Origin of the sequence: Salinicola salarius (genome assembly GCF_002179555.1) — a bacterium.
Taxonomy (GTDB): Bacteria; Pseudomonadota; Gammaproteobacteria; order Pseudomonadales; family Halomonadaceae; genus Salinicola; species Salinicola salarius_A.
In genome coordinates, this window is record NZ_NHOU01000015.1 from 1 (window position 1) to 55,557 (window position 55,557).

60 protein-coding genes, 4 tRNA genes and 1 other annotated feature (1 of these 65 only partly in view) are annotated in these 55,557 nt (G+C 61.1%); of the genes, 53 read left to right on the top strand and 11 right to left on the bottom strand.

Annotation, left to right across the window (positions count from 1 at the left end):
• The first annotated feature begins 134 nt into the window (after positions 1-134).
• Positions 135-218, top strand: a sequence feature (5S ribosomal RNA rRNA prediction is too short).
• A gap of 172 nt (positions 219-390) precedes the next feature.
• The 45 genes from CCD76_RS12055 (at position 391) to rplQ (ending at position 32,650) form a co-directional block, all read left to right on the top strand.
• Positions 391-1,371: a biotin--[acetyl-CoA-carboxylase] ligase gene (locus CCD76_RS12055; protein WP_087719755.1), complete on the top strand. Its 981-nt coding sequence runs from the start codon at positions 391-393 to the stop codon at positions 1,369-1,371.
• A 173-nt stretch (positions 1,372-1,544) separates the two neighbouring features.
• Positions 1,545-1,628: transfer RNA gene (locus CCD76_RS12060), tRNA-Tyr, on the top strand.
• Between the two features lie 57 nt (positions 1,629-1,685).
• Positions 1,686-1,759, top strand: a tRNA-Gly gene (locus tag CCD76_RS12065).
• 20 nt (positions 1,760-1,779) lie between these two features.
• Positions 1,780-1,854, top strand: a tRNA-Thr gene (locus CCD76_RS12070).
• Positions 1,855-2,004: 150 nt separating this feature from the next.
• Positions 2,005-2,080: transfer RNA gene (locus CCD76_RS12075), tRNA-Trp, on the top strand.
• 71 nt (positions 2,081-2,151) lie between these two features.
• On the top strand, positions 2,152-2,520 hold the full coding sequence (gene secE, locus CCD76_RS12080) for a preprotein translocase subunit SecE (protein ID WP_071230694.1): 369 nt from the start codon (positions 2,152-2,154) through the stop codon (positions 2,518-2,520).
• Between the two features lie 8 nt (positions 2,521-2,528).
• The gene (gene nusG, locus CCD76_RS12085) at positions 2,529-3,062 is read left to right on the top strand and encodes a transcription termination/antitermination protein NusG (RefSeq protein ID WP_071230695.1); all 534 of its coding nucleotides are present in this window, start codon (positions 2,529-2,531) and stop codon (positions 3,060-3,062) included.
• 115 nt (positions 3,063-3,177) lie between these two features.
• The gene (rplK, locus tag CCD76_RS12090; protein WP_071230696.1) at positions 3,178-3,609 is read left to right on the top strand and encodes a 50S ribosomal protein L11; all 432 of its coding nucleotides are present in this window, start codon (positions 3,178-3,180) and stop codon (positions 3,607-3,609) included.
• Positions 3,610-3,611: 2 nt separating this feature from the next.
• Complete coding sequence (gene rplA, locus CCD76_RS12095) at positions 3,612-4,304, top strand: 50S ribosomal protein L1 (protein ID WP_087719756.1); 693 nt, start codon at positions 3,612-3,614, stop codon at positions 4,302-4,304.
• A 271-nt stretch (positions 4,305-4,575) separates the two neighbouring features.
• A complete protein-coding gene (gene rplJ / locus CCD76_RS12100; protein WP_087719757.1) occupies positions 4,576-5,079 on the top strand; it encodes a 50S ribosomal protein L10 in 504 nt (167 codons plus the stop codon).
• A gap of 93 nt (positions 5,080-5,172) precedes the next feature.
• A complete protein-coding gene (rplL, locus tag CCD76_RS12105; protein WP_087719758.1) occupies positions 5,173-5,544 on the top strand; it encodes a 50S ribosomal protein L7/L12 in 372 nt (123 codons plus the stop codon).
• A gap of 275 nt (positions 5,545-5,819) precedes the next feature.
• Complete coding sequence (gene rpoB / locus CCD76_RS12110; RefSeq protein ID WP_087719759.1) at positions 5,820-9,896, top strand: DNA-directed RNA polymerase subunit beta; 4,077 nt, start codon at positions 5,820-5,822, stop codon at positions 9,894-9,896.
• Between the two features lie 90 nt (positions 9,897-9,986).
• Entirely contained in the window at positions 9,987-14,213 is a 4,227-nt protein-coding gene (gene rpoC, locus CCD76_RS12115) for a DNA-directed RNA polymerase subunit beta' (RefSeq protein WP_071230701.1), read from the top strand.
• 173 nt (positions 14,214-14,386) lie between these two features.
• Complete coding sequence (rpsL, locus tag CCD76_RS12120; protein WP_071230702.1) at positions 14,387-14,761, top strand: 30S ribosomal protein S12; 375 nt, start codon at positions 14,387-14,389, stop codon at positions 14,759-14,761.
• A gap of 116 nt (positions 14,762-14,877) precedes the next feature.
• Positions 14,878-15,348 carry a 30S ribosomal protein S7 gene (gene rpsG / locus CCD76_RS12125; RefSeq protein ID WP_071230703.1) on the top strand — a complete coding sequence of 157 codons (471 nt, stop codon included), beginning with the start codon at positions 14,878-14,880 and terminating at the stop codon, positions 15,346-15,348.
• A gap of 18 nt (positions 15,349-15,366) precedes the next feature.
• Positions 15,367-17,487 (top strand): elongation factor G, encoded by a 2,121-nt coding sequence (gene fusA, locus CCD76_RS12130; protein WP_087719760.1) that lies wholly within the window; start codon positions 15,367-15,369, stop codon positions 17,485-17,487.
• Positions 17,488-17,516: 29 nt separating this feature from the next.
• Positions 17,517-18,710: an elongation factor Tu gene (tuf, locus tag CCD76_RS12135; protein WP_087719761.1), complete on the top strand. Its 1,194-nt coding sequence runs from the start codon at positions 17,517-17,519 to the stop codon at positions 18,708-18,710.
• Positions 18,711-18,884: 174 nt separating this feature from the next.
• On the top strand, positions 18,885-19,196 hold the full coding sequence (rpsJ, locus tag CCD76_RS12140; RefSeq protein ID WP_035470365.1) for a 30S ribosomal protein S10: 312 nt from the start codon (positions 18,885-18,887) through the stop codon (positions 19,194-19,196).
• 138 nt (positions 19,197-19,334) lie between these two features.
• A complete protein-coding gene (rplC, locus tag CCD76_RS12145; RefSeq protein WP_087719762.1) occupies positions 19,335-19,973 on the top strand; it encodes a 50S ribosomal protein L3 in 639 nt (212 codons plus the stop codon).
• A 14-nt stretch (positions 19,974-19,987) separates the two neighbouring features.
• Positions 19,988-20,593: a 50S ribosomal protein L4 gene (rplD, locus tag CCD76_RS12150; RefSeq protein ID WP_087719763.1), complete on the top strand. Its 606-nt coding sequence runs from the start codon at positions 19,988-19,990 to the stop codon at positions 20,591-20,593.
• Positions 20,590-20,886 carry a 50S ribosomal protein L23 gene (gene rplW, locus CCD76_RS12155; RefSeq protein WP_087719764.1) on the top strand — a complete coding sequence of 99 codons (297 nt, stop codon included), beginning with the start codon at positions 20,590-20,592 and terminating at the stop codon, positions 20,884-20,886. Before rplD ends, rplW begins: the two co-directional genes overlap by 4 nt.
• A gap of 16 nt (positions 20,887-20,902) precedes the next feature.
• Positions 20,903-21,730: a 50S ribosomal protein L2 gene (rplB, locus tag CCD76_RS12160; RefSeq protein ID WP_087719765.1), complete on the top strand. Its 828-nt coding sequence runs from the start codon at positions 20,903-20,905 to the stop codon at positions 21,728-21,730.
• Positions 21,731-21,752: 22 nt separating this feature from the next.
• Positions 21,753-22,028: a 30S ribosomal protein S19 gene (gene rpsS, locus CCD76_RS12165; protein ID WP_071230710.1), complete on the top strand. Its 276-nt coding sequence runs from the start codon at positions 21,753-21,755 to the stop codon at positions 22,026-22,028.
• Positions 22,029-22,045: 17 nt separating this feature from the next.
• Positions 22,046-22,378, top strand: coding sequence for a 50S ribosomal protein L22 (rplV, locus tag CCD76_RS12170; RefSeq protein ID WP_035470378.1), 333 nt, complete (start codon positions 22,046-22,048; stop codon positions 22,376-22,378).
• Positions 22,379-22,389: 11 nt separating this feature from the next.
• A complete protein-coding gene (gene rpsC, locus CCD76_RS12175) occupies positions 22,390-23,091 on the top strand; it encodes a 30S ribosomal protein S3 (RefSeq protein ID WP_087719766.1) in 702 nt (233 codons plus the stop codon).
• A gap of 14 nt (positions 23,092-23,105) precedes the next feature.
• A complete protein-coding gene (gene rplP / locus CCD76_RS12180; RefSeq protein ID WP_071230712.1) occupies positions 23,106-23,519 on the top strand; it encodes a 50S ribosomal protein L16 in 414 nt (137 codons plus the stop codon).
• Positions 23,519-23,713 carry a 50S ribosomal protein L29 gene (gene rpmC / locus CCD76_RS12185; RefSeq protein ID WP_075563678.1) on the top strand — a complete coding sequence of 65 codons (195 nt, stop codon included), beginning with the start codon at positions 23,519-23,521 and terminating at the stop codon, positions 23,711-23,713. The genes rplP and rpmC overlap by 1 nt, the downstream gene beginning before the upstream one ends.
• Positions 23,713-23,973, top strand: a complete 261-nt coding sequence (gene rpsQ / locus CCD76_RS12190; RefSeq protein WP_071230714.1) for a 30S ribosomal protein S17 — start codon at positions 23,713-23,715, stop codon at positions 23,971-23,973. The genes rpmC and rpsQ overlap by 1 nt, the downstream gene beginning before the upstream one ends.
• Before the next feature lie 54 nt (positions 23,974-24,027).
• On the top strand, positions 24,028-24,399 hold the full coding sequence (rplN, locus tag CCD76_RS12195; RefSeq protein ID WP_071230715.1) for a 50S ribosomal protein L14: 372 nt from the start codon (positions 24,028-24,030) through the stop codon (positions 24,397-24,399).
• Between the two features lie 14 nt (positions 24,400-24,413).
• Positions 24,414-24,731, top strand: a complete 318-nt coding sequence (gene rplX, locus CCD76_RS12200) for a 50S ribosomal protein L24 (RefSeq protein WP_071230716.1) — start codon at positions 24,414-24,416, stop codon at positions 24,729-24,731.
• A gap of 18 nt (positions 24,732-24,749) precedes the next feature.
• Positions 24,750-25,289: a 50S ribosomal protein L5 gene (gene rplE, locus CCD76_RS12205; protein ID WP_071230717.1), complete on the top strand. Its 540-nt coding sequence runs from the start codon at positions 24,750-24,752 to the stop codon at positions 25,287-25,289.
• A gap of 10 nt (positions 25,290-25,299) precedes the next feature.
• On the top strand, positions 25,300-25,605 hold the full coding sequence (gene rpsN, locus CCD76_RS12210; RefSeq protein WP_071230718.1) for a 30S ribosomal protein S14: 306 nt from the start codon (positions 25,300-25,302) through the stop codon (positions 25,603-25,605).
• 31 nt (positions 25,606-25,636) lie between these two features.
• Positions 25,637-26,029 (top strand): 30S ribosomal protein S8, encoded by a 393-nt coding sequence (gene rpsH / locus CCD76_RS12215; protein ID WP_071230719.1) that lies wholly within the window; start codon positions 25,637-25,639, stop codon positions 26,027-26,029.
• A 9-nt stretch (positions 26,030-26,038) separates the two neighbouring features.
• A complete protein-coding gene (rplF, locus tag CCD76_RS12220; protein ID WP_071230720.1) occupies positions 26,039-26,569 on the top strand; it encodes a 50S ribosomal protein L6 in 531 nt (176 codons plus the stop codon).
• 9 nt (positions 26,570-26,578) lie between these two features.
• A complete protein-coding gene (rplR, locus tag CCD76_RS12225; RefSeq protein ID WP_071230721.1) occupies positions 26,579-26,929 on the top strand; it encodes a 50S ribosomal protein L18 in 351 nt (116 codons plus the stop codon).
• A gap of 11 nt (positions 26,930-26,940) precedes the next feature.
• Complete coding sequence (rpsE, locus tag CCD76_RS12230; protein ID WP_071230722.1) at positions 26,941-27,441, top strand: 30S ribosomal protein S5; 501 nt, start codon at positions 26,941-26,943, stop codon at positions 27,439-27,441.
• A gap of 6 nt (positions 27,442-27,447) precedes the next feature.
• Positions 27,448-27,630, top strand: a complete 183-nt coding sequence (gene rpmD / locus CCD76_RS12235; RefSeq protein ID WP_071230723.1) for a 50S ribosomal protein L30 — start codon at positions 27,448-27,450, stop codon at positions 27,628-27,630.
• 3 nt (positions 27,631-27,633) lie between these two features.
• The gene (gene rplO / locus CCD76_RS12240) at positions 27,634-28,068 is read left to right on the top strand and encodes a 50S ribosomal protein L15 (protein WP_071230724.1); all 435 of its coding nucleotides are present in this window, start codon (positions 27,634-27,636) and stop codon (positions 28,066-28,068) included.
• A complete protein-coding gene (gene secY / locus CCD76_RS12245) occupies positions 28,069-29,403 on the top strand; it encodes a preprotein translocase subunit SecY (RefSeq protein ID WP_087719767.1) in 1,335 nt (444 codons plus the stop codon).
• 30 nt (positions 29,404-29,433) lie between these two features.
• Positions 29,434-29,547, top strand: coding sequence for a 50S ribosomal protein L36 (gene rpmJ, locus CCD76_RS12250; RefSeq protein ID WP_031384759.1), 114 nt, complete (start codon positions 29,434-29,436; stop codon positions 29,545-29,547).
• A 129-nt stretch (positions 29,548-29,676) separates the two neighbouring features.
• Complete coding sequence (gene rpsM / locus CCD76_RS12255; RefSeq protein ID WP_071230726.1) at positions 29,677-30,033, top strand: 30S ribosomal protein S13; 357 nt, start codon at positions 29,677-29,679, stop codon at positions 30,031-30,033.
• A 36-nt stretch (positions 30,034-30,069) separates the two neighbouring features.
• Positions 30,070-30,456, top strand: coding sequence for a 30S ribosomal protein S11 (rpsK, locus tag CCD76_RS12260; protein WP_009723883.1), 387 nt, complete (start codon positions 30,070-30,072; stop codon positions 30,454-30,456).
• 12 nt (positions 30,457-30,468) lie between these two features.
• Positions 30,469-31,089, top strand: a complete 621-nt coding sequence (gene rpsD / locus CCD76_RS12265) for a 30S ribosomal protein S4 (RefSeq protein WP_071230727.1) — start codon at positions 30,469-30,471, stop codon at positions 31,087-31,089.
• Between the two features lie 80 nt (positions 31,090-31,169).
• A complete protein-coding gene (locus tag CCD76_RS12270; protein ID WP_071230728.1) occupies positions 31,170-32,168 on the top strand; it encodes a DNA-directed RNA polymerase subunit alpha in 999 nt (332 codons plus the stop codon).
• A 95-nt stretch (positions 32,169-32,263) separates the two neighbouring features.
• Positions 32,264-32,650 (top strand): 50S ribosomal protein L17, encoded by a 387-nt coding sequence (rplQ, locus tag CCD76_RS12275; RefSeq protein ID WP_071230729.1) that lies wholly within the window; start codon positions 32,264-32,266, stop codon positions 32,648-32,650.
• Between the two features lie 162 nt (positions 32,651-32,812).
• Here rplQ and uvrA read toward each other — a convergent pair whose 3' ends face one another.
• The gene (uvrA, locus tag CCD76_RS12280) at positions 32,813-35,665 is read right to left on the bottom strand and encodes an excinuclease ABC subunit UvrA (protein ID WP_071230730.1); all 2,853 of its coding nucleotides are present in this window, start codon (positions 35,663-35,665) and stop codon (positions 32,813-32,815) included.
• A gap of 161 nt (positions 35,666-35,826) precedes the next feature.
• Here uvrA and CCD76_RS12285 point away from each other — a divergent pair, with 161 nt between their 5' ends.
• Complete coding sequence (locus CCD76_RS12285) at positions 35,827-37,209, top strand: MFS transporter (RefSeq protein ID WP_179208913.1); 1,383 nt, start codon at positions 35,827-35,829, stop codon at positions 37,207-37,209.
• Positions 37,210-37,243: 34 nt separating this feature from the next.
• Complete coding sequence (locus CCD76_RS12290) at positions 37,244-37,837, top strand: single-stranded DNA-binding protein (RefSeq protein WP_087719769.1); 594 nt, start codon at positions 37,244-37,246, stop codon at positions 37,835-37,837.
• 115 nt (positions 37,838-37,952) lie between these two features.
• Here CCD76_RS12290 and CCD76_RS12295 read toward each other — a convergent pair whose 3' ends face one another.
• Positions 37,953-38,834, bottom strand: coding sequence for an SMP-30/gluconolactonase/LRE family protein (locus CCD76_RS12295; RefSeq protein ID WP_087719770.1), 882 nt, complete (start codon positions 38,832-38,834; stop codon positions 37,953-37,955).
• 196 nt (positions 38,835-39,030) lie between these two features.
• Between CCD76_RS12295 and CCD76_RS12300 the strand changes: the two genes are divergently transcribed.
• Together CCD76_RS12300 and CCD76_RS12305 are read left to right on the top strand one after the other, a co-directional pair.
• Entirely contained in the window at positions 39,031-39,945 is a 915-nt protein-coding gene (locus CCD76_RS12300; RefSeq protein WP_087719771.1) for a sugar nucleotide-binding protein, read from the top strand.
• On the top strand, positions 39,942-40,700 hold the full coding sequence (locus CCD76_RS12305) for a lysophospholipid acyltransferase family protein (protein ID WP_087719772.1): 759 nt from the start codon (positions 39,942-39,944) through the stop codon (positions 40,698-40,700). Before CCD76_RS12300 ends, CCD76_RS12305 begins: the two co-directional genes overlap by 4 nt.
• Positions 40,701-40,790: 90 nt before the next feature.
• Here the strand turns inward: CCD76_RS12305 and fabB are convergent, their stop codons facing one another.
• Together fabB and fabA are read right to left on the bottom strand one after the other, a co-directional pair.
• The gene (gene fabB / locus CCD76_RS12310; protein WP_087719773.1) at positions 40,791-42,008 is read right to left on the bottom strand and encodes a beta-ketoacyl-ACP synthase I; all 1,218 of its coding nucleotides are present in this window, start codon (positions 42,006-42,008) and stop codon (positions 40,791-40,793) included.
• A 13-nt stretch (positions 42,009-42,021) separates the two neighbouring features.
• Complete coding sequence (gene fabA, locus CCD76_RS12315; RefSeq protein WP_071230738.1) at positions 42,022-42,537, bottom strand: 3-hydroxyacyl-[acyl-carrier-protein] dehydratase FabA; 516 nt, start codon at positions 42,535-42,537, stop codon at positions 42,022-42,024.
• Positions 42,538-42,771: 234 nt separating this feature from the next.
• On the opposite strand from fabA, the gene CCD76_RS12320 reads away from it, so the two are divergent.
• The gene (locus CCD76_RS12320; RefSeq protein WP_087719774.1) at positions 42,772-44,607 is read left to right on the top strand and encodes a putative bifunctional diguanylate cyclase/phosphodiesterase; all 1,836 of its coding nucleotides are present in this window, start codon (positions 42,772-42,774) and stop codon (positions 44,605-44,607) included.
• A gap of 101 nt (positions 44,608-44,708) precedes the next feature.
• On the opposite strand, the gene phrB is transcribed toward CCD76_RS12320, so the two are convergent.
• From phrB to CCD76_RS12335, 3 genes are all read right to left on the bottom strand, one after another.
• Entirely contained in the window at positions 44,709-46,145 is a 1,437-nt protein-coding gene (gene phrB, locus CCD76_RS12325) for a deoxyribodipyrimidine photo-lyase (RefSeq protein WP_087719775.1), read from the bottom strand.
• 117 nt (positions 46,146-46,262) lie between these two features.
• A complete protein-coding gene (locus CCD76_RS12330; protein WP_087719776.1) occupies positions 46,263-47,180 on the bottom strand; it encodes a MerR family transcriptional regulator in 918 nt (305 codons plus the stop codon).
• Positions 47,181-47,500: 320 nt separating this feature from the next.
• The gene (locus CCD76_RS12335; RefSeq protein ID WP_306298804.1) at positions 47,501-47,896 is read right to left on the bottom strand and encodes a sirohydrochlorin chelatase; all 396 of its coding nucleotides are present in this window, start codon (positions 47,894-47,896) and stop codon (positions 47,501-47,503) included.
• Positions 47,897-48,013: 117 nt separating this feature from the next.
• On the opposite strand from CCD76_RS12335, the gene CCD76_RS12340 reads away from it, so the two are divergent.
• Complete coding sequence (locus CCD76_RS12340) at positions 48,014-48,919, top strand: TIGR01777 family oxidoreductase (RefSeq protein WP_087719777.1); 906 nt, start codon at positions 48,014-48,016, stop codon at positions 48,917-48,919.
• Between the two features lie 48 nt (positions 48,920-48,967).
• Here CCD76_RS12340 and rapA read toward each other — a convergent pair whose 3' ends face one another.
• Complete coding sequence (gene rapA, locus CCD76_RS12345) at positions 48,968-51,922, bottom strand: RNA polymerase-associated protein RapA (protein ID WP_087719778.1); 2,955 nt, start codon at positions 51,920-51,922, stop codon at positions 48,968-48,970.
• Positions 51,923-52,108: 186 nt separating this feature from the next.
• Between rapA and CCD76_RS12350 the strand changes: the two genes are divergently transcribed.
• Complete coding sequence (locus CCD76_RS12350; RefSeq protein WP_087719779.1) at positions 52,109-52,333, top strand: hypothetical protein; 225 nt, start codon at positions 52,109-52,111, stop codon at positions 52,331-52,333.
• Positions 52,334-52,445: 112 nt separating this feature from the next.
• Positions 52,446-52,973: a sterol desaturase family protein gene (locus CCD76_RS12355; protein ID WP_256961293.1), complete on the top strand. Its 528-nt coding sequence runs from the start codon at positions 52,446-52,448 to the stop codon at positions 52,971-52,973.
• Here CCD76_RS12355 and crtB read toward each other — a convergent pair.
• The 3 genes in view from crtB to crtY are tightly spaced (at most 19 nt apart) and all read right to left on the bottom strand, a layout consistent with a single transcriptional unit that may run on beyond the window.
• A complete protein-coding gene (gene crtB, locus CCD76_RS12360; RefSeq protein ID WP_087719781.1) occupies positions 52,912-53,838 on the bottom strand; it encodes a 15-cis-phytoene synthase CrtB in 927 nt (308 codons plus the stop codon). The genes CCD76_RS12355 and crtB overlap by 62 nt on opposite strands.
• Positions 53,835-55,319, bottom strand: coding sequence for a phytoene desaturase (locus CCD76_RS12365; protein ID WP_087719804.1), 1,485 nt, complete (start codon positions 55,317-55,319; stop codon positions 53,835-53,837). Before CCD76_RS12365 ends, crtB begins: the two co-directional genes overlap by 4 nt.
• 19 nt (positions 55,320-55,338) lie before the next feature.
• Positions 55,339-55,557, bottom strand: partial view of a lycopene beta-cyclase CrtY gene (gene crtY / locus CCD76_RS12370; RefSeq protein WP_087719782.1) — the 3' end only. Its footprint extends 951 nt past the window's final position; 219 of the gene's 1,170 nt are visible here — the last part of the coding sequence; the start codon falls outside the window, past its right edge; the stop codon is at positions 55,339-55,341.

A 55,557-nucleotide genomic window follows, 5' to 3' on the forward strand; every position in this document is an offset into this window, starting at 1 on the left:
TGATGATCACCGACAGACTGGATACGCCCTGTCTTCAAGAGCAGGCAGGTGAGACGTGTCTTGGTCAGCATGATCCGAATCGGTTGGGATGAGGGCGAACTGCAGTCACGCCACGCATCCCGACGTCAGTTTTGCCTGACGACCATAGCGAGTGGGAACCACCTGATCCATGCCGAACTCAGTAGTGAAACCGCTCAGCGCCGATGGTAGTGTGGGGTCTCCCNCCGAAACCCCAGCCCAAAAGGCTGGGGTTTTTTCTTTATTGGTCAATGCAAAATCGGCCTAGGGGTGGTCTGTCGCTACCCAGTCGAGGGGAGCGGCTCCGCCTCGTTATCGGTGGCGCTGGAATTTCGCTAGAATGGCGCTTTTCTCGCTGGGCAATAATCCTTCATGAGCATCGGTGATCTGATACGCCTGCTGGGCGATGGCAATTATCACTCTGGTCAGCAGCTAGGCGAACATCTAGGTGTCTCGCGCACGGCTGTCTGGAAGCAGCTCAAGAAGCTGGAAGCAATGGATCTGCCACTGGAGGCAGTCAAGGGGCGCGGATACCGCCTGGTCAACTCGCTGGAGTCTCTTGATGGGGCCAGTATCGTTGCGCAGCTTCCTGCCGGGCCTCGGCGCCACCTCAAGCGGCTGTTCGTCGAGGATGTGCTCGATTCCACCAATACCTTCCTGCGAGATCGCTTCCGGCATGGCGCGGGCCATGGGGAAGTCTGCCTGGCCGAAAGTCAGACAGCGGGTCGAGGTCGTCGAGGCAAGGCCTGGAGTACCAGTTGGGGCGGTAGCCTCATTCTCTCCCTGGGTTGGCGATTCGAGTCTGGCGTGGCAGCGCTCGAGGGGCTGAGTCTAGCCGTTGGCGTGGTGCTGGCTGAGGTTATCGAGACACTTGGTGTCAATGTCGCATTGAAGTGGCCCAACGATGTTCTAATCGCCATCGGCGACGAGTGGCGTAAGCTCGCAGGCATCCTGCTCGAGGTGACCGGCGACGTCGAAGGGCCTTGTGAGGTAGTCATCGGTATCGGAGTAAACGTCTCGCTGAATGATGCCGTTCGGAAAGCCGCTGGACAACCTATAGGTGCGCTTGCAGACGTGATCGATTTTCCCTCTCGCAATCATGTCGCTGCGGCTCTAATCGAATCCTTGTTGACGATGCTGCCCGAGTTCGAACGGCAAGGCTTCAGCGCCTGGCGAGCGGAGTGGAACCGTAGGCATGCTTATGCTGGTCATGCCATTCGTATTCACCAGGGGAGTACGTCCTATACCGCCACGGCGATCGAAGTCGACCGGCAGGGCAACCTGATGGTGATGACGGACACCGGTGAACGGGCGCTGACTGGAGGCGAGATCAGCATTCGTCTGGAGGAGTAGTCCGCGACGGAAAGCCATTGTCGAAAAAGCATATTCACCCTTGCATTCGATGCCTTCCTTTGACACAATGCGCCCCGCTTTGAACGCAAGGCCATCGGTGTGTGGCTCTGTTATTGTAATAAAAACAGATGCTTGACATTGATGAGTGGTGGGGTAAAATCTGCCGCCGGTATGGAGAGGTTCCCGAGTGGCCAAAGGGAGCAGACTGTAAATCTGCCGCGAAAGCTTCGAAGGTTCGAATCCTTCCCTCTCCACCAGATTTTATGACGGAGTTTTACCGGTCTGTCTCGCTAAACCAGAGTCAGAGCGGATAGGCGGGTATAGTTCAATGGTAGAACCTCAGCCTTCCAAGCTGATGGTGTGGGTTCGATTCCCACTACCCGCTCCATACTGTTGATGGTGATTTAAGCTCATGTAGCTCAGGGGTAGAGCACACCCTTGGTAAGGGTGAGGTCGACGGTTCAATTCCGTCCATGAGCTCCATTTTTTGTTGTCGAAAGATGCGTGAAGGCAAGCATTGGCTCGCTTTTTTGATGGCGAAAGAAAATGTGGTAATGGGATTGCTTTCCCAGGCGTTTCTCCGCTATCATAGCGCCCTCCTAATTTCCGGGTGATTCTCGGATGTGTAGTTGCAGGCCAGTAGCTCAATTGGCAGAGCAGCGGTCTCCAAAACCGCAGGTTGGGGGTTCGATTCCCTCCTGGCCTGCCAGTCTTCCCCAGGCTGGCTCATATTGATACCTTGTCTTGTTCGGTTATCGCGCCTTGAGTTGAGGAGTTTTCATGAAGCACAACGCCGAGGTGCAGGAGTCACGCTACGACACTCCAAAATGGATCGTCGTGGTGTTGCTGCTCGCGGTCGCGGTTGGCGGTAATGCCTGGTTCGCGGAGCAGGCCCTGCTATATCGTGTGCTGGGTGTCGTCGTCGTTTGTGGCATTGCCGCAGCGATTGCATTGACCACGACCAAGGGGCGGGCGCTGATGGAGCTGGCGCGTGGCTCCAAGCGCGAGATCCAGCGCGTTGTCTGGCCGACTCGACAAGAGACTATCCAAACGACATTGATCGTATTGGCGGCCGTCCTGGTCGTGGGTCTGTTGCTGTGGCTTATCGATACCGTCCTCGGTTGGGCGATGTCCGGAATCATTGGCTAGGAGTCTTCATGTCCAAGCGTTGGTACGTCGTTCACGCTTATTCCGGTTTTGAAAAGCAGGTCATGCGTTCGCTGATCGAGCGCGTCAAGCTTTACGGTGTCGAGGACCAGTTCGGTGACATCCTGGTGCCCACCGAGGAAGTCGTCGAAATGCGTGACGGCAAGCGCCGCAAGAGCGAGCGCAAGTTCTATCCCGGCTACGTGCTGGTCGAGATGGAGATGAACGAACAGACTTGGCATCTGGTCAACGAAACACCGCGTGTCATGGGATTCATCGGAGGTACGCCGGAAAAGCCCGCTGCGATCACTCAGAAAGAAGCGGACGCGATCTTGCGTCGGGTTCAGGATGGCACCGACAAGCCACGTCCCAAGACACTCTTCGAGCCAGGCGAGACCGTGCGTGTCGTCGATGGCCCCTTCGCCGACTTCAACGGCGTCGTGGAAGAGGTCAACTATGAAAAGAGCCGCTTGCAGGTCAGCGTGCTGATCTTCGGGCGCTCGACGCCGGTCGAACTGGAGTTCGTCCAGGTAGTCAAGGACTGACCGGCGCCGAAGCAGCATTCACCGCAGCGCCTTCTGGTGCTGCGTTATCGTTGCCGGTCAATGTGCCGGCTGAGCAGGGGAGCCGCAAGGCGTCCGTACCCGACTGGAGTTAAAAATGGCTAAGAAAGTTCAGGCCTATATCAAGCTGCAAGTCGCAGCCGGCAAGGCCAATCCGAGTCCGCCCGTAGGCCCCGCGCTGGGTCAGCACGGCGTCAATATCATGGAATTTTGTAAGGCGTTCAACGCCGCGACTCAAGAAATTGAGCCGGGCTTGCCGACGCCGGTCGTGATCACGGTTTACAGCGATCGCAGCTTCACTTTCGTCACCAAGACGCCCCCGGCAGCTGTGCTGCTGAAGAAGGCCGCCGGTATCAAATCCGGTTCTGGTGTGCCGAACAAGACCAAGGTCGGCACCGTGACGCGTGAGCAGCTCGAAGAGATCGCCAAGACGAAGGAGCCGGATCTGACGGCTGCCAATCTTGAAGCCGCTGTTCGTACCATTGCTGGTAGTGCCCGCAGCATGGGCCTCAATGTGGAGGGCCTCTGATCATGGCAAAGCTTTCAAAACGTGCTCAGATGATTCGCGAGAAGGTCGAGCCGGGCAAGGTCTACACCCTCGAAGAAGCCGTCGCTCTGCTTTCCGAGGTGTCCACGGTCAAGTTCAAGGAGGCTGTCGAGGTCTCCATCAACCTGGGTGTCGATCCGCGTAAATCCGACCAGGTCGTGCGTGGTGCTACCGTGCTGCCGAACGGTACGGGTCGTGACGTCCGCGTTGCCGTCTTCGCTCAAGGCGCTGCTGCAGACGCCGCCAGGGAAGCCGGTGCCGATATCGTCGGCATGGAAGATCTGGCTGAAGACGTCAAGAAAGGCAACATGAACTTCGACGTCGTCGTTGCTGCTCCGGACGCCATGCGTGTGGTTGGTCAGCTAGGTCAAATCCTGGGGCCGCGTGGCCTGATGCCGAACCCCAAGGTCGGCACCGTGACCCCTGACGTCGCGACAGCGGTCAAGAACGCCAAGGCGGGTCAGGTCCGCTTCCGTACCGACAAGAACGGCATCATCCACGCCTCTATCGGCAAGGTGGATTTCCCCGCCGATGCGCTCAAGGGCAATCTCGAGGCGCTGGTCAACGACCTCAAGCGTCTCAAGCCGAGCACGTCCAAGGGTATCTATCTCAAGAAATTGACCCTGTCCAGCACCATGGGCCCGGGTCTGACCGTCGATCACAGCACTTTTGCTTGATTGCCGGCAACTAGGCAGTAACTTTGCGGTCCCCGTGCGCTGTCTCGACGACTCGGGTCGTCCTGGCAGAGTGGGGCGGGGCACCGTCAAAGACCGCAGGTGTCGGTGCTAGCCGCCGACTTAATGCCCTCTGGAGGGGGCCTGCGCAGATGGTGTTGCTCGCCGATTCAGGTGTGCAGCCATCATCCAAGACTTCCATCGATGTTCAGATGGAAGAGATGGTAACCACCGGGTCGCGACGTCGTCGCCCCGGCACGAAGGAGTAACCACTGTGCCACTAGCACTCGAAGGCAAAAAAGCAATTGTTGCCGAGGTCAGTGAAGCCGCTAAGGACGCTCTTTCCGTCGTAGTTGCCGATTCTCGTGGTGTGCCCGTTGGCGCAATGACTGATCTGCGCAAACAGGCTCGCGAGAATAGCGTCCAGATTCGTGTTGTCCGCAACACGCTGGCACGTCGTGCGCTGTCAGGAACTTCATGGGAGTGCCTGAACGAGACTTTCACAGGCCCTACGCTGCTGGCCTTCTCTTATGAGCACCCCGGCGCTGCCGCGCGGCTGTTCAAGGAGTTCGGCAAGTCGCAGAAGGAGTTTGAAGTCAAGGCGCTGGCTTACGAAGGGGAGATGATCCCGGCCGCTGATATCGACCGTCTGGCAACGCTGCCGACTTACGATGAAGCGATCGCCAAGCTGATGTCCGTCATGAAGGAAGCTTCTGCCGGCAAGCTGGTTCGTACTCTTGCAGCACTGCGCGACCAAAAGCAGGAAGAAGCCGCCTGACAGGTGGCTGTTCGCGTAGACTGAGTCGACTATTGAATCAACGAGCACTTGGCCGATGCCGGCTGGGGCTCCGCAAAGCTTAGGAATCTGAAAATGGCACTTTCTCAAGAAGACATCATCAACGCCGTTGCCGAAATGTCCGTAATGGAAGTTGCGGAACTGGTTTCTGCAATGGAAGAGAAGTTCGGCGTTTCTGCTGCGGCTGCTGTCGTCGCTGGTCCTGGTGGAGGTGAAGCTGCTGCTGCCGAAGAGCAGACCGAGTTCGCTCTGGTCCTGACGGCTGCTGGCGACAAGAAGGTCAACGTCATCAAGGTCGTCCGTGAAATCACCGGCCTGGGTCTGAAAGAAGCCAAGGGTGCCGTCGACGGCGCGCCTGCCACGCTGAAAGAAGGCCTGTCCAAGGAAGACGCTGAAGAAGCCAAGAAGAAGCTGGAAGAAGCTGGCGCTTCTGTGGAGCTCAAGTAACTCTGTGCTCACGGCTTCACGCGCTGTGTAAGCGCCACGGCTGGTGGCGGGCCTACCCGCTGCCGGCCTTTTTCTGTTTTTGCTAGCCTGGCGTTAGTACGCCTGATCCGGAGATCGGTCGATCTTCCGATTCAGGATTGTAGCCACTAGACGAATTCCGACGGCGAGCTCCCTTTTTCGGGAGGCTTGCCGTCAGCGCCTAACGGGGGTAGCCCGCGTTAGGAGAGCGCCGACCACGCACCGGTCACCCATGGTGAACAAGCTGGGGAATACAGATGGCTTACTCATACACTGAGAAAAAACGCATCCGCAAGGATTTCGGCAAACTGCCTCAAGTAATGGATGTGCCCTACCTGCTGGCCATCCAGCTTGATTCCTATTACGACTTCCTCCAGCAGGACCGGGCGCCGGAAGAGCGTCTCGAGACCGGTCTCCATGCGGCTTTCAAGTCCGTATTTCCGATCGAGAGCTTCTCAGGTAATGCGGCGCTCGAGTATGTCAGTTACCGCTTTGGCACGCCGGCCTTCGACGTCAAGGAGTGTCAGCTCCGCGGCGTGACCTATTCTGCACCGCTGCGCGTCAAGGTACGCCTGATCATCTACGACAAAGAGTCGTCGAACAAGGCCATCAAGGACATCAAGGAGCAGGAAGTCTACATGGGGGAGATTCCCCTGATGACCGAGAACGGTACCTTCGTCGTCAATGGTACCGAGCGCGTCATCGTTTCCCAGCTCCACCGCTCGCCAGGCGTGTTCTTCGACCACGACAAGGGCAAGAGTCACTCCTCCGGGAAGCTGCTCTATTCCGCGCGTATCATTCCTTACCGCGGCTCCTGGCTGGACTTCGAGTTCGATCCGAAAGACAACGTCTTCGTGCGTATCGACCGTCGCCGCAAGCTGCCGGCCACCGTCCTGCTGCGCGCACTCGGCATGAACGCCGAGGAAATTCTCGAGACGTTCTTCGATACCAGCACTTTCCATATCGAGAGCGACGGTATCTACGTCGAGCTGGTACCGTCGCGGCTGCGTGGTGAAACCGCAACCTTCGACATCAAGGACAACGATGGCAATGTCGTCGTCGAGGAAGGCCGCCGGATCACCCAGAAGCACATCCGTCAGCTGGAAAACGCTGGGCTCGACCGCCTTCAGGTGCCGCTGGATTATCTGTTCGGCAAGACGCTGGCCAAGGATCAGATCGATGCCAATACCGGTGAGCTGATCTGCGAGTGCAACTCCGAACTGACACCGGAGCTGATCGAGAAGCTGGGCCAGGGCGGTGTCACCAAGCTGGAAACGCTTTACACCAATGATCTCGATGCCGGCTCGTTCATCTCCGATACGCTGAAGGTGGATTCCACGCGTTCCGGTCTGGAAGCGCTGGTCGAAATCTACCGCATGATGCGTCCCGGCGAGCCGCCTACCAAGGAAGCGGCCGAGACGCTGTTCCACAACCTGTTCTTCTCCGAAGACCGCTATGACCTGTCTGGTGTCGGTCGGATGAAGTTCAACCGTCGTCTGCGTCGTGATACCGACACCGGTTCCGGCGTGCTCGACAATCAGGATATCCTCGATGTCCTGAAGGAACTGATCAATATTCGTAACGGCTTCGGTGAAGTCGACGATATCGACCACCTTGGCAACCGCCGCATCCGTTGTGTCGGCGAGATGGCGGAAAACCAGTTCCGTGTCGGCCTGGTGCGCGTCGAGCGTGCGGTCAAGGAGCGTCTCTCCATGGCGGAGAGCGAAGGTCTGATGCCGCAGGATCTGATCAATGCCAAGCCGGTGGCAGCGGCGGTCAAGGAGTTCTTCGGCTCCTCGCAGCTGTCCCAGTTCATGGACCAGAACAACCCGCTGTCCGAGGTCACGCACAAGCGTCGTGTATCCGCGCTCGGGCCGGGTGGCCTGACCCGTGAGCGCGCCGGCTTCGAGGTGCGCGACGTTCATGCCACGCACTACGGTCGTCTTTGCCCGATCGAGACGCCGGAAGGTCCGAACATCGGCCTGATCAACTCGTTGGCGACCTACTCCAAGACCAACAGCTACGGTTTCCTCGAGACGCCGTACCGCAAGGTCGTGGATCGTCAGTTGACCGACGAGATCGTGCATCTGTCGGCAATCGAAGAAGGCGACTACATCATCGCCCAGGCTTCGGCAACGGTCGACGAAAGCAACAAGCTGATTGATGACCTGGTCCAGGTTCGCCACAAGGGTGAAACCACCTTCATGGCACCGGACAAGGTCACGTTGATGGACGTGTCGCCGCGTCAGGTCGTATCGGTCGCCGCTGCGCTGATTCCGTTCCTCGAGCACGATGACGCCAACCGCGCCCTGATGGGCTCGAACATGCAGCGTCAGGCGGTACCGACCTTGCGTGCCGACAAGCCGCTCGTAGGTACCGGCATGGAGCGATTCGTCGCCCGCGATTCCGGCGTCTGCGCCGTGGCGCGTCGTGGTGGCGTGATCGATTCCGTCGACGCCAAGCGCATCGTCGTGCGTATCGACGAAGACGAGATCATCGGCGGTGAAGCCGGCGTCGATATCTACAACCTGACCAAGTACGTGCGTTCGAACCAGAACACCTGTCAGAACCAGCGCCCGATCGTGCGCCCGGGTGACAAGGTGGCGCGGGGCGACATCCTGGCCGACGGCCCGTCCGTCGACATGGGCGACCTGGCGCTGGGCCAGAACATGCGTCTCGCGTTCATGCCGTGGAACGGCTACAACTTCGAGGATTCCATCCTCGTCTCCGAGCGCGTGGTCGAGGATGACCGCTTCACCACCATCCATATCCAGGAACTGACCTGTGTCTCTCGCGATACCAAGCTGGGCGCGGAAGAGATCACTTCCGACATTCCCAACGTGGGCGAGTCGGCACTGGGCAAGCTGGATGAAGCGGGTGTCGTCTACATCGGCGCCGAAGTCGGCGCTGGCGACATTCTGGTGGGCAAGGTCACGCCGAAGGGCGAAACCCAGCTGACACCGGAAGAGAAACTGCTACGCGCGATCTTCGGCGAGAAGGCGTCCGACGTTAAGGACACCTCGCTGCGCGCGCCGACCGGCATGCGCGGTACCGTCATCGACGTCCAGGTTTTCACCCGCGACGGCGTCGAGAAGGACTCGCGTGCACTCTCCATCGAGCAGCAGCAGCTCGACGAAGTGCGCCGTGACCTGCAGGAGACCTACCGGATTGCCGAGGAGGCAACCTTCGAGCGTCTCAAGCGCACCCTGGAAGGTCAGGCGGTCAACGGCGGCCCGAAGCTGAAGAAGGGCGACGTGCTGAGCGAAGATTACCTTGACGAGCTGCCGCGCCAGCAGTGGTTCAAGCTGCGCATGCAGGACGAGGCGCTCAACGAGCTGCTGGCCCAGGCCGACGAACAGCTCGAGAATCGTCGCAAGGAGATGGACGAGCGTTTCGAAGACAAGAAGCGCAAGCTCACTCAGGGCGACGACCTGGCACCGGGCGTGCTCAAGATCGTCAAGGTCTATCTGGCGGTCAAGCGTCGCATCCAGCCGGGTGACAAGATGGCCGGCCGTCACGGTAACAAGGGTGTCATCTCCGCGATCATGCCGATCGAGGACATGCCGTTCGACGACAACGGTCAGCCGGTCGACGTCGTGCTCAACCCGTTGGGCGTACCTTCGCGCATGAACGTCGGTCAGATCCTCGAGACGCACCTGGGCATGGCGGCCCACGGTCTCGGCGTCAAGATCGACCGGATGTTGCGTGATGCACGCGAGCAGCAGGTCAGCGAGATTCGCGGCTTCCTCAAGCAGGTCTACAACACCCAGGAAACCCGTCAGGAAGACATCGACTCCCTGACCGATGACGAGATCATCACCCTGGCCAAGAACCTGCGCGGCGGCGTGCCGATCGCCACACCGGTCTTCGACGGTGCGAAGGAGCACGAGATCAAGCATCTGTTGAGGCTTGCCGATCTGCCGGACTCCGGCCAGATGACGCTCTATGACGGGCGTACCGGCGAAGCCTTCGATCGTCCGGTGACCGTGGGCTACATGTACATGCTGAAGCTCAACCACCTGGTCGACGACAAGATGCACGCGCGTTCCACCGGCTCCTACTCGCTGGTCACGCAGCAGCCGCTGGGCGGTAAGGCGCAGTTCGGCGGACAGCGCTTCGGTGAGATGGAAGTGTGGGCACTCGAGGCGTACGGCGCCGCCTATACCCTGCAGGAGATGCTCACCGTCAAGTCGGATGACGTCGAAGGTCGTACCAAGATGTACAAGAGCATCGTGGATGGCGACCACACCATGCAGGCCGGTATGCCGGAATCCTTCAATGTGCTGGTGAAGGAAATCCGCTCGCTGGGTATCGACATCGAATTGGAAAGCTAAGACCGGCACAGTCGATCGATAGCGACGGTTTGCGGGGCGAGCGAGTGATTCGCGGCCCCGCTCATGACAACTCCGCAACGGAGCGATCCCATGAAAGATTTGGTGAAAGTCCTCAAGTCACAGGCGCAATCTGACGAGTTCGACGCGATCAAGATCACGCTCGCGTCGCCGGAAATGATTCGCTCCTGGTCATACGGCGAAGTCAAGAAGCCGGAGACCATCAACTACCGTACGTTCAAACCGGAACGTGACGGGCTGTTCTGCGCCAAGATCTTCGGGCCGGTCAAGGATTACGAGTGCTTGTGCGGCAAGTACAAGCGCATGAAGCATCGCGGCATCATCTGCGAGAAGTGCGGCGTCGAAGTGACCAAGGCGGCGGTTCGCCGCGAGCGCATGGGCCATATCGAACTGGCCTCGCCGGTCGCGCACATCTGGTTTCTGAAGTCGCTGCCGTCACGCATCGGCATGTTCCTCGACATGACGCTGCGCGACATCGAGCGCGTGCTCTATTTCGAATCGTTCGTCGTGATCGACCCGGGCATGACCACGCTCGAGCGTGGCCAATTGCTCAACGACGAGCAGTATTTCGAAGCGCTCGAAGAGTTCGGCGACGATTTCGATGCGCGCATGGGTGCCGAGGCGATCCAGGCGCTGCTGAAGGATATCGATCTGGAAGAAGAGATCGATCGCCTGCGCGAAGAGATTCCGCAGACTAACTCCGAGACCAAGATCAAGAAGCTTTCCAAGCGCCTCAAGCTGCTGGAAGCCTTCTACAAGTCCGGCAACGCGCCGGCCTGGATGGTCATGGAAGTGCTGCCGGTACTGCCGCCGGACCTGCGTCCGCTGGTGCCGCTGGACGGTGGCCGCTTCGCGACCTCGGATCTCAACGATCTGTACCGCCGCGTCATCAACCGCAACAACCGTCTCAAGCGTCTGCTCGACCTCAATGCGCCGGACATCATCGTGCGCAACGAGAAGCGCATGCTGCAGGAATCGGTCGATGCACTGCTCGACAACGGTCGTCGTGGTCGCGCCATCACCGGTTCCAACAAGCGTCCGTTGAAGTCGCTGGCCGACATGATCAAGGGCAAGCAGGGACGTTTCCGTCAGAACCTGCTGGGCAAGCGTGTCGACTACTCCGGTCGTTCGGTCATCACCGTCGGCCCGACGCTGCGTCTGCACCAGTGCGGTCTGCCGAAGAAGATGGCGCTCGAGCTGTTCAAGCCGTTCATCTATTCCAAGCTGCAGGGCAGCGGTCAGGCGTCCACGATTAAGGCCGCCAAGAAGATGGTCGAACGTGAACTGCCGGAAGTCTGGGACATTCTCGCCGATGTCATCCGCGAGCATCCGGTACTGCTCAACCGCGCGCCGACGCTGCACCGTCTCGGTATCCAGGCATTCGAGCCGCTGCTGATCGAAGGCAAGGCGATTCAGTTGCACCCGCTGGTGTGTGCGGCTTACAACGCCGACTTCGACGGTGACCAGATGGCCGTTCACGTACCGCTGACGCTGGAATCCCAGCTCGAAGCGCGTGCGCTGATGATGTCGACCAACAACGTGCTGTCGCCGGCCAACGGCGAGCCGATCATTGTGCCGTCGCAGGACGTCGTGCTGGGTCTTTATTACATGACCCGTGAGCGCATCAACGCCAAGGGCGAAGGCAAGGCCTTTGCCAACCTCAACGAGCTGGATCGCGCTTTTGCGACCCAGAACGTGTCGCTGCACGCCCGGGTCAAGGTTCGTCTGACCGAGTGGCTGTCCGACGAGAAGGATGGTGAAGTTACCGAACTGACCGAGACGACCTCGATCAAGGACACCACGGTCGGCCGTGCGTTGCTGTTCCGCATTCTGCCGAAGGGTATGCCGTTCGAGCTCGTCGATCGTCCGATGAAAAAGAAGGCGATCTCCGGCCTGATCAACGAGGTCTACCGTCGTACCGGCCTGAAGGATGCGGTCATCTTCGCCGACCAGCTGATGTACACCGGCTTCCGTCTGGCGACATGGTCCGGTGCTTCCATCGGTGTCAACGACTTCGTCATTCCGGATGCGAAGGCGGAGATCGTCGATGCGGCCGAGGAAGAGGTCAAGGAAATCGAGGACCAGTTCTCCTCCGGTCTGGTGACCGCGGGCGAGAAGTACAACAAGGTCATCGATATCTGGTCCAAGGCCAACGACAAGGTGGCCAAGGCGATGATGGCGGGTATCTCGAAAGAGACCGTGACCGATCGTGACGGCAACGAAGTCGAGCAGGACTCGTTCAATAGCGTCTTCATCATGGCGGACTCCGGTGCTCGTGGTAGTGCGGCCCAGATTCGTCAGCTGGCTGGTATGCGCGGCCTGATGGCCAAGCCGGACGGCTCGATCATCGAAACGCCGATCACCGCCAACTTCCGTGAAGGTCTGAACGTACTTCAGTACTTCATCTCGACCCACGGTGCCCGTAAAGGTCTGGCGGATACGGCACTCAAGACGGCCAACTCCGGTTACCTGACGCGCCGTCTCGTCGATGTTGCCCAGGATCTGGTCATCACCGAAGAGGACTGCGGTACCCAGGAAGGGCTGACGCTGCACCCGGTGATCGAGGGCGGTGACGTCATCGTCTCTCTGGCGCAGCGCGTACTGGGCCGCGTCGTGGCGCAGGACGTCATCGATCCCCAGACCGAAGACGTGCTGATCGCCCGCGGCACCCTGCTGGACGAAGCCTGGTGCGAAGAGCTCGATACCATGGGTGTCGACGAGATCATCGTGCGCAGCCCGATCAGCTGTGAAACCGCACATGGTGTCTGTTCGGCCTGTTATGGTCGCGACCTGGCGCGTGGCCACCAGGCCAACATCGGCGAAGCGGTCGGCGTCATCGCGGCACAGTCCATCGGCGAGCCCGGCACGCAGCTGACCATGCGTACGTTCCACATCGGTGGTGCGGCATCCCGTGCCTCGGCAGTGGATAGCGTGCAGGTCAAGCACGGCGGCAGCGTGCGCCTGCATAACATCAAGTCGGTCGAGCGTGCCGACGGCAAGCTGATCGTGGTTTCTCGCTCCAGTGCCCTGGCCGTTGCCGACGATCATGGCCGTGAGCGCGAATACTACAAGCTGCCCTACGGTGCCGAGCTCTCCGTCAAGGATGGCGATCACGTCGAGGGTGGTCAGATCGTGGCGAAGTGGGATCCGCACACGCATCCGGTCGTTGCCGAAGTTCAGGGCAAGGCGCAGTTCACGGACATGACCGAAGGTCTGACCATGACGCGCACCGTCGATGAGATGACGGGTCTGTCGAACATCGAGGTGATCGAATCGGCCGCTCGTCCGGCGTCTGGTCGCGACAAGCGCCCGATGATCATGCTGGTCGGCGAAGACGGTCAGCACGTGACGCTGCCGGGCTCCAACACGCCGGTACAGTATCTGCTGCCGGGCCGCGCCATCGTCTCTGTCGAGAATGGTGCCGAGATCGGCGTCGGTGAGGTCATTGCCCGTATCCCGCTGGAGGCGTCCGGCAACAAGGACATCACCGGGGGTCTGCCGCGCGTCGCCGACCTGTTCGAGGCGCGCAAGCCGAAGGAGCCGTCCATCCTGGCCGAGATCAGCGGTACGATCAGTTTCGGCAAGGAGACCAAGGGCAAGCGTCGTCTGACGATCACGCCGGAAGAGGGCGATCCGTTGGAGATGCTGATCCCGAAGTGGCGTCAGATCGGCGTATTCGAGGGCGAAACGGTCGAGAAGGGCGAGGTCATCTCCGACGGCCCGAGCAACCCGCACGATATCCTGCGGCTGCTGGGCGTGGCGGAGCTGGCCAAGTACATCACCGTCGAGATCCAGGACGTCTATCGTCTGCAGGGCGTCAGCATCAACGACAAGCACATCGAGGTCATCGTGCGTCAGATGCTGCGCAAGGTCGAGATCACCGATGCCGGCGATTCGACCTTCATCCCGGGCGACCAGGTCGAACTGGTCCGCGTGCTCGAAGAAAATGCCCGTCTTGAGCAGGAAGAGAAGTTCCCGGCCAAGTACGAGCGTCTGCTGCTGGGTATCACCAAGGCATCGTTGGCGACCGAGTCGTTCATCTCCGCGGCTTCGTTCCAGGAGACGACTCGCGTGCTGACCGAAGCCGCTGTGACCGGCAAGCGCGACTATCTGCGCGGTCTGAAAGAAAACGTGGTGGTGGGTCGTCTGATCCCGGCCGGTACTGGTCTTGCCCACCATGACGAGCGGCGTCGCAAGCGCGAGGAATCCGAGCGCACGCTGCAGCCGTCGGCGTTCGATGTCGAGCAGGAGCTGGGTGCCCAGCTCACCGCGCTCGATGCCGATGACGACGATCTCTAAGTCGCGATTCCCTGACCACCTGCCTCTCGGGGCGGGTGGTCTTGACGGGTCTCACGACAACTGATTAGAATGCGCAGCCTTTATGCAGGGGAGGTGCAACCGGTCGACGCACAGGCCCAAGCACAACGACCCCGGCATAAGGCAAGGCAACCCATTGGAGTCAGCTAAACACTATGGCAACGATTAACCAGCTCGTGCGCAAGCCGCGCAAGCGCCCTGTCGCTACCAGCGACGTGCCGGCGCTGCAGGCTTGCCCGCAACGCCGTGGGGTCTGCACCCGCGTCTACACGACTACGCCCAAGAAGCCGAACTCGGCACTGCGTAAAGTGTGCCGCGTGCGCCTGACCAACGGCTATGAAGTCAGTTCTTACATCGGCGGTGAAGGCCACAACCTGCAGGAGCACTCCGTGGTCCTGATTCGTGGCGGCCGCGTCAAGGATTTGCCGGGTGTGCGTTATCACACCGTCCGTGGCGCCCTTGATACCTCCGGTGTCCAGAATCGTAAGCAAGGCCGTTCCAAATACGGCACCAAGCGTCCCAAGTCCTGATTCGGGCGCTTTTCAAATTCATTATCGGTCCGATAAGAGTAAGGTCGGCCCTTTTCGCTCACTAGCGACAAGCGGTGCCGGGTTTACCTGAACGACCCTTAACTAGAGGGCTTATCATGCCAAGAAGAAGAGTCGCCGCTAAGCGCGAGATCCTTCCCGATCCCAAGTTCGGAAGTGAGCGCCTGGCCAAGTTCATGAACCATCTGATGGTCAGCGGCAAGAAGTCCATAGCTGAGCGCATCGTCTACGGTGCGTTGGACAGGGTTGCCGAGCGTAACAACGAGGCGCCGCTGGACGTCTTTGATAAAGCGCTGGAAGCCATCCAGCCGATGGTCGAGGTCAAGTCCCGCCGTGTTGGTGGCGCGACTTATCAGGTCCCGGTCGAAGTTCGCCCGTCGCGTCGCCAGGCGCTTGCCATGCGCTGGCTGGTCGACGCTGCGCGCGGTCGCGGGGAAAAGACCATGGTGCAACGTCTCGCCGGCGAAATGCTGGATGCCGCCGAAGGCAAGGGCGCTGCTGTGAAGAAGCGTGAAGACGTGCACCGCATGGCAGATGCCAACAAGGCCTTCTCTCACTACCGCTTCTAAACAACGGGGACTTCCATCGTGGCACGAAAGACACCACTCAAGCGTTATCGCAATATCGGTATCGTTGCCCACGTCGACGCTGGTAAGACGACCACTACCGAGCGTGTCCTGTTCTACACCGGCCTTTCCCACAAGGTAGGCGAGGTTCATGAGGGCGCTGCCACCATGGACTGGATGGAGCAGGAGCAGGAGCGTGGCATCACGATCACCTCTGCTGCGACTACCTGCTTCTGGCAGGGCATGAACAAGCAGTTCGACGAACACCGTATCAACATCATCGATACGCCGGGACACGTCGACTTCACCATCGAAGTCGAGCGTTCCTTGCGCGTTCTGGATGGCGCTGTCGTCGTACTGTGCGGTTCTTCCGGCGTTCAGCCGCAGACCGAAACCGTCTGGCGTCAGGCCAACAAGTACGAAGTTCCGCGCATGGTGTTCGTCAACAAGATGGACCGTGCCGGCGCTGATTACTACATGGTGCTGGACCAGCTGAAGAATCGCCTGGGCGCCAACGTCGTTCCGATCCAGATCAACTGGGGTGCGGAAGACGAGTTCAAGGGCGTGGTCGATCTCATTCAGATGAAGGCCATTCTGTGGGACGAAGACAACTTCGGCATGAATTACGATCTGGTCGATATTCCGGCCGATCTGCAGGAAACCGCCGAAAAGTATCGTGAGCAGATGGTCGAGGCTGCCGCCGAAGCCAACGAAGAACTCATGGACAAGTACCTCGAAGAAGGTGACCTGTCCATCGAAGAGATCAAGGCTGGCCTGCGTGCACGTACTCTGGCCAACGAGATCGTTCTCGTCACCTGTGGCTCCGCGTTCAAGAACAAGGGCGTCCAGGCCGTTCTGGATGGCGTCATCGAGTACCTGCCGTCGCCGACCGAAGTCAAGGCGATCGAGGGTGAGCTCGACGACAAGGACGGCACCATCGCGACGCGTGAAGCCGACGACAGTGCACCGTTCGCGGCGTTGGCGTTCAAGATCGCGACCGACCCGTTCGTCGGTACGCTGACCTTCATGCGCGTCTACTCGGGCGTTCTGAAGTCTGGCGACAGCGTCTTCAACTCCGTGAAGTCGAAGAAAGAGCGCGTCGGTCGTATCGTTCAGATGCACGCCAACTCGCGCGAAGAGATCAAGGAAGTCTACGCTGGCGATATCGCAGCGTGCATCGGTCTCAAGGACGTCACGACAGGCGACACGCTGTGTGATCTGAACGACAAGATCATCCTGGAGCGTATGGAGTTTCCGGAGCCGGTCATCTCCGTCGCCGTCGAACCGAAGTCCAAGCCCGACCAGGAGAAGATGGGCGTCGCCCTCGGCAAGCTGGCGCAGGAAGATCCGTCTTTCCGCGTGCAGACCGACGAAGAGACTGGCCAGACCATCATCTCGGGCATGGGCGAGTTGCACCTCGACATCATCGTCGATCGCATGCGTCGCGAGTTCAAGGTCGAGGCTAACATCGGCAAGCCGCAGGTTGCCTACCGCGAGACCATCCGCCAGTCGGTGGAACAGGAAGGCAAGTTCGTTCGTCAGTCTGGTGGTCGCGGCCAGTACGGTCACGTCTGGTTGCGCATCGAGCCGCTGACGGCCGAAGACAAGGGCGAGGACGAGGAGATGACCTTCAAGTTCGCGTCCGAGATCGTCGGTGGCGTCGTACCGAAAGAGTACGTGCCGGCCGTCGAAAAAGGGGCTTACGAACAGCTCAAGAACGGCGTCATCGCGGGTTACCCGATGATCGACGTCAAGGTCACGCTGTTCGACGGTTCCTACCACGACGTGGACTCCAACGAGACTGCGTTCAAGGTTGCCTCTTCCATGGCGATCAAAGAAGGTGCTCGTAAGGCTAAGGCCGTGTTGCTCGAGCCGGTGATGAAGGTCGAAGTCGTGACGCCCGAGGATTTCATGGGTGATGTCATGGGCGACCTTAACCGCCGTCGTGGCCTTGTGCAGGGCATGGATGACTCCTCTTCTGGCAAGGTCATTCGCGCCACGGTTCCGTTGGCTGAGATGTTCGGTTACGCGACCGATCTGCGTTCTCAGACCCAGGGACGCGCAAGCTACACCATGGAGTTTGCGAATTACGAAGAGGCGCCATCCAGCGTCGTTGATGCCGTCATCAATCAGAACGGTTAACCGTTAGCTAACGTAAAGAGGTTATAGCAGTGGCTAAGGAAAAATTTGAACGCTCCAAACCGCACGTCAACGTCGGCACCATCGGTCACGTCGACCACGGTAAGACGACTCTGACGGCAGCGCTGACTCGTGTTTCCGCCGAAGTCTTCGGTGGCGAATGGCGTCAGTTCGACTCTATCGACAACGCACCGGAAGAGCGTGAGCGCGGTATCACCATCGCGACCGCTCACGTCGAGTACCAGTCCGAAGTTCGCCATTACGCGCACGTCGACTGCCCGGGGCACGCTGACTACGTCAAGAACATGATCACTGGTGCTGCCCAGATGGACGGCGCGATCCTGGTCTGTTCCGCTGCCGACGGCCCGATGCCGCAGACTCGCGAGCACATCCTGCTGTCTCGCCAGGTTGGCGTTCCGTACATCGTCGTGTTCCTGAACAAGGCCGACATGGTCGACGACGAAGAACTGCTCGAGCTGGTCGAGATGGAAGTTCGCGAACTGCTGAGCGAGTACGACTTCCCGGGTGACGACACCCCGATCATCATCGGTTCTGCACTGATGGCGCTGGAAGGCAAGGATGACAACGGCATGGGTACTACCGCCGTTGCCAACCTGATCAAGTCTCTGGACGAGTACATTCCGGAGCCGGAGCGTGCCATCGATCAGCCGTTCCTGATGCCGATCGAAGACGTGTTCTCCATCTCCGGTCGCGGTACCGTCGTGACGGGTCGTGTCGAGCGCGGCATCGTCAAGACTGGCGACGAAGTCGAAATCGTCGGTATCCACGACACCACCAAGACGACCGTTACCGGCGTCGAAATGTTCCGCAAGCTGCTCGACGAAGGTCGTGCCGGCGAGAACGTTGGTGCACTGCTGCGTGGTACCAAGCGTGATGACGTCGAGCGTGGTCAGGTTCTGGCCAAGCCGGGTACGATCAAGCCGCACACCAAGTTCGAAGCCGAAGTCTACGTGCTGTCCAAGGAAGAAGGTGGTCGTCACACGCCGTTCTTCAAGGGCTATCGTCCGCAGTTCTACTTCCGTACCACCGACGTTACCGGTACCTGTGAACTGCCGGAAGGCGTCGAGATGGTCATGCCGGGCGACAACGTCCAGATGGTCGTGACCCTGATCGCTCCGATCGCTATGGAAGACGGCCTGCGCTTCGCCATCCGCGAAGGTGGTCGTACCGTAGGCGCCGGCGTGGTTGCCAAGATCATCGAGTAAGCTTTTCGATGATCGCCAAATAAGGGGCGCGTTAGCGCCCCTTTTTCTGTGTGGGTTTGATAGTCCCGATTGATGGTGTGTTTGACACTCAATCGGGGCTCTCCTATAATGCGCGTCCTTTGAACGCGTGGGTCGACGGCTCGCGCCGTCAGCATCCAGTGGAGCATAAGGTAAATGCAGAACCAGAAGATTCGCATTCGGCTGAAAGCGTTTGACCATCGGCTGATCGATCAGTCGGCTCAAGAGATCGTGGATACAGCCAAGCGCACTGGCGCTCAGGTGCGTGGCCCGATCCCGCTGCCGACCAATCGCGAGCGTTACACCATCCTGATTTCACCGCACGTCAACAAGGACGCGCGCGATCAGTATGAGATTCGCACGCACAAGCGCGTTCTCGACATCGTCGAGCCGACGGAAAAGACCGTCGATGCGCTGATGAAGCTCGATCTTGCCGCTGGCGTAGACGTGCAGATTAAACTCGACTGAAACCAACACTAGACACTAGCGGGCGCTGAGTTCAACAGCTTCCGCCGCGTCGTGAGACGCCACACAATGTGCTAGTGGAATGCTCTGGAAAGGGCAGCCATAGCGGGTGATAGCCCCGTACACTAAAGGAGACTGAACATGACTATCGGTTTGGTCGGTAAGAAGGCGGGCATGACCCGTGTCTTCACCGAAGATGGCGCATCCGTGCCCGTAACCGTTATCGAGGTTGAGCCTAACCGTATCGCTGGCGTCAAGACCGTTGAGTCTGACGGCTATCGCGCGGTACAGGTCACAACTGGCTCCCGCAAAGCCAAGCACCTCTCCAAGGCGATTGCTGGTCAATACGCCAAGGCGGGTGTCGAGGCAGGCCGTTCCCTGATGGAGTTCCGTCTGACAGAAGGCGATGAGACTCCGGAAGTGGGCGGTTCCTTCACCGTATCCCTCTTTGAAGCTGGTCAGAAAGTCGATGTGACCGGTACCTCCAAGGGTAAAGGCTTCCAAGGCGCCGTTAAGCGCTGGAATTTCCGTACCCAGGATAATACCCACGGTAACTCGCTGTCTCACCGTGCGCCGGGTTCCATCGGTCAGTGCCAGACTCCAGGTCGCGTTTTCAAAGGCAAGAAGATGGCCGGTCAGCTGGGTAACGAGCGTGTCACTGTCCAGACGCTGGAAGTGGTGCGTGTCGATGCCGAGCGCAATCTGCTGTTGATCAAGGGCGCCGTGCCCGGTGCACCCGGCAGTGATGTCGTTGTGCGCAGTGCCGTGAAAGCTCGCTGAGGGGACTGAGACCGATGAATCTGAATCTCGTAGGTGCTGCAGGCACCGTCGAAGTGTCCGAAGAGACCTTTGGCAAAGACTTCAACGAAGCGCTGGTCCACCAGGTCGTCACCGCCTATCTGGCGGCAGGCCGTCAGGGTACCCGCGCTCAGAAGAACCGCTCCGACGTCCGTGGCGGCGGCAAAAAGCCGTGGCGCCAGAAGGGCACCGGTCGCGCACGCGCCGGCACCATTCGCTCGCCGCTGTGGCGTAGCGGTGGCGTGACGTTTGCCGCTCGCCCGCAGGACTACACGCAGAAGGTCAACCGCAAGATGTATCGTGCGGCCATGCGTTCGATCCTGTCCGAGCTGGTTCGTCAGGAGCGTCTGGTATTGGTCGAGGAGTTCGCCGTCGAGACCTCCAAGACCAAGCAGCTGGTCGGCAAGCTCAAGGAACTGGAGCTCGAGAAAGTGCTGATCGTCACCGAAGATCTCGACGAGAAGCTCTATCTGGCAGCGCGCAACATCCCCAACGTCGATGTCGTCGACGCTGCGGCCGCTGATCCGGTCAGTCTGGTCGCCTTCGACAAGGTGCTGATGACCGTCTCCGCTCTGCGTAAATTCGAGGAGAAGCTGGGATGAACCAGGAACGCGTATACAAGGTTCTGCTCGGACCTCACATGACCGAGAAGGCCGCTCTCGCCGCCGAGAACAATCAGTACCTGTTCAAAGTGGCCCAGGACGCGACCAAGCCCGAAATCAAGAAGGCAGTTGAAGCGCTTTTCGGCAAGAAAGTTGCCGGCGTTCAGGTGCTCAATGTCAAGGGCAAGACCAAACGCACTCGCTTCGGCATTGGTCTGCGCAAGGGTTACCGCAAGGCGTACGTGACCCTGGCTGCGGGCGAAACGCTCGAAGACTTCTCTGGCGCCGAGTAAGGCAGGAGTACGGATCATGGCAGTAGTCAAGACAAAACCCACGTCCGCCGGTCGTCGTCACGTCGTCAAAGTCGTCAACGACGAGCTCTACAAGGGCCGCGCCTATGGTGCGCTTGTCGAGAAGCAGTCGAAGTCGGGTGGGCGTAACAACAATGGCCGTATCACCACGCGTCACGTGGGTGGTGGTCATCGTCAGCATTATCGTTTGATCGATTTCAAGCGCATCAAGGATGGCATCAAGGCCGCCGTCGAGCGTATCGAATACGATCCGAACCGTAGCGCCAACATCGCGCTGCTGAAGTACATGGACGGCGAGCGTCGTTACATCATCGCGCCCAAGGCCCTCAAGGTCGGCGACGTGGTGGAGTCCGGTGTCAACGCCGCCATCAAGCGCGGAAACGCGCTGCCGCTGCGCAACATTCCGGTCGGTTCTACGGTGCATTGCATCGAACTGAAGCCGGGCAAGGGTGCGCAGATTGCCCGTAGCGCCGGCGCCAGCGCTCAGCTGGTTGCACGTGAAGGCAACTACGCAACGCTGCGTCTGCGTTCTGGCGAGGTGCGCCGCGTGCTGTCCGAATGCCGCGCTACATTGGGTGAAGTGGGCAACTCTGAGCACAGCCTGCGTCAATTGGGCAAGGCCGGTGCGAAACGTTGGAGAGGGGTGCGCCCCACTGTTCGCGGTGTCGCAATGAACCCGGTGGATCACCCGCACGGTGGCGGTGAAGGCCGTACCAGTGGTGGTCGTCACCCGGTCAGCCCGTGGGGGATTCCCACCAAGGGCCACAAGACCCGCAAGAACAAGCGTACCGACAAGCTCATCGTTCGTCGCCGCAAGTCCAAGTAACAGACATTAAGAGGTAACGGCTGTGCCACGTTCACTGAAGAAAGGTCCTTTCATCGACCTTCATCTGTTGAAGAAGGTCGAAGTCGCAACGGAAAAGAACGATCGCAAACCGATCAAGACCTGGTCGCGTCGTTCGATGATCCTGCCCAACATGGTCGGGCTCACCATTGCGGTACATAACGGTCGCCAGCATGTCCCGGTGCATGTCTCCGAGGAAATGGTCGGCCACAAGTTGGGCGAGTTCGCTGCCACCCGCACCTATCGCGGTCACGCAGCGGACAAGAAAGCCAAACGGTAAGCCAAGAGGAATAAGAGATGGAAGTCGCTGCTAAGTTGCGTGGCGCGAGCTTATCCGCCCAGAAGGCCCGTTTGGTGGCTGACCAGGTGCGCGGTAAGCCGGTCGCCGAAGCGCTCGACGTGCTGACCTTCTCACCGAAGAAGGCCGCCAAGCTGGTCAAGAAGGTGTTGCAGTCCGCGATCGCCAATGCGGAAGAAAACAACGGCATGGACATCGACGAGCTGCGTGTCTCGACCATCTGTGTCGATGAGGGCATGACGCTCAAGCGCATTCAACCGCGCGCCAAAGGCCGTGCGGATCGCATTCTGAAGCGCACCTGCCACATCACCGTCAAGGTAGCCGAGAAGTAGGAGTCGACCAGATGGGTCAGAAAGTCAATCCAGTCGGTATCCGACTGGGCATCGTCAAGGATCACACCTCGGTCTGGTATGCCGAGCGTGGAGCCTATGCCGACAAGCTGAACAGCGATCTGGAAGTGCGTAGCTATCTCGAGGGGCGTTTGAAGAACGCTTCCGTGAGCCGCATTACCATCGAGCGTCCGGCCAACAACGCCCGGATCACCATTCACACTGCCCGTCCGGGCATCGTGATTGGCAAGAAGGGCGAGGACGTCGATCGTCTGCGTCAGGATGTCACCCGCATGATGGGTGTGCCGGTGCATGTCAACATCGAAGAAGTCCGCAAGCCGGAACTCGATGCCGCTCTGGTCGCGCAGAACATCGCCGGTCAGCTCGAGCGTCGCGTGATGTTCCGTCGCGCCATGAAGCGTGCCGTTCAGAACGCCATGCGTCTGGGTGCCGGCGGTATCAAGGTGCAGCTCTCCGGTCGTCTGGGTGGTGCCGAGATCGCACGTACCGAGTGGTATCGCGAAGGTCGCGTGCCGCTTCATACACTGCGTGCCGATATCGATTACGCCACTTATGAAGCTCACACCACCTACGGCGTCATCGGCGTCAAGGTCTGGGTCTTCAAGGGCGAAATCCTCGGGGGCATCGAAGAGGTGCGTGCCAAGCAGAAGCAGCAGGCTCAGGCACCCGCACCGAAGAAGAAAGGTTCCAGGTAAGGGGAGACTGATCGATGTTGCAACCCAAGCGTACAAAGTTCCGCAAGGTGCAGAAAGGTCGTAACCGCGGCCTGGCGCATCGCGGCAGCAAGGTGAGCTTCGGGGACTTCGGTCTCAAAGCTACCGATCGCGGCCGTATCACCGCACGTCAGATCGAAGCGGGTCGTCGTGCCATTACCCGTCACGTCAAGCGTGGTGGCAAGATCTGGATCCGTGTATTCCCGGACAAGCCGATTACCAACAAGCCTCTCGAGGTTCGTATGGGTAAGGGTAAGGGTTCCGTCGAGTACTGGGTCGCCCAGATTCAGCCGGGCAGAGTGCTTTACGAAATCGAGGGTGTCTCCGAGGAGCTGGCGCGTGAAGCCTTCTCCCTGGCGGCCCAGAAAATGCCCATCTCCACCACCTTTGTGAAACGGACGGTGATGTGATGAAAGCCAACGAAATGCGTGAAAAGTCAGTCGATGCGCTGCAGGAGCAGCTCTTCGAACTGCTCCGCGAGCAGTTCAACCTGCGCATGCAGAAGGCCACCGGCCAGCTGAGCCAGACGCATCTGCTGAAGCAGGTTCGTCGCGACATCGCTCGCGTCAAGACTGTGCTCAACCAGAAGTCAGGTGACCAATAATGGCTGAAGCAAGCAAAGCACGTACGCTCACCGGCAGGGTGGTGAGCGACAAGATGGAAAAATCGATTGTCGTATTGATCGAGCGCCGCGAGCGCCATCCGATCTACGGCAAGTACATGAAGCGCTCCACCAAGCTGCACGCCCACGACGAGTCGAATCAGGCCAAGGCCGGCGATCTGGTTTCCATTCAGGAATGCCGTCCGCTGTCCAAGAAGAAGGCCTGGACGTTGGTCGAGGTGGTCGAGCAGGCCAAGGGCTGAGCCCGACAGGCGCCTTCTGAACCAGTGCAGTCAGATTAGGTTTGGAGAAAACCAATGATTCAGACGCAGACAATGCTGGATGTCGCGGATAACAGCGGCGCGCGCCGGGTGCAGTGCATCAAGGTGCTGGGTGGTTCACACCGCCGTTACGCTCGCGTTGGCGACATCATCAAAGTGACGGTCAAAGAAGCCATCCCGCGGGGCAAGGTCAAGAAAGGCCAGGTCCTCAAGGCGGTGGTCGTGCGTACGCGTAGCGGTGTCCGTCGTAACGACGGTTCGCTGATCCGCTTCGACGGAAATGCGGCAGTTCTGTTGAATAACGCCAACGAACAGCCGATCGGCACCCGTATCTTCGGACCGGTAACTCGTGAACTTCGTAACGAGAAATTCATGAAGATCATTTCCTTGGCGCCCGAAGTGCTGTAAGGAGCGAGGCGGATATGCACAAGATCAAACGTGACGACGAAGTCATCGTCATCGCCGGCAAGGACAAGGGCAAGCGTGGCACGATCAAGCGCGTCCTCGACAACGACCGTTATGTCGTTTCGGGCGTGAACATGATCAAGCGCCATACCAAGCCCAATCCTATGGTTGGCAACCCGGGGGGTATCGTCGAGCGTGAGGCTCCGATCCATGCGTCCAACGTAGCCATCTTCAATGCGGAGACCGGCAAGGCGGATCGCGTCGGCTTCCAGCTACAGGAAGACGGTACCAAGGTACGTATCTACAAGTCGACGCAGAAGCAGATCGACGCCTAACGCGAGTCGGGTAGCAAAATGGCGAACTTGAAAGAACGTTATCAAAACGAGGTCATGGCTCAGCTCAAAGAGCAGTTCAGCTATGCCAACGTTATGCAGGTGCCCCGGATCACCAAGGTGACGCTGAACATGGGCATCGGCGAAGCGACCAGCGATAAAAAGCTGATCGACAACGCCATCGGCGACCTGGAGAAGCTCTCCGGTCAGAAGCCGGTGGTAACCAAGGCGCGCAAGTCCATCGCTGGCTTCAAGGTCCGCGAAGGCTGGCCGATCGGCGTCAAGGTGACGCTGCGCCGCGAAAGGATGTGGGAATTCCTGGACCGCCTGGTCAACATCGCGATTCCTCGCGTGCGTGACTTCCGCGGCCTGAACCCGAAATCCTTCGATGGCCGTGGCAACTACTCCATGGGCGTACGTGAGCAGATCATCTTTCCGGAGATCGAGTATGATAAGATCGACCGGATCCGGGGTCTGGATGTCACCATCACGACCAGCGCCATCACCGACGAAGAAGGTCGTGCGCTTCTCAGCGCGCTGAACTTCCCGTTCAAGCAATAAGGGTGGATTCATGGCAAAGAAAAGCATGATTGAGCGTGAGCTCAAGCGCGCAAAGCTGGTCGACAAATACGCCGCCAAGCGTGCCGCGCTCAAAGCCGTCATTTATGACGTCAACGCTTCTGACGAAGAGCGCTTCGACGCTCAGCTGAAGCTGCAGCAGTTGCCGCGTGACTCCAGTCAGGTCCGTCAGCGCAACCGCTGCCGCATTACCGGTCGTCCGCACGGTTACTACAACAAGTTCGGACTGGCCCGTAACAAGCTGCGCGAAGCTGCCATGCGTGGCGATGTCCCTGGGCTGAAGAAGTCCAGCTGGTAAGCCACGTCGAGGAATTCAGGAGCGCAATGTAATGAGCATGCAAGATACTCTAGCGGATATGTTTACCCGTATTCGCAATGCGCAGATGGCCACCAAGGAGACGGTTACCATGCCGTCTTCCAAGCTCAAGGTTGAAGTGGCCCGCGTACTCAAGCAGGAAGGCTATATTACCGACGTATCGGTCACCGAAGGCGCCAAGCCCGAGCTGACCGTGACCCTCAAGTACTTCGAGGGCAAGCCGGTTATCGAGCACCTCCAGCGTATGTCCAAGCCGTCACTGCGGATCTACAAGGGCAAGAGCGAATTGCCCAAGGTCGCGGACGGTCTGGGTGTGGCGATCGTTACCACCTCTCAAGGTGTCATGACCGATCGTGCCGCACGCCAGGCGGGTGTCGGTGGTGAAGTCATCTGCACCGTATTCTAGGAGTGAGTAATGTCTCGCGTAGCCAAGTATCCGGTTAAACTGCCCAGCGGCGTCGAAGTGAAATTCGACGGCGACCAGCTGTCCGTCAAGGGTAGCCAGGGCACGCTTGAACTGACCGTGCATCCCGACGTGAAGATCACTCAGGAAGACGGCCAGCTGGTTTTCGCCCCGAGCGAAACGGCGAAAACATGGGCCATGGTTGGTACGACTCGTGCCTTGGTCCAGAACATGGTCACCGGCGCTTCCGAGGGTTTCACTCGGTCGCTGGAAATCAATGGCGTCGGCTATCGTGCCCAGGCTAGTGGCAAGACGCTGAACCTAACACTCGGTTTCTCACACCCGATCGACTACACGCTGCCCGAAGGTGTCACGGCGGAAACGCCCAAGAACACCGTGATCGTGCTGAAAAGCGCGGACAAGCAGAAGCTCGGTCAGGTGGCAGCGGAAATTCGCGCGTTCCGTCCGCCGGAGCCCTACAAGGGCAAAGGGGTTCGGTACAGTGACGAACGTGTCCGCCGCAAAGAAGCCAAGAAGAAGTAAGGCAGGGTTATGAACGCGAAGAAAGAATCTCGTCTCCGTCGTGCCCGCCGCGCCCGTGCCAAGATCCGCGATTTGGGTGTGTTTCGCCTGTGCGTCAACCGCACCCCGCGACACATCTATGCGCAGATCATCTCGCCGGACGGCGGCAAGGTCCTGGCCAGCGCTTCCACGCTGGACAAGAGCCTGCGCGAAGGTGCCACGGGCAACGCTGACGCGGCTGCCAAGGTGGGTGCTCTGATTGCCGAGCGCGCCAAGGATGCCGGCATCTCTCAGGTCGCCTTTGACCGCGCTGGGTTCCAGTACCACGGGCGTGTCAAGGCATTGGCTGATGCCGCACGCGAAGGCGGTCTGCAATTCTAAAGGGTTTAACGATGGCGAATAACGAACAGAAGGGCGGAGATCTGCAAGAGAAGTTGGTGCAGGTCAACCGCGTCGCCAAGGTGGTCAAGGGTGGCCGTATCTTCGGCTTCACCGCGCTGACCGTCGTTGGCGATGGCAACGGCCGGGTCGGCTTCGGTCGCGGCAAGGCACGTGAAGTGCCGGTCGCGATCCAGAAAGCCATGGACCAGGCTCGCCGCAACATGGTCAAGGTCAGCCTCAGCGGCAGCACGCTGCAGTACCCGGTACGCGCCCGTCATGGCGCGTCCAAGGTCTTCATGCAGCCGGCTTCCGAAGGTACCGGCATCATCGCCGGTGGCGCCATGCGCTCCGTGCTGGAACTGGCCGGTGTACATGACGTTCTGGCCAAGTGCTACGGTTCCACCAACCCGGTGAACGTGGTTCGCGCCACGATCAAGGGTCTTGAATCCATGCAATCTCCGGAAGACATCGCCGCCAAGCGTGGCCTGTCTGTCGAAGAGCTGGCGGGGTAAGCGACCATGGCACAGACGATCAAAATCACTCAGACCCGCAGCACCATCGGTGTCCTGAAGAAGCACAAGGCGACAATGACCGGTCTCGGTCTGCGTCGGATCGGGCATTCGGTCGAGCTGGAAGACACCCCCGCCGTTCGCGGCATGATCAACAAGGTCAACTACCTTGTTCGAATCGAGGGAGAGTAATCCATGAAACTCAATAGCTTAAGCCCGGCTCCGGGCTCCAAGCACGCCGAAAAGCGTGTCGGGCGCGGCATCGGCTCCGGTCTGGGCAAGACCGGTGGTCGTGGTCACAAGGGCTTGAAGTCTCGCTCTGGTGGTTCGGTCAAGCCGGGCTTCGAGGGTGGTCAGATGCCCTTGCAGCGCCGTCTGCCGAAGTTCGGTTTCACCTCGGCCAAGTCGCTGGTGTCCGAAGAAGTCCGCCTGGCCGAGCTGGCCAAGGTCGAGGGCGATGTCGCCGATCTCGCTAGCCTGAAGAAAGCCAACGTACTCAAGAATGCTACCGAGTACGCCAAGGTCGTTCTGTCCGGCGAGCTGAGCAAGGCGGTTACCGTGCGTGGCCTCAAGGTCACCAAAGGTGCGCGTGCTGCGATCGAAGCGGCCGGTGGCAAAGTAGAGGACTAAATGGCTAAGTCAGGAAACATGCCGGCGAACATGGGTAGTGGTCTCAGCGAGCTGTGGGCACGCCTGCGTTTCGTCTTCATCGCGATCGTGGTGTACCGCATCGGTGCCCACATCCCCGTCCCCGGCATCGATCCTGACCAGCTGGCTGCCCTGTTTCGGGAGAACCAGGGCACCATCCTGGGCATGTTCAACATGTTCTCGGGGGGTGCGCTGCAGCGCATGAGTATCTTCGCGCTGGGGATCATGCCGTATATCTCCGCGTCGATCATCATGCAGCTTCTGACCGCGGTATCGCCTCAGCTCGAAGCGCTGAAGAAGGAAGGCGAAGCCGGGCGCCGCAAGATCAACCAGTACACACGCTACGGCACGGTGTTGCTGGCGCTGATCCAGGCGACGGGCATGTCAGTTGGTCTGGTCAGTCAGGGCGTGGCCTATTCGGGCGACATCAGCTTCTACTTCACGGCAGTCGTGACGTTCGTGGCCGGTGCCGTATTCCTGATGTGGCTGGGCGAGCAGATTACCGAAAAGGGAATCGGCAACGGTATTTCGCTGATCATCTTCTCCGGTATCGTAGCGGGTTTGCCGAGCGCAATCGGTCAGTCGTTTGAACTGGCGCGTAATGACGGCGCCTGGAACGTGCTTCCGCTGTTGGCCCTGTCGATTCTCGGTATCGCCACGGTGGCTTTCGTGGTGTTCATCGAGCGTGGTCAGCGTCGCATCACGGTGAACTATCCGCGTCGCCAGGTAGGCAACAAGATGTACGCCGGCCAGAGCAGCTATCTGCCGCTCAAGGTCAACATGGCAGGCGTCATTCCGCCGATCTTCGCCTCCAGCATTCTGCTGTTCCCGGGCTCGATCGGTCAGTGGCTCGGTCAGGGCGACGGTCTCGAATGGCTGCAAGTGGCCTCGCAGCAGCTCGCTCCCGGTGCGCCGCTGTACATCATTCTGTTCGCCGCGGCGGTGCTGTTCTTCTGCTTCTTCTACACGGCGTTGGTGTTCAATCCCAAGGATGTCGCCGACAACCTGAAGAAGTCCGGCGCTTTCCTGCCGGGCATTCGTCCGGGAGAGCAGACGGCTCGCTACGTCGACAAGGTGATGACGCGTCTGACGCTGTTCGGGGCGCTCTACATCACACTGGTCTCGTTGATGCCGCAGTTCCTGGTGGTGGCCTGGCAGGTGCCGTTCTACTTCGGGGGTACCTCGCTGCTGATCGTGGTCGTGGTAATCATGGACTTCATGGCCCAGGTTCAGTCTCATCTGATGTCTCACCAGTATGAGTCAGTGATGAAGAAATCGAACCTGAAGGGCTACGGTAGCGGCGGCCTGACGCGCTGAGCCTCCGCGAGAGAGCATTTGGAGAGAACGATGAAAGTTCGAGCTTCTGTAAAGAAAATGTGCCGTAACTGCAAGATCATTCGGCGCAACGGCGCGGTTCGTGTTATCTGCACGGAACCTCGCCACAAGCAGCGCCAGGGTTGATTCTACCCCGAAGCTGCGAGTAAAAGCGGGCCGTGGCATATCCCTTGCCTCGAGAGAGGTTAGGGGGTATGCTATTGCGCCCTTTGTGGACGACTAACGAGCAAGCCGCTCAACATTCGGAGTAAGCTGATGGCCCGTATTGCAGGCGTCAATATCCCGGACAACAAGCATGCGGCGATCTCGCTGACCTACATCTACGGGATTGGCCGCACGCGTGCACAGAGTATCTGTGCTGCTGCCGGCATCGCACCGACCACCAAGGTTCAGGATCTGTCTGGCGAAGAGCTCGACGTTCTGCGTACCGAAGTGGGCAAGTACACCGTAGAAGGCGACCTTCGCCGTGATGTGACGCTGAACATCAAGCGTCTCATGGACTTGGGTTGTTACCGTGGTCTGCGCCATCGTCGTGGTCTACCGCTGCGTGGTCAGCGTACCAAGACCAATGCGCGTACCCGTAAGGGACCGCGTAAACCGATTCGTAAGTAATTAACGTTCCGGCGTTTAAGATCAGGATACATCAACATGGCTAACCCGCGTAGTAACCGTAAAAAGGTTAAAAAGCAGGTCGTGGATGCGGTAGCGCATATCCATGCCTCTTTTAACAATACGATCGTGACGATCACAGACCGCCAGGGCAATGCGCTTTCTTGGGCAACAGCCGGTGGTTCGGGTTTTCGTGGTTCTCGCAAGAGCACCCCGTTCGCAGCTCAAGTGGCGAGTGAACGTGCAGCGACTGCTGCAGCCGAGTATGGTGTGAAAAACGTCGACGTGCTGGTCAAGGGCCCAGGTCCTGGCCGTGAGTCTGCCGTGCGCGCGCTCAATGCCGCCGGCTTCCGTGTACAGAGCATTACTGACGCGACGCCGATTCCGCACAACGGATGCCGTCCGCCGAAGAAACGCCGCGTTTAAGGAGACAGACTCATGGCTCGTTATCTTGGACCCAAGTGTAAGTTGTCTCGTCGTGAAGGCACCGACCTCTTTCTCAAGAGCGGTGTCACTCCCTTCGAGAAGAAGTGCAAATCCGAGCAGATCCCGGGTGTGCATGGCCAGCGCCGTCAGCGTCTTTCCGACTACGGCTTGCAGCTTCGCGAGAAGCAGAAAGTGCGTCGTATCTATGGCGTGCTCGAAAAACAGTTCCGCAACTACTACAAGGAAGCCGCTCGCCTGAAAGGTGCGACCGGCGAATCCCTGCTGCAGTTGCTGGAATGCCGACTGGACAACGTGGTCTATCGCATGGGCTTCGGCTCCACGCGTAACGAATCACGTCAGTTGGTCAGCCACAAGGCGATCGCGGTCAATGGCCGTACTGTCAACGTGGCGTCCTATCAGGTGCGTCCCGGCGACGTCGTGTCTGTTCGCGAGAAGGCCAAGAACCAGGCCCGTATCCAGCAGGCCCTGTCCATCGCTGCCAACCGCGGCGACGTGACGTGGATCGACATCGATTCGAAGAAGATGGAAGGCACTTTCAAGGCTGTCCCGGAACGCGGTGACCTGTCTGCCGACATCAACGAAAACCTGATCGTCGAGCTGTACTCCAAGTAAGTCTGAGCTCGGGTCGCGATTGCGGCCCGAGACCAGCATTGGGTACCGATATTCGTTTGGCAGCCTGGGAAGGTGTTCATATGCAGCGTTCAGTGACAGAGTTTCTCCGTCCCCGCGACATCAAGGTCGAAGAGGTCAGTGCACATCACGCAAAGATCGTGCTGGAACCCTTCGAACGTGGTTTCGGCCATACCCTGGGGAATGCGCTGCGTCGCATCCTGCTTTCTTCGATGCCCGGCTGTGCCGTGATCGAAGCCGAAATCGATGGCGTGTTGCATGAATACAGTGCCATCGAAGGTGTTCAGGAAGACGTCATCGAGATTCTTCTGAATCTCAAGGACGTGGCCATCAGGATGCACGGCCGCGACGAAGCCGTCTTGACCCTGAACAAGCAGGGCCCCGGTGTGATGACCGCAGGCGATATCGCCGTCGGTCATGACGTCGAGATCGTCAATCCGGACCACGTGATCGCTCACCTCAACGATGGCAGCGAGCTGAAAATGCAGCTCAAGGTCGTCCGGGGTCGTGGTTACGAACCGGCGGATGCGCGACTCTCTGACGAGGACGAATCCCGTGCCATCGGTCGTCTGCAGCTGGATGCCACTTTCAGCCCCGTACGCCGCGTCTCCTATGCGGTAGAGGCTGCACGTGTCGAACAGCGCACCGACCTCGATAAGCTGGTCATCGATCTCGAAACTGACGGCACTCTGGACCCCGAAGAAGCCATTCGTCGCAGTGCGACCATTCTTCAGGAACAGCTGGCCGCCTTCGTCGACCTCGAAGCTGACAGAGAGCAGGAAACCGAAGAAGAGGAAGATCAGATCGATCCGATTCTTCTGCGTCCCGTGGATGATCTCGAACTCACGGTTCGCAGCGCCAACTGCTTGAAGGCCGAGAATATTTACTACATTGGCGATTTGATTCAGCGCACGGAAGTCGAGCTGCTCAAGACGCCGAACCTTGGCAAGAAGTCCTTGAACGAGATCAAGGACGTGTTGGCTTCGCGCGGTCTTTCACTCGGCATGCGGTTGGAAAACTGGCCGCCGGCGAGCCTGAAAGACGACAAGGCTTCTGCCTGAGGAAGATAGCGCCGAGGCTCAGTCTTCGGTGTCGTCGCCTAGCGTCGAATCCAGTGTGCCGACTCGAATCACCAGTTTGGTAAGGAATAGCAATCATGCGTCATCGTAAGAGTGGTCGTCATCTGAATCGGACCAGCTCGCATCGGCACGCCATGTTCAAGAACATGTGCATCTCGCTGGTCGAGCATGAAGTGATCAAGACTACCCTGCCCAAAGCCAAGGAACTGCGCCGTCATATCGAGCCGCTGATCACCCTGGCCAAGCAGGATAGCGTGGCGAATCGCCGTCTGGCGTTCAGCCGCACCCGCTCCAAGGAAGCCGTTGGCAAGCTCTTCAACGAGCTTGGCCCGCGTTACGTCAATCGCCCGGGCGGTTACGTCCGTGTGCTCAAGTGCGGCTACCGCACTGGCGACAACGCGCCGATGGCTTACATCGAGCTGGTCGATCGTCCGGTCGTCGAAGAAGCTGCTGGCGACGAATAAGTCCCAAGCTTCTTGCACGACAAAAAAACCGGCTGCCCAATCACTTGGGCAGCCGGTTTTCTTTTGGCTGGATTTCAGAGTCTTGGCCAAGGCCCGGTAAAAAGAGGAGAGGAAAACGCTTGAGATGGCGACACCCTGTACCCGGATGCCGCCCATGCAATCTCAAGCGCGTTTGGCCTTGCGTGCCTTGGGCTCGGGCAGTAGCGGCGCCAGAAAATGGCCCGTATGAGAGTGTTCGAGCGCGGCAACCTGTTCCGGTGTTCCTTCGGCGATGATGCGTCCGCCGCCGGAGCCCCCTTCCGGCCCGAGGTCGATGATCCAGTCCGCGGTCTTGATCACGTCCAGGTTATGCTCGATCACTACCACGGTATTGCCATGGTCGCGTAGCCGATGCAGCACGCCGAGTAACTGACGAATGTCTTCGAAATGCAGCCCCGTCGTCGGCTCGTCCAGAATATAGAGCGTCTGGCCGGTATCGCGCTTGGCTAGTTCGCGCGCGAGCTTCACGCGCTGTGCCTCGCCGCCGGAGAGCGTCGTGGCGCTCTGGCCAAGTCGTACGTAGGAGAGGCCCACGTCCATCAGCGTCTGCAGGCGTCTGGCGATCGCCGGCACCGGGCTGAAGAATTCCAGCGCCTCCTCGATGGTCATCTCCAGCACCTCATGGATGCTCTTGCCCTTGTAGTGGATCTCCAGCGTCTCGCGATTGTAGCGCTTGCCCTTGCAGACATCGCAGGGGACATAGATATCCGGCAGGAAGTGCATCTCGACCTTGATCATGCCTTCGCCCTGACACGCCTCGCAGCGGCCGCCCTTGACGTTGAAGCTGAAACGCCCCGGTTTGTAGCCGCGCGCGCGGGCTTCCTGAGTACCCGAGAAGAGCTCTCGAATCGGGGTGAAGATGCCGGTGTACGTGGCGGGGTTGGAGCGCGGCGTACGGCCGATCGGGCTCTGGTCGATGTCGATGATCTTGTCGAGCTGATCGAGACCCTCGATGCTGCGATAGGGCGCTGCCGTCAGCGTCGTGGCGCGATTGAGTTCACGCGCAGCGATCGGCATCAACGTCGAGTTGATCAGGGTGGACTTGCCGGAACCGGAAACGCCGGTCACGCAGACGAACAGGCCCAGCGGCAGCGCCAGATCGACATCCTGGAGATTGTTGCCATTCGCGCCGCGCAGATGAAGCTGCTTGTCCGGATTGACCGGAATGCGATGTGGCGGCACTTCGATACAGCGCTTTCCGGAAAGGTACTGTCCCGTCAGCGATTCCGGCGTTGTCTCGATCTGCTGGGGCGTACCCTGAGCCACAATGGTGCCGCCATGCACGCCGGCCCCCGGCCCGATATCGAGGACATGATCGGCGGCGCGAATCGCGTCTTCGTCGTGTTCGACCACGATCACGGTGTTGCCCAGGTCGCGCAGGCGAATCAAGGTGCGCAGGAGGCGGTCGTTGTCGCGCTGATGAAGGCCGATCGAGGGCTCGTCCAGAATATACATCACCCCGACCAGGCCGGCGCCGATCTGGCTGGCCAGGCGGATGCGCTGGGCCTCGCCGCCGGAGAGCGTGTCGGCACTGCGCTCCAGCGTCAGGTAGTCGAGCCCGACATTGACCAGGAACTCCAGACGCGCATGGATTTCATGAACGATCTTGACCGCGATCTCGCCCTTGCGGCCGGGTAGCGTCACCTGGCCGAAGTATTCCCAGGCTTCGCCCACCGGCATTTGAGTCAGCGTCGGCAGATTATGACCGTCGATGAAGACATGGCGCGCCTCCCGCTTGAGGCGGGTGCCATGGCAGGTCGGGCAGGGGCGTACAGCCAGGTATTTGGCGAGGTCGTCGCGCACCATGGAGGATTCGGTCTCGCGATAGCGCCGCTCGAGGTTGGGCAGCACACCCTCGAAAGGGTGTTCGCGGGTGACCTTGCGCCCCCGGTCGTTGACATAGCTGAACGCGATCTCGTCCTTGCCGCTGCCGTTGAGCAGCAGGTCGCGCTCGTGACGGGCAAGTTCGTTCCAGGGCGTGTCCAACGTGAAGCGGTAGTGGTCGGCGACGGCCTGCAGCTGGCTGAAATAGTAGATGCTACGGCGATCCCAGCCCTTGATCGCGCCTTCGGCCAGCGACAGTTCCGGATGGCTGATCAGCTTGTCCGGGTCGAAAAACTGGCGCACGCCGAGGCCGTCGCAGGTCGGGCAGGCGCCGGCCGGGTTGTTGAACGAGAACAGCCGCGGCTCGAGCTCGGAAAGCGAGTAGCCGCAGATCGGGCAGGCGAAGCGTGAAGAGAACGCCAGATCTTCCTGCTCGCCGTCCATGAAGTGGATGATCGCTGTGCCATCGGCCAGGTTGAGCGCGGTCTCGAAGGATTCCGCCAAGCGCTGCTGCAGGTCGTCGCGCACCTTGATGCGATCGACGACGACGCTGATGTCGTGCTTGCGCTTCTTGTCGAGCGCCGGTACGTCGTCCAGCTCGACGGTATCGCCGTCGATCACCGCTCGCACGAACCCCTGGGCTCGCAGCTCGCTGATCAACTGCTGATGCTCGCCCTTGCGGCCCTTGACCACCGGCGCCAGCAGCATCAGCCGGGTGCCCTCGGTCAGTGCCAGCACCTGATCGACCATCTGAGACACCGTCTGGGCCTCGAGCTCTTCGTCGTGATCCGGGCAACGCGGCGTCCCGGCGCGAGCGAACAGCAGGCGGAGATAGTCGTAGATCTCGGTGATCGTGCCGACGGTGGAGCGGGGGTTGTGCGAGGTCGATTTCTGCTCGATGGAAATGGCCGGCGACAGTCCTTCGATATGGTCGACGTCGGGCTTTTCCATCATCGACAGGAACTGGCGGGCGTAGGTCGACAGGGATTCGACGTAGCGTCGTTGCCCTTCGGCGTAAAGCGTGTCGAATGCGAGCGAAGATTTACCCGAACCGGAGAGACCGGTTACCACGATCAACTTGTCGCGCGGCAGTTCGACATCAATGTTCTTCAGGTTATGGGTTCGTGCGCCCCTGACCAGAATGCTGTCCATGACTACCTCGTGCTGCGACGCGGGAAACGACCATTATAGGTCGCGGATCAAATGACCGGCAAAGCCGGCTGCTTTCACTGGCGGAAGGCGAGCGGTAAAATGTGTCGCTCATTCCGAACCATCCTCGGCTCTAGCCGAGTTCACCCAACGTTGTGACCCCCATGACTTCTCGTTTTCTCGTCACCGAACGACGTGCCATCGTCGGGCTGGCAAGTCTCTATGCTTCGCGCATGCTGGGCCTGTTCATGGTCCTGCCGGTTCTGGCGCTGTATGCCGATCATCTCGATGGTGCCACTCCTCTGCTGGTCGGCATGGCGCTGGGCGGCTACGGCCTGACCCAGGCCATCCTGCAAATTCCCTTCGGGCTGCTGTCCGATCGTATCGGCCGTAAAGCCGTCATTGGCGGCGGCCTCGTGCTTTTCATCATCGGTAGCCTGGTCGCCGCCAACGCTACCTCCATCACCGGTATCATCATCGGCCGCTGCCTGCAGGGCAGCGGCGCCGTTGCCGGTGCGATCATGGCGCTGCTGGCCGATCAGACCCGTGAAGAGATCCGCACTGCGGCGATGGCGACCATCGGCCTTTCCATCGGCGTGGCATTCGCCGTTGCCATAGTGGCAGGCCCGCTGATCGCGGATATCGGTGGGCTCGCCGGCGTGTTCTGGTTCACCGCCGCGCTGGCCGCCTGCGGATTGCTGGTCCTGTGGAAACTGGTGCCGAAAGCGCCGAGGCGCATGCCGCACCGCGATGTCGGGATCGACCGGCGTCAGCTGCGTGCGACGCTCGCCCAGGGCGATCTGTTACGACTGGATTTCTCGATTTTTGCGCTACATCTGATTCTGACTGCCTGCTTCACGGCGCTGCCGTTCCGACTCGAGGCATTGGGATTCGCGCCGGCGGATCATGGCTGGGTCTACCTGCCGGTGATGGCGCTGGCCTTCGTCGGCATGATTCCGCTGGTCATCGTGGCCGAGAAGTATCGCAAGATGAAGCCCATTTTCATCGGCGCCGTCGCGGCGATGACGCTGATCCTGCTAGGCTTCGGTGAACTGGCAAGCGACCGGGTCACGTTACTTACCCTACTTTGGGGCTTTTTCGTCGTCTTCAATCTATTGGAGGCGACACTGCCGTCGATGATCAGCAAATTGGCGCCGGCAGGTGCCAAGGGGACGGCCATGGGCGTCTACTCGACCAGCCAGTTCCTGGGAGCTTTTCTCGGCGGCACGCTGGGCGGGGCGCTATCGCAGGGCTTTGGCGTTCAGAGCGTGTTTCTGGGAGCGGCTGTCGTGGGGGCGATCTGGCTGGCCGTGGTCTGGAAAATGCCCGCGCCGCGTCACCTTTCGAGCGAGATCATCGCACTCGACAAGCAATCCATGGACATGCTCGATACACTACTCGACCGTTTTGCCTCGGTGACCGGCGTCGAGGACGTCATGGTGGTACCCGAAGAGCAGGTCGCCTATCTCAAGGTCGACCGTCAGCGTCTGGATGTCGAGATGCTGGCCAGTATCGCAGGTAAACAATGGCAACGAACCGACGCGTGAGCGCGTCGCAACGCAGGAATGCGAGGAGACAACGATGGCCAGAGGTGTAAACAAAGTCATCCTGATCGGCAACCTGGGACAGGATCCGGAAGTCCGCTTTCTGCCTTCGGGGAATCCGGTGTGCAACCTGCGCATCGCTACGACCGATAGCTGGACCGACCGTCAGAGCGGCCAGCGCCAGGAGCGTACGGAATGGCACACCGTGGTGCTGTTCAACAAGCTGGCGGAGATCGCCCAGCAGTACGTGAAGAAAGGGTCGCGTATCTATATCGAAGGCCGGCTGCAGACCCGTAAATGGCAGGGGCAGGACGGTCAGGATCGCTACTCGACCGAAATCGTCGGTAACGACATGCAGATGCTCGATTCCCGCGCCGGTGGGCAGGGCGGCGGTGATTATGCGCCGCAAGGGCAGTATGGCGCCGCGCCGCAGGGCGGCTACGATCAGCAGCCGCAGCAGGGCAACTATGGCGGCAATCCGCAGCCACAGCAGCGCCCGCCGCAGTCAGGGCAGCCGCAACAGCGTCCTCCGCAACAGGGACAGCCGGCGCCACAGCCCAATCAGAACCCCAACTACGGCGCCCCCAACCCGGGTAGCTTCGACGATTTCGACGACGAAATTCCGTTCTGACGCGCGTCGATGAATGACGTCCAGGAAAGTGACCAAAGCCCCGCCAAGCGGGGCTTTTCTGTCCTGGTATCGTGCGGCAGCGCAATGACCGATCGCTTCGGAGGGTTCCGCCGAGTCATAGCGTAGAATCGTTGGGCATGACCACGGGTGTGGTCGCGAGGCCGCCGATCTCGACGTCGATCTCGAACAGGGACCCGGCCAGTGGTTCGTCGTCGCAACCGGTGGCTGCCGAAGTGACGAACAGGCGATCCAGCGCTTCACCGCCGAAGATGCAGGAGGTGGGCTGGGAGATCGGGAGCGCGACTTCGTGATCGAGCGAGCCATCGGCGTGATAGCGGGCAATGCGGCCGCCATCCCACAGGGCGATCCATAACCCGCCTTCGCGATCGCAGGTCATGCCATCCGGATAGCCGGCGCCCTCCGGCAGTCGAATATGCTCGCGGCGGTTCGCCAGCTCGCCGTCGTCGTCGAGATCGAAGGCGAAGACGATCTGGCGTGCGCTGTCGTTGTGATAAAGTGTGCGACCGTCGGGGCTGATGGCAGGGCCGTTGGTCACGTGGTATTGGCTGTCCATCTCTATCAGCCCGCGGCTGTCGAGACGAAACAGGTAGCCGTGAACCTCGGCTTCGGCATCGTCCATGGAACCGAACCATAGCCGGCCGTGGGTATCGCTGTTGGCGTCGTTGAGGCGATCGCCGTCCGGCAGCCATTTGATGGGCGTGAGTCTCTTGCCGATACGAGGGCCATCGGCATCGAGGTCGAGTTCAGCCACGCCGGAGTGCAGGCCGGCAACGAAGCCGCCATCCTCGCGGGGCAGCAGCCAGCAGCAGGCTTCTTCGAGATCCCAGCTCTGGCGCTCGCCATTGTCGGGATGGTAGGCATGCAGCCTGGCTTGTCGGATGTCGACGAACAGCAGAGCCTGAAGGCTATCGGACCAGATGGGGCCTTCGCCGAGTTCGGCGCCGACCTCCCATGCCACAGTGACGTCCTTGTTCATGATGACCCTCCATGGACTAGCGAAGTGTACCGGTATCGATGTCCGTCAATATCAATGTCTGTCACTATCGATACCCTGATTATCAGTGCTTCCGTTGTCGCGGCTTTCATTATCATAGTGCCGGTACCGACAATGGAAATATGATTCTCCCAATGAGTAAGGATTCCAAAGCGATGATACGTGTCGAGGTGCCATCGTGAAGTGTCTGGTGTTGCAAGCAGAGCACTGTCTGAGTCTGGCGCTGCGCGATACGGCCGCGCAGCGTAGCGACATCGAATATTTGCCGGCACCGGAGCTGGTGGATGCCGATGTGCTGGCCACGATCGGTCCGGATGCCGTGATCGTGCCGCCGCTGGCGGATCCTGGTCGCTGCGAACCGGCGGTGGTCTATGCCCACGCCAGTCAGGTCGAAGCGCTGCTCGAAGCGTGCCAGGCTCGCCGGATTCCGCTGATCTGGTGCGTCTCGGACACGCTCTACGAGGATGGGGCGGAAGGCCCGATCGACGAGGACGTTCTGCCACGGCCGCGGGATGAGGCGTTGCGCCGACTGATCTCGGTCGGCGAGCACGTGCGCCGCCATCCTCAGCATCTGATCCTGCGTCTGGGGCCGCTGTTCGGGCTCGAAGGCGAAGGCGCCTGGTTGAGCGAACTGATCGAATCGCTGATGCGCGGCGAATCGGTGCGTGCGGCCCAGGATCTGGTGCTCTGCCCGATATCGGTGAAGGCCGTCGCGCGCGCGCTGACGGGCGTGCTACTGCAGCTCGATAGTGGTGCTGGTGCCTGGGGCACCTACCATCTCTGCGGTACGGAACCCGTCAGCGTCTTCACCTTCTGCTCTGTGGTCCGGACACAGCTGGCGACGCGTCTCGAAGGCGTCGGAGCCTTGCCGGCGCCGGGTGAATTGCTGGCGCTCAATCAACACCACGACACGCCGCTGCGACGAGTGCTCAACTGTCGTCGGCTGCTCGATGTCTTCGGTATCCACCAGAAGTCCTGGCGGCTGGAGTTGGGACTGATGCTGGATGCCTGGTGCCAGCAGCACTATCCCGACCATGATGAGGTCGATAATGGCAGCCGAGACAGTCGCAAGGGGGAAACGTCCCGCGCATGAAAGCCTTTCGTAGTGTGATCTTCTATATCGGTTATTTCCTGGCGATCCTCGTCTCCGGTCTGCTGATGTTGCCCATCGGTTTCGCCCTGCCGACCCGCTCGCGGTTCCGCCTGTTCAATTGGCATAACCGATTCATCATCAGATGGCTCTCCTTGACCTGCGGCATTCGCTACCACATTCGTGGCCGTGAGCGGGTTCCCGAGGGGCCCTGCGTGGTACTGGCCAATCATCAGAGCGAGTGGGAAACCGTCTACCTGCAGCTGCTCAAGACACCGATCTGCACCGTGCTCAAGAAGGAACTGCTCGAGATTCCGCTATTCGGCTGGGGCGTGCGTCTACTGCGACCGATCCCGCTGGATCGCTCGAAGCCGTCGGCCGCCATGCGTCAGGTGCTTTCTCATGGCAAGCAGCGTCTGGAAGAAGGGTTGTCGGTACTGATCTTCCCCGAGGGGACGCGCGTACCGCCGGGACAGCGACGTCGCTTCAACAAGAGCGGTGCGGTAATCGCGTGTCGTACCGGCGTTCCGGTGCTGCCCGTCGCTCACAATGCCGGCGAGCGCTGGGGCCGTCATTGGGTCAAGCAGCCCGGCGTGCTCAATGTGGTCGTGGGCGAGCCGATCGAGACTGTCGGCCGCAGCCCCGAAGAGGTGATGGCGGAGCTGGAAGCCTGGATCGAGCGCACCCTCGACGAGATATCCGAAGTGCCGCGTCCACCGCTGCCGGAGAAGGCTGCGCCGGCAGAGTTGCCGTCCTGACCCGATTCGCTGAGACGGATAGCAGAAAACGAGCCCAAAAAAGGCGCCCCGCGGGGCGCCTTTTGCATTGGTAACGATGAAGCCAGACGATCAGCTTTCGAAGCGATCCAGTACCAGACAGGCGTTGGTGCCACCGAAGCCGAAGCTGTTGGACAGCACGCGCTTGACGTCGACATCGTCGCGACGCTGGCGAACGATGTCGAAACCGTTGGCCTGCTCGTCGAGCGTATCGATGTTGGCCGACGCGCAGATGAACCGGTTCTGCATCATCAGCAGCGCGTAGATCGCTTCCTGCACGCCGGTCGCGCCCAGCGAGTGACCTGTCAGCGACTTGGTCGAGCTCATTGCCGGCGTGGTATCGCCGAATACCTCACGGATGGCCTTGAGTTCGGCCACGTCGCCCACCGGCGTCGAGGTGCCGTGGGTATTGATGTAGTCGACCTTGCCTTCCAGTCCTGCGAGCGCCTGGCGCATGCAGCGTGCCGCGCCTTCGCCGGAAGGGGCGACCATGTCGTGCCCGTCGGACGTCGCGCCGTAGCCCGTGATCTCGGCGTAGATCTTGGCGCCGCGAGCCTTGGCGTGTTCGAGCTCTTCGATCACCAGCATGCCGCCACCACCGGCGATGATGAAGCCGTCACGATCCACGTCGTAGGGGCGCGAAGCCTTCTCCGGCGTGTCGTTGTAATGGGTGGTCAGCGCGCCCATGGCGTCGAACAGACAGGACAGCGTCCAGTGCTCTTCCTCGCCGCCACCGGCGAAGACCACGTCCTGCTTGCCCATCTGGATCTGTTCCACGGCACTACCGATGCAGTGGGCCGAGGTGGCGCAGGCAGAGGAGATCGAGTAGTTGACGCCCTTGATCTTGAACGGCGTCGACAGGCAGGCCGAAACCGTGCTGCCCATGGTGCGGGTCACGCGGTACGGGCCGACACGGCGCAGGCCTTTTTCCCGCATCACGTCGGCGGCTTCGACCTGATTGGCGCTGGAGGCACCGCCGGAGCCTGCGATCAGGCCGGTACGCGGGTTGGAGATGTCGCTGGCCTCGAGCCCGGCATCGTCGACCGCCTGCTGCATGGCGATATAGGCGTAGGCGGCTGCATCGCCCATGAAGCGCAATTGCTTGCGATCGACCAGAGATTCGATGTCGATATCGACGACACCGGCAACCTGGCTGCGAAAGCCAAGTTCGGCATATTCCGGCTTGAAGCGAATGCCGGAGCGCCCCTGGCGCAGAGAGTCGAGCACCTGTTGGGCGTCGTTGCCCAGGCAGGAAACGATGCCCAGGCCGGTGACTACCACTCGTTTCATGGAAGCCTCCCGCTCAGAATTTCTCAGTATTGGTGAACAGGCCGACACGCAAGTCCTTGGCCTCGTAGATGGCCTGACCGTCGACCGACAGCGTGCCATCGGCGATGCCCAGCACCAGGCGCCGGGTGATCACACGCTTGATCTCGATATGGTACGTAACCTGGCCCGCGCTCGGCAGGATCTGTCCGGAGAACTTGACGTCGCCGCAACCCAGGGCGCGACCACGACCGGGGTTGCCCAGCCAGCCGAGGTGGAAGCCGACCAGCTGCCACATGGCATCCAGGCCGAGGCAGCCGGGCATCACCGGGTCACCAGGAAAATGACACTGGAAGAACCACAGGTCCGGATGGATATCCAGCTCGGCGATGATTTCGCCCTTCTGGTATTTGCCGCCTTCCTCGTTGATCTGCGTGATGCGGTCGAGCATCAGCATGTTGGGAGCGGGCAGTTGGGCGTTACCGGGGCCGAACAGTTCCCCCCGGCTGCATTTCAGCAGATCGTCTTGGCTGAAAGAGTGCTGTCTGGTCACTGGATCGTTCCGAGAATCGAAAATAGAGTTTGCCTCGTCGTCTGCAAGGCGCGGCCAGTCTAATGGCTGCGCGCGCTGATTGCACGCCAGCCAAAGCCTAGTCTTGTGCTACCTATGGCGCAATGATCGGAGTGAAGCTTGCCCTGGCGAATGCCCCCGGGGCATGATGCGGACGGAAATGGGAGGCTCTGCAATAGCCGCCAGTCAAACGATGACGACGACAAACGACAATCTATGTGGCCTTTCTTTACGCTGAATCGACCGCTGGTCTGGTTGGCCCTGGCGGCTCTGGCTGCCGCCAGCGTGCTGCCCATACTGGGGCTGAGGCTGGCAGCGCTGGCGGTGGTGATCATCGGCATGCTCGATGGCTGGCGCCAGATCCGGCTCGAACATCAACGTCGCCGCCTCAGCGAGCACGCTCTCGAGCTTTCACAGGATGGCGTGATCATTACCAATACTGCCAATCGTATCGTGGCCGTCAATCCCGCATTCACTCAGATCACCGGCTACACGCTGGAGGAAATCCGGGGCCATGATCCCTCCGTACTGTCGTCGGGGCGTCACGACAAGGCGTTCTACGACCTCTACTGGAAAACGCTGAAAAGCACCGGCCGCTGGGAGGGCGAGGTCTGGAACCAGCGCAAGTACGGCGACCAGTATCCTGAATGGCTGCGGGTTCAGGCCTTTCAGGATCACAAGGGCCGGGTTTCCCATTATGTGGGGCTGTTCACCGATATCAGCCGGCACAAGGCACGAGAGCAGGATCTGAGTCGTATCGGGTTCGAGGATCCACTGACCGGTTTGCCCAATCGGCGACGCTTGCACGATCTGCTGGCGTCTCGCCTGCAGCACCTGCGCGCCGGAGAAGGGCTGGACCTGGCACTGATCGATATCGATGCCTTCAAGGCGATCAACGACAACCTGGGCGTCGAGAATGGAGACCGCCTGCTGTCACGCTTCGGCCAACGGCTGGCTGCCCAGGTCGCCGGCGGTATCGTCGGGCGGCTGGGCGGCGACGAATTCATGGTCATTCGCACCACCACGTTCGACGATCACGAAAAATGGGTGAGCAGCCTGCGTCAGCACTTGAGCGAGCCCTTCGAGATCGACGAAAGCTCGTTGCGACTGGGGTTGACCATCGGCAGCTGCCGGGCGCCGGAAGATGGCACCGACCCCAACGTGCTGTTCCAGCGGCTCGAATCCGCGCTTTACAGCGCCAAACGCCACGGCAGCAATCATGATCGACGCTTTCGCCCTTCCCTGGAGGTCGAAACCGACCGCCATCTGACCATTCTCAACGAACTACGCCAGGCACTGGCCCATGGATCGCAGCTGGAAATCCATTACCAGACTCAGCACCGGCTGGACGATGGCAAAATGGTGGGGATGGAAGCGTTGCTGCGCTGGCATCACCCCGAGCATGGCCTGATCCTGCCGAGCGAGTTCATTCCGCTGGCGGAACGCTATGGCCTGATGCCGGCGCTGGGAGGCTGGGTCATCGACCAGGCCGTGGCGCAGCTGGCGACCTGGCGAGGGCTGGGGCTGGAAGTGGTGCCCATCTGGGTCAATCTTTCGGCGCTGCAACTGATCCAGGGCGACCTGGAATCCCACCTGATCTCGACACTGGCGCAGTATCGGGTGCCGGCCCAACTGCTCGGTCTGGAATTGACCGAATCGGTCTTGATCGACGAGCGTGCCGGCGATATCTCGTCACGACTGGAAGCGCTGCGGCAGCAAGGTCTGCAGATCGCGATCGACGATTTCGGGACGGGCTATTCGTCGATGGCGTATCTCAAGCGTCTACCAATCGACAAGCTGAAGCTGGACCGGGAGTTTATCCGGGCGTTGCCCCACGATCATGCCGACGCCGCGATCACTTCGGCGGTACTGGCAATGGCGCAGGGATTGCACATGGATGTGATCGCTGAAGGCGTGGAAACCGCCGAGCAGCGGGACTTCCTGCTGGCCAGAGGCTGCCGCCACGTACAGGGTTACCTCTATGCTCGCCCCCAGCCGGCCGACGAGGTGGAAAGCCGGCTGCGCGAGGCGGTGGAAAGCGCCCAGACCTGAAGCCACCGCTCGCGCCGTGCCGCGAAAGCGTGCATGCCTTGCCTACTTCGGCAATGCGCTGACGGCATGGTGAAGCCGTGCGGACATGAGTCGGGTCAGCATCAACCCAGATTCTTGAATGCCTCCAGGGCCCGCTCTCTGGCGCGCTCATGATCGACGATCGCTGGCGGATAGCCCGTTTGACGGCGCTGCTCCGCGTTGGGCTGATGGCGGGATTTGGCCGGCAGGCCGGCGAGCTCCGGCAGCCAGCGGGCGATGAATTCGGCATCCGGATCGAAACGCCGGGACTGGGTGGTCGGGTTGAATATCCGGAAGTAGGGGGCGGCATCGGTGCCGGTCGAGGCTGCCCACTGCCAGCCGCCATTGTTCGAGGCGAAATCGCCATCCACCAGTTGCTGCATGAAGAAGGCTTCGCCGCGGCGCCAGTCGAGCAGCAGATGCTTGCTGAGGAACATGGCCGTCACCATGCGTAGCCGGTTGTGCATCCAGCCGGTCGCGACCAGCTGGCGCATGGCGGCGTCGACGAGCGGGAATCCGGTGCGTCCTTCGCACCACGCCTCGAAATCCTTGTCGCTGTGGCGCCAGCTCAACCGGTCGGTTTCGAGCTTGAACGGGCGATGGCGACAGACGCGGGGAAAACCGACGGCGATGTGCTGGTAGAACTCGCGCCAGATCAGCTCGTTGGTCCAGCTCGTCAGGCCGGCGTCGCCATCGCCGAGATGGCCGCCGTTGTTGGCCATCACGGCCTGCAGGCACTGTCTGTGGGAAATCATCCCGGCCGAAAGGTAGGCGGATAGTTCGCTGGTGCCGGCGATGGCCGGGAAGTCGCGATCATCCTTGTAACGGCGCGCCCGCCGCTGCAGGAAGCGGGACAGCCGGTCGGCGGCGGCTTCCTGACCTGCCGGCCAGGACGAATCCTCTGCGCTGGCGGAGCCGGAGAAGACCACGGCGGAGCGGTCCCGCTCAGGTAGCTCGGGAATCGGGTCGCTGGAAATCTCCAGCCTGGCCTGGCGTGGAGGTGTCTCACGCAACGCCAGCTGGTCTGCGCCGACGCGCTGATGCCAGGCTTTGGCGAACGGGGTGAAGACCTTGTAGTACTCGCCCTGACCCGTCAACAATTCGCCCGGCTCGAAGGCAATGGCGTCGGTGTAGGCATGGACTGCGAGCCCCTCGTGGGCGAACGCCTCGGAGACCCTGGCGTCACGCTCCCGCTCATCCAGCGGATACTCGCGATTGAAATGAAGCGCTTGCGCCTCATAACGCCTGGCCGCCTCCAGCAGTGCCTTGGGCGCCGCGCCGAAGTCCTCGATGTCACGGTAGAGCAGCGGGATATCGAGTTCAGCCAGCGCTTTCTGCAGCGCGATGACGCCACGATGCAGAAACGAGATCTTGTTGGCACCATGGTCATGGCGGCGCCACTGGTGACGACAGGCGAGATAGATGCCGATCACCGGGCCCTTGCGGGCGGCTGCGCTCAACGCGGAGTGGTCGAGCGTTCTCAGGTCGTTGCGAAACCAGACGAGTTGCGTGGGCGACATAGCACGTCCCTGTTACCGATGACTGAGCGACGCGTCCCTGCGTCGCGGGCTATTCACCCTGTTGCGCTGTCACGGCGAGCCTGACGCTCGCGCCGTGCGTCCATGCCTGTGGCCGGTTCAACTGCCGGCTTCGATCGTCGCCCGCATTCGGCTCAGCGCTTGGCTCATGTCCTCTCCCAGCACGGCGACCGAGGTGTTCTCGAAATCGCTGGCCCGGATACGAGCGACGGGTCCGACCAGGCATACCGGTGCCTGGGACTGTTCGGCAAGCCGCGGCAACTGGCGTCGAATGATGTCGCTGCGTTCGGCGTGACTGCTGGCGAGCAGCAGCGCTTTGGCGCCGAGACGCTCGACGGCCAGCGGAAACTCGCTCAGCGGAAGATCGCCATCGATCAACTGGACGCGATAGCCCGCGGCGGACGCGGCCAAGCCCATCAGCAGTGCCCAAAATCCGCTGCTGTCGTCGGGCAAGCGTGCGACCAGTATTTCACCCGCATTGCTCAACTGGTTGGCGTGGTAGATCCGGGTGCCGATCCGCGTGCGCAGGAAAGTCTCCAGCACCCGGCGTTGGAGCGTGGCGCCGAACTGGTCGCCCCAGCGCTCTTCCAGCTGCGAGATGACGGGCTGCCAGAGTTCCGCGATACACAGGCTGACCGGATACAGCGACAGGCTCTGGTTGAACAGTACTTCCAGCCGGGCCGAGTCGAGAGACTCCACGGCGTGGATCAGATGCTGACGCTGGCTGGCCCAGTCTCCCATCTGCGGCGCTGGCGTCTCGGCCGCCTCCGGCTGATCCAGAAGCTCCCGCACCTGGCTGACCGGAACGCCGCGGTTGAGCCACTGCAGAATGCGCTCGACGCGCTCGATATCGTCACGGCCGTAGAGCCGATGACCTTTTGGCGTGCGCTGGGGGCGGATCAGACCGTAGCGGCGCTCCCAGGCGCGCAGTGTGACGGAGTTGACTCCAGTGAGTCGCGATACTTCACGAATCGGGTAGAGCGGCGCGGCACTGGAATCCATTGCCTTGTAAGTCATGCAAGTCCTCCTGCGAGGTCTCTGCGTGCGCCGTCTCGTCGAATAGGGTGGTTCATGTCAATGTTGCGAGTCATCACTACGGCTTCGAAAGTGTCAGGGCATCGGTTGTGGCATCTGGCGCGGTCCACACCAGTGTAACCTGCGAATAGTGCCCTGATGCCTTGTCGACGTCACCTCAGTTCGGCAACGATCGCTAGAAAGCGATGACTTCGACGAGTCGTGACGAGACGGATACTACCGTCTCGATACCTCAAGGATGGGTGAAGATATTGTACGTTTCAAGTGGTTTGTACAATATTCATGTAAGACGTAGACAGGTTTTACAGATCCTGCGCCTGCGATTCGACGATACTGGCGTGGGCGTCGACGAAAGCCGAGTGCTGGCCGACCGGATCCAGCAGATGCAGCGAAACCGGATGTTGCCGAGCGATCTCCTCGAGCTGGCCGGGAACGTCTTCCCGCAGGTGCCGGCCCGCCGCGAAGAACAGCGGCAGGATCTCTAGTCGCGAGATGCCTTGCGCTGCCAGTTCGGCCACCCGGGGCTCGAGTGAAGGCTCGCTCAACTCCGTGAAAGCGAGAACAACGGGCTTGCCGACGCTAGGCTGCAGGTTCTGCTCCAGCGTTTCGAACGGGCAAGCCAGCGAGCACCGCTGGAACCGTGGGCCAGCAGAATCATGGCGGACTGTGTCATGCTGCTCCCTGAAAAGGGGTTGAATGCCGGGGGCGAAGTCGAGTTGTCACGCGACCATGAAAAGTACGCGCTGGGACGGCTCGCCGTCGGATGGCCAGACTCAACGTATTGTACAATATCCGTATAACTTGGAGCATCCATCATGCGTCTATTGATCACGGGCGGTACGGGATTCGTCGGACGTCGACTGGTCGAGCGGGCTCTGGCGGCCGGCCACGACGTCATGGTGATCTCTCGCGACCCGGAACGGGCTCGCCGGCAGTTGCCGCAGAGCGTGCGCATCGGTGACGATGCCATGGATTTTGCATCGTCTCTACCAGAGGCCATCGTCAATCTGGCCGGGGAACCGATTGCCGACCGGCGCTGGAGCGACCCGCAGAAGACCCGGCTGGTCGAATCGCGCCGCCACGCGACACGCGACGTCGTCGCGCTATGCGAGGAGCTGGCGCGGCGGGACCAACCGCCGGAAGTACTCGTCTCCGGTTCGGCCATGGGTTACTACGGCGATCAGGGCGATCGCGAAGTGACCGAGGAGACGCCACCCCACGACGAATTCGCCCATCGCCTGTGTCAGGCCTGGGAGGCGGAGGCGCTCAAGGCCGAAGCCTTCGGGGTAAGAGTGGCCTGTCTGCGTACCGGGCTGGTGCTGGATGCTGGCGGCGGCACCCTGGCCAAGATGATGCCGGCGTTCAAGCTGGGGCTGGGCGGTCGCCTGGGAGACGGGCGCCAGTACATGCCGTGGATTCATCGGGAGGATCTGGTCGGCATGATCGAGTTTCTGCTCGAGAAGACCTCGCTCAGCGGCCCGTTCAACGGCTCCGCGCCGCAACCGGTGACCAATGCCGAGTTCACCAGGGCGCTGGGGCGTCACCTGCATCGGCCGGCGGCGCTGTTCGTGCCCGCGCCGCTGCTGAAACTCGGACTGGGGGAGATGTCTCGCCTGCTCCTGACCGGTGCCTGCATGCGTCCCAAGCGCTTTCAGGAGGCCGGCTTCACCTTTCGCTATCCGACTCTGGACGACGCCTTGGCGGCAATCGTGTCCCATTGAGCGCGTCCGCGGCTTGCCGCGGACGCGGATCCTCGATGCGCTGGCGAACTAGCGTGCGTCCTTGTCGACGGTGACGATCACGCGTACCGCGTCGAGGCGCAGCGACGCGCCTTCGATGGCGTTATCGAGGGCGTGGCGTTCGTCTTTCAGGGCCTGCAGCTCGTCGTCGCGGATGGCGCCGTTGTGCTGGGCAAGGGCCTTGAGGCGCGACAGCTCCAGGTCGAGGGTTTCCCGCATCTCCTGCTGGGCGCGTTCGACCAGCGACGGTAATTCGCGCTGGGCCTCCTGCTCGCCCTTCTTCAGCAGCTCGCGCAACGCGTCGTGCCGGGATTTCAGCAGCTCTCGCGCGACGCCTTTCTTGACTCGCTGCAGGTTGCGGGAGAGCCCGCTGAAGGTGACCTTGTCCGACAGGTTGGCGCCGCTCTCGTCGAGCAGCACCCGAATGCCGGTATCCGGCAGGAAGCGGCCCAGTTGCAGCCGCTTGGGTGCCGGGCAGTGCGTGCGGAAGATCAGTTCCAGCATCAGCCGTCCGCCGGGAATGTTGGGATGCTTGAGCAGCGCGAGGGCGGTGTTGCCCAGGCTGGAGTCGAGAATGCGCTCCATCACCGTGGTCACCAGCGGATGCTCCCAGGAGAGACGCTGGATGTCGTCGCGCGCCAGTGCCTGAGTGCGCGAGTAGGTCACGGTGAACCCCTCATCGCCCTGGGCCAGCCCCGGCAGGCTGTCGATCATGTGCGAGCCGGGCGTGAGATGCATCTGGCCGTTACCGAGATCCCGGCTATCGACGCCGAAGATGTCCAGCGCCTGGTCGACATAGCGGGGCAGGGCGCTGTCGTTGTCCTGCTCCACGATTGCGCTGATCACGGCATCCGCCCGCTCGGGGCGGCAGGCATTCCACTCCAGCAGGCGATTGCGGCCCGCTTCGCGCTCGGCCAGGCGAGCATCGTTGAAGGTGCGGGTCTCTGCGATCAGCGAGTCCAGGCCGCTGCTTTCGTCGAGGCCGTCGTCATCGAGACTTTCACGCAGCGCATCGCCGAAAGCCTCGAGGACGTCACCGCCCGCCGCGTGCGGCGCCTCGAACGCGGCGAGGCCGTCGTGATACCAGCGCAGCAGCGTGGCGGTGGGGCTTTTCTCGATCACCGGCACGTGAATATCGATCGGATGCAGCTGGCCGATACGGTCGAGTCGCCCGATACGCTGCTCGAGCAGGTCGGGGTGCCAGGGCAGATCGAACATGACCAGATGGTGGCAGAATTGGAAGTTGCGCCCCTCGGAGCCGATTTCGGAGCAGATCAGCACCTGACAGCCGTCATCGTCATCGGCAAAGGCGGCGGCGGCGCGGTCGCGCTCGACCAGGCTCATCTCTTCGTGGAAGACCGGCGCCTGGATACCGGCGCGCACGCGCAGCGCCTCGGCCAGGTCCACGGCAGTCTGACGCCAGTGGGCAATCACCAGCACCTTCTGCTGGTTGCCCAGTGTCTCGAGCTGGCCGAGCAGCCACTCGACGCGGGGATCGAGACGCCACCAGGGCGTGTCATGCTGGATCGCGGCATCGTGCAGGGCGCGATAGGCGGCCTCGGGATAGAGCCGGGCGTCGTGCGTGCTCAGGTCCGCTGCGGTCAAGCGGGCGGCGAAGTGATCGTTGCCCTGTCTGAGTTCCTCGAACTGGTCTTGGTAGGCCGCCGGCATCGCCAGCGAGGCGACGTGCAGGTGACGTTCGGGAAAGCCGCCGACATGACGGCGGCTGTTGCGAAACATGACCCGGCCGGTGCCGTGGCGATCCAGCAACTGTTCGCGCAGCTGGCGGCGGGCGCTGTCGCGCTGGGCCTCGTCGCTTTCGGCGTCCAGCAGGGTGTCGAGCAGCGCGCGGCTGTCGCCGTCATCGATGATGGCGCCAAGACGGTCGCGGTCGGCGGCATCGCCCGGCAGCCGCTCGAGTGCTTCGATCGCTTCGGCCACGGCGGTATAGCCGGCTTCTTCTTCCCGAAAGCGTTCGAGATCGTGATAGCGGTCGGGATCGAGCAGACGCAGCCGGGCGAAGTGGCTCTCCAGGCCCATCTGCTCCGGTGTCGCGGTCAGCAGCAGAAGACCGGCGATATGCTTCGACAGGCGCTCGACGCAGGCATAACCCGGGCCTTCTGCCTGTGGCGTCCAGTCGAGATGGTGCGCCTCGTCGACGATTAGCAGATCCCACTCGGCGCTCTCGGCCTGACGCTGACGATGCGGGTTGGCGAACAGCCACTCCTGGCTGGCCAGGATGCACTGGCCGCTGTCGAAGGGGTTGTCCTCGTCGAACGCTTCGCTCTGGGCTTCGTCCAGCAGCGTGACCGAGAGCGAGAAACGGCGCAGCAATTCGATCAGCCATTGGTGGGTCAGGCTGGCTGGCACCAGAATCAGCGCCCGGCTGGCGCGCCCGGTCAGCAGCAGGCGATGCAGGATCAGCCCGGCCTCGATGGTCTTGCCCAGGCCGACTTCGTCGGCCAGCAGAACGCGCGGGGCATGGCGCCGGGAGACTTCGTCGGCGATATAGAGCTGGTGCGGAATCAGATCGATGCGCGGCCCGGCCAGGCCCAGTGCGGGGCTACGGGCGATGCGCTGGTGGTGATGCAGCGAGCGATAGCGCAACTGGAACCAGTCGTTGCGGTCGACCTGGCCGGTCAGCAGGCGATCCTGGGCCTGATGAAAGCGCATGTTGTCGGAGAGCTTGGCTTCGCTGAGCGACACGGATTCACCGTCATCGGTCTGGCCGTGGTAGATCACGCAGCCATCGCGTTCTTCGATACGCTCGACGGTCAGCTGGTTGCCGTCGGCGGTATCGATGCGATCACCGGGGCCGAACACCACGCGGGTCAGCGGTGCCTGACGGGCGCTGTAGGTACGGGTTTCCTGACTGGCGGTGAACAGCACGGTGACGCTGCGTGCATCGACGGTGAGAATGGTGCCGAGCCCAAGCTCGGTTTCGCCGTCGCTGATCCAACGCTGGCCGGGAGAGAAATCGCTCATGGTGCCTCGGTCGTGTGTACGCTGCGGGGAACGGATCGAATGGGCGACGCATTCTAGCGTAAACCGCGTGCGGCCTTAAGCACTGAACGGTTCGGCGTGTCCCGGCATTGGCGTTACACTGCCTCGGCGTGGGTCCGGGCGTCGCGGACTCGGATACGGGCGCGAATCACCTTACGAGGAGAGGTTATGGCGGGGGCAGGGCCAAGAGACGGTCTGCGTCGGATCGCGATCGCCAGCCAGGCGATCGGATTCGTTCTGATCATCACGCTGGAGACGGTGATGGGAGACGGTGCCAGACCCTGGCAGGGCGTGACGCTGGCGTTGATGCTGGTGACCGCGGCCTGGCTAGCGCTGGTGCGACGTTATCGGCGTAACCGAAAGCAGCGCCGCAAGCGCGAAGACGACGATTGACGCCGCCGGTCAATCCCGGTCGAGTCCCGACCGCCATCGATCCGGCTCTGCCCATGGCATCCGTGCCTGGATGCATTAAGCTTGGCCTTATCCCTGCGCCCGGAGCGTGCCCGTGCTACTGAACAGCCTGATCCTGATATTGACCGTTGCGGGCATGGAGATCGCGTCGGCGCTGATCCATCGCTACGTCATGCACGGCTTTGGCTGGGGCTGGCATCGCTCGCATCACGAGCCGCACCAGAACCGATTCGAGCTGAACGATCTCTACGCCGTGGTCTTCGCCGCCATCGCCATCGTGCTCATCGCACTGGGTACCCAGGGCGTCTGGCCGCTGCAGTGGATCGGTGCCGGCATGACCGCCTACGGGATGCTCTACTTCATCGTTCACGACGGGCTGGTGCACAAGCGCTGGCCGTTTCGCTACATTCCGCGGCGCGGCTATCTCCAGCGCCTCTACCAGGCTCACCGCCTTCATCATGCCGTCAAGGAACGCGAGCGCGGCCTCTCCTTCGGCTTTCTCTATGCACCGCCGACGGACAAGCTGAAGGCCGAGCTGCGTCGCCGTCAGCTGTCGTCCGTTAGCGAGGACGCTGCCAGAGATGCGCGGGCCGAGGATCGGGTCGTCGCCCGCGAGCGTTGAGCGCCTGACCGGCTCCCGCCAACAGCAACCCGATCTTCTCTCCCTTGCCGGTGCCCTGACGTCGATCCCAGGCGTGTTCTCCGGCGCAGGCAACCTTGACGCCGATCCGCCGATAGACGCCCCGCGCCGTGGCGATGGCCCAGGCCGAGCGCAGCGGCAGAGCAGGCAGGCCGTCCCGCGCCGAGTCGTAGTAGGGCTCGGCCACGGCCACCAGCCGGCCGGCGAGCACGGCGAGCCGTTCGCGATGGCGCAACGCCGTGAGCTCATCGAGCGGTATGCCGACTTCGTCGAGCCAGGCCAGCGGCAGATAGCAGCGGCCGATCCGGGCGTCGTCGACGATATCCCTGGCGATGTTGGTGAGCTGGAAGGCGAGGCCCAGGTCGCAGGCGCGGTCCAGCACGGCTTCGCCTCGCACGCCCATGACGCGCGCCATCATCAGCCCCACCACGCCCGCGACGTGATAGCAGTAGCGCAGCGTGTCCGACAGATGCGGATAGGTCTCGCCGCGCACGTCCATGGCGTAGCCCTCCAGATGATCGAACGCCTGCGACTGGGGAATCTCGTGGGTCAGCGCGACTTCCTGAAACGCGGCAAAGGCCGGGTCCGATATGGACTCGCCGGCGTAGGCGAGCCGAGTCGACTCCCGCAGCCGCTCGAGTCGCGCCTCCGGCGTGTCCTGGCTCACCGCGTCCGTCTCGAAGCCCAGCGTTTGACCGTCGATCACGTCATCGCAGTGACGGCACCAGGCGTAGAGCATCAGCGCGGATCGCCGCGTGCGCGGCTCGAAGAGTTTCGAAGCGGTAGCGAAGCTCTTCGAGCCCACCGCCATGGTGCGGGTCGCGTGGTCGAGCAGCGCCTCGCTCATGTTGACGCCTCTCGCTTGCCCAGATCCTCGATCATCAGCCCGGCCGTCGCCTGGGCGGAGCCGATGACGCCGGGAATCCCCGCGCCAGGATGCGTGCCCGCGCCGACCAGGTAGAGATTGTCGATTCGGCTGTCGCGATTGTGAGGCCGGAACCAGGCGCTCTGGGTCAGGATCGGCTCGACCGAGAACGCCGAGCCCTGATAGGCATTCAGCGTATCGCGGAAATCGAACGGGGTAATGTGGCGATGCGTCACCAGCTGACTGCGCAGGCCCGGCATGTAGTTCGCTTCCAGATAATCGAAGATCCGCTCGCGCAGCCGAGGGCCTTCGATTTCCCAGTCGAGATCGGCGGTGCCCAGGTGCGGGACCGGCGCCAGCACGTAGTAGGCGCCGCAGCCCGGCGGGGCGAGCGACGGGTCGGTGACGCAGGGCGCATGCAGATAGAGCGAGAAGTCCTCGGCCAGCGCGTCCTTGTTGAATATCTCGTCGATCAGCTCGCGATAGCGCGGCCCGAAGCAGACCGTGTGGTGCGCCAGCTGGGTGTGGTTGTGATCGAGTCCGAAATAGAGAACGAACAGTGAATTGCTCATCCGCTTGCGCTTGAGGCTCGCGGTGGCCTTCGCGCCGCGTGGGTGATGGCCGAGCAACGTCTCGTAGGTGTGGACGACATCGGCATTGGAGGCCACCGCACGCGCCTCGAGCCGACGGCCATCCGCGAGCGTGACTGCGCTGATGCGATCGCCTTCGGTCTCCAGCCGTTCGACCCTGGCATCGAGCATGAGCTCGCCGCCGATGTCCTCGAACAGCCTGACCAGCGCACCGGTGCCGCCGCGTGGAAACCATACGCCCCATTCGCGCTCGAGAGCATGGATCAGGGTGTAGATCGACGAGGTCGAGAACGGATTGCCGCCCACCAGCAGCGAGTGGAACGAGAACGCCTGGCGAAGGTGCTCGTCCTCGACGAAGCTCGACACCATGCCGTAGACGCTGCGCCACGCCTGCAATCGGGTCAGCTGCGGCGCGGCCTTGAGCATGTCGCGAAACGACAGGAACGGCTTGGCGCCGAGCTTGAGGTAGCCTTCCCGGAACACGTCGCGGGAATAGTCGAGAAAACGCCGATAGCCTTCCACGTCCCCCGGGTTGAGCTGGCGAATCTGCGCTTCCAGTTTCGCCTGATCGTTGTCGTAGTCGAACACTTCGCCCGTTTCCCAGCAGAGCCGGTAGAAGGGCGTGACAGGCAACAGCGCCACGTAGTCGGAAAGCGATTTGCCGGCGAGCGTGAACAGCGACTCGATGGCGCTGGGGTCGGTGATCACCGTGGGGCCGGCATCGAAGGTGAAGCCTTCGTCTTCGTAGACGTAGGCACGCCCGCCGGGCTTGTCGCGGCTCTCCAGCAACAGCGTGGGAATGCCCGCCGCCTGCAGGCGAATGGCAAGCGCCAGGCCGCCGAAGCCGGCGCCGATCACGATCGTTTTCTTCATTGCAAAGCCCTTGGCCGACTCATCGAAAATCATCCAGGCGCGGCGTTCGTTTCAGCACCGCCCGGGCCGCTTCGACGACCGGGACGGGCGGTTTGCCGACGAGAATTCGCAGCTTGTCGGCACGCTTCAACTGGCCGGCGTAGAAGCGCGCGATCAACCCGGCGTCGAGCCCGTAGAAACGCTGCATGACGCGAAAGCGCTCATCGGGCCGACCGGCGAGGAACAGCATGCGGTTGAG

Coding starts and splice junctions, on each gene's coding strand:
- nusG (WP_071230695.1), top strand. CDS start 2,529: ATGTCCAAGCGTTGGTACGTCGTTCACGCTTATTCCGGTTTTGAAAAG.
- rpsL (WP_071230702.1), top strand. CDS start 14,387: ATGGCAACGATTAACCAGCTCGTGCGCAAGCCGCGCAAGCGCCCTGTC.
- CCD76_RS12285 (WP_179208913.1), top strand. CDS start 35,827: ATGACTTCTCGTTTTCTCGTCACCGAACGACGTGCCATCGTCGGGCTG.
- rpsE (WP_071230722.1), top strand. CDS start 26,941: ATGGCGAATAACGAACAGAAGGGCGGAGATCTGCAAGAGAAGTTGGTG.
- rpmD (WP_071230723.1), top strand. CDS start 27,448: ATGGCACAGACGATCAAAATCACTCAGACCCGCAGCACCATCGGTGTC.
- secY (WP_087719767.1), top strand. CDS start 28,069: ATGGCTAAGTCAGGAAACATGCCGGCGAACATGGGTAGTGGTCTCAGC.
- rplX (WP_071230716.1), top strand. CDS start 24,414: ATGCACAAGATCAAACGTGACGACGAAGTCATCGTCATCGCCGGCAAG.
- rpmC (WP_075563678.1), top strand. CDS start 23,519: ATGAAAGCCAACGAAATGCGTGAAAAGTCAGTCGATGCGCTGCAGGAG.
- rpsH (WP_071230719.1), top strand. CDS start 25,637: ATGAGCATGCAAGATACTCTAGCGGATATGTTTACCCGTATTCGCAAT.
- rpsJ (WP_035470365.1), top strand. CDS start 18,885: ATGCAGAACCAGAAGATTCGCATTCGGCTGAAAGCGTTTGACCATCGG.
- rplQ (WP_071230729.1), top strand. CDS start 32,264: ATGCGTCATCGTAAGAGTGGTCGTCATCTGAATCGGACCAGCTCGCAT.
- CCD76_RS12365 (WP_087719804.1), bottom strand. CDS start 55,319: ATGAAGAAAACGATCGTGATCGGCGCCGGCTTCGGCGGCCTGGCGCTT.
- rpsD (WP_071230727.1), top strand. CDS start 30,469: ATGGCTCGTTATCTTGGACCCAAGTGTAAGTTGTCTCGTCGTGAAGGC.
- rplD (WP_087719763.1), top strand. CDS start 19,988: ATGAATCTGAATCTCGTAGGTGCTGCAGGCACCGTCGAAGTGTCCGAA.
- CCD76_RS12330 (WP_087719776.1), bottom strand. CDS start 47,180: ATGACTTACAAGGCAATGGATTCCAGTGCCGCGCCGCTCTACCCGATT.
- rplC (WP_087719762.1), top strand. CDS start 19,335: ATGACTATCGGTTTGGTCGGTAAGAAGGCGGGCATGACCCGTGTCTTC.
- fabB (WP_087719773.1), bottom strand. CDS start 42,008: ATGAAACGAGTGGTAGTCACCGGCCTGGGCATCGTTTCCTGCCTGGGC.
- rplV (WP_035470378.1), top strand. CDS start 22,046: ATGGAAGTCGCTGCTAAGTTGCGTGGCGCGAGCTTATCCGCCCAGAAG.
- CCD76_RS12270 (WP_071230728.1), top strand. CDS start 31,170: ATGCAGCGTTCAGTGACAGAGTTTCTCCGTCCCCGCGACATCAAGGTC.
- rpsQ (WP_071230714.1), top strand. CDS start 23,713: ATGGCTGAAGCAAGCAAAGCACGTACGCTCACCGGCAGGGTGGTGAGC.
- rplP (WP_071230712.1), top strand. CDS start 23,106: ATGTTGCAACCCAAGCGTACAAAGTTCCGCAAGGTGCAGAAAGGTCGT.
- rpoB (WP_087719759.1), top strand. CDS start 5,820: ATGGCTTACTCATACACTGAGAAAAAACGCATCCGCAAGGATTTCGGC.
- CCD76_RS12295 (WP_087719770.1), bottom strand. CDS start 38,834: ATGAACAAGGACGTCACTGTGGCATGGGAGGTCGGCGCCGAACTCGGC.
- rapA (WP_087719778.1), bottom strand. CDS start 51,922: ATGAGCGATTTCTCTCCCGGCCAGCGTTGGATCAGCGACGGCGAAACC.
- uvrA (WP_071230730.1), bottom strand. CDS start 35,665: ATGGACAGCATTCTGGTCAGGGGCGCACGAACCCATAACCTGAAGAAC.
- CCD76_RS12055 (WP_087719755.1), top strand. CDS start 391: ATGAGCATCGGTGATCTGATACGCCTGCTGGGCGATGGCAATTATCAC.
- CCD76_RS12350 (WP_087719779.1), top strand. CDS start 52,109: ATGGCGGGGGCAGGGCCAAGAGACGGTCTGCGTCGGATCGCGATCGCC.
- rplW (WP_087719764.1), top strand. CDS start 20,590: ATGAACCAGGAACGCGTATACAAGGTTCTGCTCGGACCTCACATGACC.
- CCD76_RS12340 (WP_087719777.1), top strand. CDS start 48,014: ATGCGTCTATTGATCACGGGCGGTACGGGATTCGTCGGACGTCGACTG.
- rplN (WP_071230715.1), top strand. CDS start 24,028: ATGATTCAGACGCAGACAATGCTGGATGTCGCGGATAACAGCGGCGCG.
- rpsM (WP_071230726.1), top strand. CDS start 29,677: ATGGCCCGTATTGCAGGCGTCAATATCCCGGACAACAAGCATGCGGCG.
- rplB (WP_087719765.1), top strand. CDS start 20,903: ATGGCAGTAGTCAAGACAAAACCCACGTCCGCCGGTCGTCGTCACGTC.
- phrB (WP_087719775.1), bottom strand. CDS start 46,145: ATGTCGCCCACGCAACTCGTCTGGTTTCGCAACGACCTGAGAACGCTC.
- rplK (WP_071230696.1), top strand. CDS start 3,178: ATGGCTAAGAAAGTTCAGGCCTATATCAAGCTGCAAGTCGCAGCCGGC.
- crtB (WP_087719781.1), bottom strand. CDS start 53,838: ATGAGCGAGGCGCTGCTCGACCACGCGACCCGCACCATGGCGGTGGGC.
- rpsG (WP_071230703.1), top strand. CDS start 14,878: ATGCCAAGAAGAAGAGTCGCCGCTAAGCGCGAGATCCTTCCCGATCCC.
- rpsK (WP_009723883.1), top strand. CDS start 30,070: ATGGCTAACCCGCGTAGTAACCGTAAAAAGGTTAAAAAGCAGGTCGTG.
- CCD76_RS12290 (WP_087719769.1), top strand. CDS start 37,244: ATGGCCAGAGGTGTAAACAAAGTCATCCTGATCGGCAACCTGGGACAG.
- rpoC (WP_071230701.1), top strand. CDS start 9,987: ATGAAAGATTTGGTGAAAGTCCTCAAGTCACAGGCGCAATCTGACGAG.
- rpmJ (WP_031384759.1), top strand. CDS start 29,434: ATGAAAGTTCGAGCTTCTGTAAAGAAAATGTGCCGTAACTGCAAGATC.
- rplR (WP_071230721.1), top strand. CDS start 26,579: ATGAACGCGAAGAAAGAATCTCGTCTCCGTCGTGCCCGCCGCGCCCGT.
- rplO (WP_071230724.1), top strand. CDS start 27,634: ATGAAACTCAATAGCTTAAGCCCGGCTCCGGGCTCCAAGCACGCCGAA.
- rplL (WP_087719758.1), top strand. CDS start 5,173: ATGGCACTTTCTCAAGAAGACATCATCAACGCCGTTGCCGAAATGTCC.
- CCD76_RS12305 (WP_087719772.1), top strand. CDS start 39,942: ATGAAAGCCTTTCGTAGTGTGATCTTCTATATCGGTTATTTCCTGGCG.
- rpsC (WP_087719766.1), top strand. CDS start 22,390: ATGGGTCAGAAAGTCAATCCAGTCGGTATCCGACTGGGCATCGTCAAG.
- CCD76_RS12320 (WP_087719774.1), top strand. CDS start 42,772: ATGTGGCCTTTCTTTACGCTGAATCGACCGCTGGTCTGGTTGGCCCTG.
- rpsN (WP_071230718.1), top strand. CDS start 25,300: ATGGCAAAGAAAAGCATGATTGAGCGTGAGCTCAAGCGCGCAAAGCTG.
- rplA (WP_087719756.1), top strand. CDS start 3,612: ATGGCAAAGCTTTCAAAACGTGCTCAGATGATTCGCGAGAAGGTCGAG.
- rplF (WP_071230720.1), top strand. CDS start 26,039: ATGTCTCGCGTAGCCAAGTATCCGGTTAAACTGCCCAGCGGCGTCGAA.
- rplE (WP_071230717.1), top strand. CDS start 24,750: ATGGCGAACTTGAAAGAACGTTATCAAAACGAGGTCATGGCTCAGCTC.
- secE (WP_071230694.1), top strand. CDS start 2,152: ATGAAGCACAACGCCGAGGTGCAGGAGTCACGCTACGACACTCCAAAA.